We start from the raw sequence: 56,848 nt of genomic DNA, 5'->3' as shown, positions 1-56,848 counted from the left end.
CCTCGGTCTGACCGAGCTCGACGGCACCGAGATCGCCGGCGCACCCGCCGGTCCGTTCAACATCGAGCTGTTCGCCGGTTCTCCCGACGACAACAACGCCACGTTCTTCTTCGAAGGCGCGATGGACGTTCTGCAGCCCTACATCGACAAGAAGACCCTCGTCGTCGGCAGTGGCCAGACCAGCTTCGAGCAGGTCGCAACCCTCCGCTGGGACGGCGAAGCTGCCCAGAGCCGCATGGAGGACATCCTGACCTCCACGTACTCCGACGGATCCAAGAAGGTCAACGGTGTTCTGTCGCCCTACGACGGCATCTCGCGTGGAATCATCTCGGCTCTGACCGACGCCGGCTACACCGTGGGCGCCGAATGGCCCACGATCTCCGGCCAGGACGCCGAGCTCGACAGCGTCAAGGCGATCAACGGCGGCGAGCAGTACGCCACGATCTTCAAGGACACCCGCAAGCTCGCCACGGTCGCGGTCGACATGGCCACCGCCATCCTCAAGGGTGACAAGCCCGAGGTCAACAACACCGAGGACTACGACAACGGCAAGAAGGTCGTTCCGTCCTTCCTGCTCGACTCGCAGATCGTTGTGAAAGACAACATCAAGGAGGTCCTGGTCGACTCCGGTTACTGGACCGAAGACGAGATCAAGGGCTAACACCTAAAGATCCCGGATGCTCCGGGCGCGTGACCTTCACGGGTCGCGCGCCCGGCGCATCCAGTCTCTCGTCGCCATCACGGCGACGTAAATCACCCCACGAACAACCAGCAAGGAAGCAGAATCGCGATGACGGACAAGGTCGACGCTCCGCTCAACATCCTCGAGATGAGGGGAATCACCAAGACGTTCCCCGGCGTCAAGGCGCTGCAAGATGTGACCATCGAGGTCGGCCGTGGCCAGGTCCACGCCATCTGCGGTGAGAACGGCGCCGGCAAGTCGACGCTGATGAAGGTGCTCTCGGGTGTCTACCCGTTCGGCACCTACGAGGGCGACATCGTCTTCGAGAACAAGACCGTCGAGTTCAAAGACATCCGCGATTCCGAGGCCGAAGGCATCGTGATCATCCACCAGGAACTGGCGCTCAGCCCGTACCTGTCGATCGCGGAGAACATCTTCCTCAACAACGAACAGCGCGGCGGCCTCGGGCTGATCGACTGGAACAAGACCAACGCCGAGGCGGCAAAGCTGCTCGCCCGCGTGGGTCTGCGCGAGAACCCGACGACCAAGATCATGGACATCGGTGTCGGTAAGCAGCAGCTCGTAGAGATCGCCAAGGCCCTCTCGAAGCGCGTGAAGCTGCTCATTCTCGACGAGCCCACCGCGGCCCTCAACGACGAAGACAGCGACCACCTGCTGAACCTGATCCTGCACCTCAAGGAGCAGGGCATCACGGCCATCATCATCAGCCACAAGCTGAACGAGATCAAGAAGGTCGCCGACGCGGTCACGGTCATCCGCGACGGCAAGACGATCGAGACGATCAAGAAGAGCGACGTCACCGAAGAGCGCATCATCAAAGACATGGTGGGTCGCGACCTCGAGAACCGCTACCCCGATCACACGCCGCACATCGGCGACGAGATCCTGCGCGTCGAGGACTGGACCGCCCACCACCCGCAGGACGTGAGCCGCGTGGTCGTCGACAACGTCAACATCAACGTGCGCCGCGGCGAGATCGTCGGCATCGCCGGACTCATGGGCGCAGGGCGCACCGAGTTCGCGATGAGCCTGTTCGGCCGCAGCTACGGATCGAAGATCTCTGGTCGCGTGTTCAAGAACGGCGTCGAGATCAAGACCCGCACGGTGTCCGAGGCCATCGCGAACGGACTGGCCTACGCCACCGAAGACCGCAAGACCTACGGCCTCAACCTCATCGACGACATCAAGCGCAACATCTCGATGGCGGCGCTGAAGAAGCTCGAGAAGCTGGGCCTCGTCAACGACGGCCAGGAGTGGACCGTCGCCAACGAGTACCGCAAGAGCATGAACATCAAGTCGCCGACCGTGCTGGCGAAGACCGGCAAGCTGTCGGGCGGAAACCAGCAGAAGGTCGTTCTTTCGAAGTGGATCTACTCCGACCCCGACGTGCTGATCCTCGACGAGCCCACCCGCGGAATCGACGTCGGCGCCAAGTACGAGATCTACAGCATCATCAACAAGCTGGCGGCCGAGGGCAAGGGTGTAATCGTGATCTCGAGCGAGCTGCCAGAGCTGCTCGGAATCTGCGACCGCATCTACGCCCTCTCTGAGGGCCGCATCACTGGCGAACTGCCGATCGAAGAAGCGAGCCCCGAGGCTCTGCTCAAACTCATGACCATGGAAAAGGCCCGCTAGCGCTCGCGCTGGTGGATATAGGAGCACAACGACATGTCTAACCTCGAGACCAAGCCCGCCGACGGCGTCGCGGCCGGCAGCCAGGTGAATCCCGTGGAGAACAGGTTCACCAACAGGTTCAGCCACATCCTCGCCGACCTGGGCAAGAACGGCATCTTCATCGCCCTGATCCTGGTGGTGGTGCTGTTCAGCGTCCTCACCAACGGCATCCTGCTGCGTCCGCAGAATATCTCGAACCTGATCGTGCAGAACGGGTACATCCTCGTTCTCGCGATCGGAATGGTGATGGTCATCATCGCCGGCCACATCGACCTCTCCGTCGGATCGGTGGCCGCATTCGTCGGCGCCGTGTCTGGTGTGTTCGCGGTGCAATGGGGACTTCCCTGGTGGCTGTCGATCGTGCTCTCGCTGCTGGTCGGTGCCCTCGTGGGTGTCTGGCAGGGATTCTGGATCGCCTTCGTAGGCATACCCGCGTTCATCGTGACGCTCGCGGGCATGCTCATATTCCGCGGTCTCGCCCTCGTCGTCCTCGGCAACGCCAACATCGGTTCGTTCCCCACCGAGTACCGCGCTCTCGGTAACGGCTTCCTCAGCAACGTCTTCGGTGAACTCGAACTCGACCCGCTCACCCTCGGTGTCGCGGCCATCGCCGTGATCGCGCTGTTCGTGCAGCAGTTCCGCACCCGCAAGGGCCGCGCCAGCTACGGCCAGGCCGTCGAGCCGATCGTCTGGTTCATCGCCAAGCTCGTGCTCATCACCGTCGCCATCGGCTTCTTCGCATACGCGCTGGCCAGCTACAAGGGCATCCCGATCACCCTGATCGTTCTCGCCGTACTGGTTCTCGTCTACGGCATCGTGATGAACCGCTCGGTCTTCGGCCGCCACATCTACGCCATCGGTGGAAACCTGCACGCGGCGGAGCTCTCGGGCATCAAGACCCGCAACGTCACCTTCTGGCTGTTCGTCAACATGGGATTCCTCGCCGCACTCGCCGGCCTCATCTTCACCGCGCGACTCAACCTCGCAGGCCCCAAGGCCGGTGACGGCTTCGAGCTCGAGGCCATCTCCGCCGCCTTCATCGGTGGAGCCGCGGTTCAGGGTGGTGTCGGAACGATCGGTGGCGCCATCATCGGTGGTCTGATCATCGGTGTTCTGAACAACGGTATGTCGATCATGGGTATCGGCATCGAGTGGCAGCAGGCGGTCAAGGGCCTCGTGCTGTTGTTCGCCGTCGCCTTCGACGTCTACAACAAGCGTCGCTCCGGAGGCCGCTGATCTCCGAAGAGCTCAGCCCGAGCCCGGGCGAGATCCACGTCGTACTCGGCGTGGACTCGCCCGGGCTCGACGCCGTTCTGACGCGGGTCGCGGGGGCCGTCGCGTTCGCGCACGTGCGCCGGGTGTCGTCGCTGACGGCCACCCTCGATCTGGCTGACAACGTCTTTCTCGGCATCGAGCCGAAGCGTCGCTTCTTCGGGCTGCCCGGCATCGTCGACCGCGCCGCGATGCGCACGCAGGCCACCGCGCTGCTGCGCAAGGTCGATGTCTACTCGCCGCTTCCCACGCTCGCGTCTCGACTCGACGACGCCTCGCGCGTTCTCGTCGAAGCGGCCAGGGCGCTCGCCCATGGTGCCACCGTGCTCGCGTTCACCGAGCCCACGGCGGGGCTGACCGACGCGGGCGCCGAGCGGGTCGTGCGGGTGCTGCGCCGTCTCGCCAACGACGGAATCGCCGTGGTCGTCGCATCCCAGCGCCCGAGCTTCGCGCTCGAGATCGGCGACACGGTGTCGGTGCTGTCGGCCGGTTCCGTCGCGGTGGTGCTGCGGCCCGATGACAGCCGGCTGGATGCCCGTGGCCGGCTCCTCGAGGCGATGGCCGGCGGCGGCGGCGCGGCTGACGCGCGCCCGGCAGGCGCGGATGCGGCCGGCGCGGATGCGGCGGGCGCGACGGGCCCCGCGGTGCGCGACGCGGCGGCGGAGTCGCCATCCGGAGCCGTGATCGAGATCATCGACTGGAGCACCGACGACGAGTTCGACCGCGAGACCCCCGTGGTCATGGGCGCCTCGCTGAGCGCCGCGGCCGGCGAGATCGTCGGACTGGCCGGGCTCGAGGGCTCGGGGCGTAACGAGCTGCTGCTGAGCGTGTTCGGGCGCACGGCGGGAACGATTCCCTCGGGGACGGTATTCATCGACGGGCTCCCCGTCGACACGAGCACCACGATGGCCGCGATCGAGCACGGCATCTTCGCGATCGTGACCGTGCAGCCGAAGTACCGGGTGCGCATCGTCGGGGGCATCTCGGCTCCGGCGACGCCGTCGATGCTGCCCGCGCTCGTGAAGGCCGGAGTGGTGACGCGCGACGACGAGACGAGGTCGACGCCCGGCGCGCGTGCCCTCGACGCCGTGCGTCTGCGCGGGCGCGACGACGAGTGGGTGCGCATCCGCAGCCTGCTCGAGCTGTTTCCCGAGTCGCAGCACCGCGTGCTGCTGCTCGTCGAGCCGACGCGTGAGCTCGACGCTGAGCAGCGCGCCGAGGTGTGGCGGCTGCTGCGGGTGATCTCCGAGGCGGGCAAGGCCGTGATCGTGGCCTCGGCCGACCTCGACGAGCTGCGGGCGATCAGTGACCGCGTCGTGGCGATGGCCGGAGGACGCGTGGTGGGCGAAGTGGGGCGCGGAGCGTCGACGCTCGAACTGCTGACGCTGGTGGCGCCGCTCTGATTCAGGAGAAGCGGGCCGAAAGCGACGTCCTCGTACGCAGCAGAGCGGTTCTGCCTGAGTTGTGGCGCGCGGCTACGAGCGAGGATCGGCGGCCGGGCTGCCATTCACGCTCAGCACGCGCCAGGCGCCGTCTACCCACTCGATCTCGTTGATCGCCGCGTTGTGGATGTGCGGAATCTCCTCGCCGAGGATCTCGGAGAGCACGAAGCGGATGATCGTGCCGTGGCAGACCGCGGCGACCGTCGCATCCGGCCCGTCGAGAGGCAGCCGCGTGTCGCGGATCTCGGCGATGGCGCGCATGCCTCGGGCGGTGACGGCCTCGCGAGGCTCGATGTCGGGGAAGGCGGCGTCGGGCTCGTCGGGGATCTGCTCGGTGGGGACAGCGCCCTCGAGGCTGGCGTAGTCGCGCTCGATGAGGTCGTCGTAGGTGGCGCCCAGGTCGATGTCGAGGATCTCGGCGATGATGCGCGCGGTCTCTCGGGCACGCATCAGCGGAGACGAGACGATCGCCGAGAGGCCCTGGTCGGCGAGCACGGCGGCGGTCTCCACGGCCTGTGCCCGCCCGGTGTCGTTCAACGGAATGTCGCTGGAGCCCTGCAGGCGACCGTCGCGGTTCCAGTCGGTCTGGCCGTGGCGAATGAGTTCGATGCGCATGGAGGAAGGGCTTTCGTCGAGAGTGGGGGAGGGGCGCTCTCGAAGACAGGTCGAGGCCCCGCAGTCAATCGTAGAACGCCGCCCGCGGATGCGCCGTCGGGGGCCGGATCTTGCACATGTGTTCGGGCCGTCGATCCGCGGTATCGCGCAGCACGAGGCATGGTCTTGCGTGTTCACTTTGGCCTGCGACAATGCAGCCATGACGAAGAAGATCACCACGGCGCTGGCCGAACTCATCAAGGCGTTGGGCAAGCACGCAGAGATCGCTGCGACCCCCGATGCCTCGGTCTCGAAGACCGAGCGGGCGACCGTTCGTGTTCAGAAGGCGGCGACCGCCTACCTCTCTGCGCTGCCCGCCAAGAAGCGCATGGCGAACCCGTTCATCGGTGTCGTCGACGACCGCATCGACGACGATCTGCGCGCAACGCTCGAAGCAGAGCGGGCCACGATGTCGAAGAGCGAGAAGAAGGGCAAGTAGCCCTTCGCAGCCGGGCTTATGTGCCCGAATACCTCCATTCCGTCGCCCGAACGGACGCAGAATGGAGGTATTCGGGCACAAGCTCCGCGCGGCTACGCCGTGAAGAGCTTCTGCAGACGCTCGATGCCCTCGGCGAGGGGCTCGTCGCCCAGCGCGTACGACAGACGCAGGAACCCGCTCGGGCCGAAGGCCTCACCGGGAACGGCTGCCACCTCGGCCTGATCGAGGATCAGATCGGCGAGCTCGAGAGAGGTCGTCGGCGTTACTCCTCCCCAGGAGCGGCCGAGCAGACCGGTGACATCGGGGTACACGTAGAACGCGCCCTCGGGAGTGGGGCAGACGATGCCGTCGATGGCGTTGAGGCCCGCGACGATCGCCTTGCGACGGCGGTCGAACGCCAGCCGCATCTCTTCCACCGCGTCCTGCGGACCGGTGAGCGCCTCGAGGGCAGCGCGCTGCGAGATGTTCGACACGTTGCTCGACAGGTGCGACTGCAGGTTCGCGGCACCCTTGATGGCGTCTGCCGGGCCGACCATCCAGCCGACCCGCCATCCGGTCATGGCATACGTCTTGGCGACGCCGTTGACCAGGATCGTGCGGTCGGCCAGCGCGGGCACGGCCTCGACGATCGAGACGGCACGCACGCCGTCGTAGGTGAGGTTCTGGTAGATCTCGTCGGTGATGACCCAGAGCCCGTTGGCCTCGGCCCATTCGCCGATGGCGCGGGTCTGCTCCTCTGAGTACACGGCGCCGGTCGGGTTCGACGGCGACACGAACAGCAGCACCTTGGTGCGCTCGGTGCGCGCGGCCTCGAGCTGCTCGACGGTGACCAGGTAGTTCTGCTCGCTGCCCGCGAAGACGTCGACGGGAACGCCGCCGGCGAGGCGGATGGCCTCGGGGTAGGTGGTCCAGTAGGGAGTGGGCAGCAGCACCTCGTCGCCCGGATCGAGCAGCGTGGCGAAGCTCTGGTAGACCGCCTGCTTGCCGCCGTTGGTGACGATGACCTGGGACGCCGAGACCTCGAGGCCCGAGTCGCGCAGCGTCTTCGCCGCGATCGCCTCGCGCAGGTCGGGCAGACCGACCGCCGGCGTGTACTTGTAGTTCTTGGGATCGAGCACCGCGCGCGACGCCGCCTCGACGATGTGAGCGGGTGTCGCGAAGTCGGGCTCACCCGCGGCGTAGCTGATGACGGGGCGGCCCTGGGCCTGCAACGCCTTCGCCTTGCTGTCGACCTTGAGAGTCGCCGATTCGGCGATGGATGCGATGCGGTGCGAGATGCGGGTGGGTTCGGTCACGAGAGCCAAGCCTAGCGGGAGGGCCTGTGATTCGACCGGAGAGTTTAGGGCTTCGGCGCGTGTTTTCGCACCGGGTCTGCCACAGATAGTCCGGATCTTTCCGTCGCCCATACCCTTGACGGTATGAGCGAAAATCAGCCCGACGCATCCGACAGCCAGAAGCCCGTCGCCGCCGTCGTCTACAACCCGATCAAGGTCGATGTCGACGCCCTTCGCGCCTCTGTAGAGCGGCACGAGGGCCCGAACGGGTGGGGCGAGACGCTCTGGTTCGAGACGAGCGTCGAAGACCCGGGTCAGGGCGTGACGAAAGACGCCCTGGATGCCGGTGCCTCGATGGTTCTCGCGGCCGGCGGTGACGGAACGGTGCGCTCGGTCGCCGAGGCCGTGCACGGCAGCAAGGCATCGCTCGCTCTGCTTCCGAGCGGAACGGGCAACCTGCTCGCCCGCAACCTCGATCTGACGCTGAACGACCTCGACCACGCGGTCGAGACGGCGTTCGCCGGCGACGACCGTGCCATCGACGTGGGACTCATCCAGGTGCGGCGCGAGGACTCCTCGGTCGAGAAGTTCGCCTTCGTCGTCATGGCCGGTCTCGGCATCGACGCCACCATGATCGCGAACACTGACGACGACCTCAAGAAGAAGGTCGGCTGGCTCGCCTATGTGAGCGCCATCGCGAAGGCCCTGCGCGACAAGAACGAGCTGCGCATGCGCTACAACCTCGACAAGCAGGGCAACCACTCGGTTCGCGCCCACACGATCATCATCGGCAACTGCGGATCGTTGCCGGCGAACATCCTGCTGCTGCCGGAGGCCGCCGTCGACGACGGACTCTTCGACATCGTGATGCTGCGCCCGAAGGGCGTCGGGGGCTGGATCCAGATCATCGTGAAGATCATCTGGGAGAACGGCGTTCTGCGTCGCACGGCCGCGGGTCGTCGCCTCGCCGGACTGTCGAAAGAAGTGCGCGCCCTGAACTACGTGAAGGGCAAGGAGCTCGTCGTGAAGCTCGACCGCGCCCACGACATCGAGCTCGACGGCGACAGCTTCGGCACGGCCATCGCGTTCCGCACCTGGGTCGACGCCGGGGCGCTGCGCGTGCGCATCCCCGCCGAGGTCACCCTCGAGGAGCAGCAGCCCGAAGACGAGCCCGAAGAGGCCCGCCTGCCCGGCGAGCGCATCGATGAGGGCGCCGACGTCGAGGAGGACCTCTTCGCGGAGTCGGGCGACGACGCCAGCGTCGAATCGGGTGGCGGGTCGTCATCGAACTGAGCATCTCGGTCGTCGTTCCCGTCAAAGACGACGGCGAGCTTCTGAGGCGCTGCCTCGGTGCGCTCGCGAAGCAGACGCGTCGGCCCGACGAGATCGTGGTCGTCGACAACGGGTCGAGCGACCACAGCGCGCAGGTGGCGAGGGATGCCGGCGCCCGGGTCGTCTTCGTCGAGGGCGGCGGAATCCCCGCGGCCAGCGCCGCCGGTTACGACGCCGCCGGCTTCGACGTCATCGCGCGGTTGGATGCGGATTGCCTGCCTGAGCCCGCATGGCTCGAGCGGGTCGAGACGGCGCTCGTCGCGCATCCGGATGCCGTGGCCGTCACCGGCGGCGCGCACTTCATCGACGGGCCGAAGCCGCTGCGCGGGATGCTGGCCGCGTTCTATCTGGGGGCGTACTTCGGCACGGTGTACCTGGCGCTCGGGCACATGCCGCTGTTCGGCTCGAACTTCGCCCTGCGCCGTGACGCCTGGGTCGCGGTGAGCGACGCCGTGCACCGAGGTGACTCCTTCGTTCACGACGACATGGATCTGTCGCTGCACATCGGGCCGAGGCGGCGCATCCGCTACGTGCGGGGCCTCGGCATGGGAATCTCGATGCGGCCGCTCTTCGACGCCAGCGGATTCGCCACGCGCATCAGACGGGGCTTCCACTCGTTGACCATCCACTGGCCGCACGACTTTCCGTGGCTGCGCTGGGCGCGCCGGCTCGGTCGTCAGGCCGGCTCCGTCGTCAGCTCAGACGGGTCGCGTAGCTGATCGTCTGCTCGAGAAAGCGCCGGGCGTAGCGGGTGAAGGCGGCCGCCTCGTCGGCGGGCCAGTCGGCCAGCAACTCCGCCATCATGTCGTCGCCGGCGTCGTACAGATCCTGCGCCGCGGCGACGCCCTCGGCGGTGAGCGCGATGGTGTGGGCCCGGCGGTCGTTCGCGTCGACCTCTCGGCGAACGAGATCGGATGCCGTCAGCTTCACGAGGGCCTTGCTGATCGTCGGGGCGCCGGTCACCAGCAGCTGGGCCAGCGCAGAGGAGCGGAGCGGGCCGCGCCGGGCGAGAGTCCAGAGGATGCGCACCTCGATCGCCCCGAAGTCGCGCCGACGGGAGTGAGCGATGCCCGATTGGAACCGCGGCGAATCCCACACCCCCTGCAGGTCGGCCAGGATCGCGACCAGTTCGGAGCGGTACTGCAGGGGAGCGACGCCGTCACCCGCGGATTCGGTAGCGGCCATGGAGTACACGCTAGTCGACCGATATAGTTTCTAATGGAAACTGTTTTTGTCGAGATCAAGGGAGATTTCATGGTTCGCACATACGTCGTCACCGGGGCAGCATCGGGCATCGGTCAGGCCACGGCCGCGCTGTTGGCCGAGCGGGGCGAGAGGGTCATCGGGGTCGACCTCAAGAACTCCGACGTCAACGTCGACCTCACCACCGACGAGGGTCGCCGCACGCTCGTCTCGGAGGTCGAACGCATCAGCGGAGGGTCGATCGACGGTGTGCTCGGCATCGCCGGACTCGCGGCCGAGATTCCCGCCACCGTCGGCGTGAACTTCTTCGGCATGGTCGCCACGCTCGAGGGGTTGAGGCCCCTGCTCGCCACGTCCGATGCGCCCCGAGCCGTGGGCATCGCATCGATGGCCAGCCTGCATCCCGTCGACGACGAGCTGGTCGCGGCCATGGAGGCGGGCGACGAGGCTGCGGCGCTCGCGCGTGCGGAGGCCGTCGCCGCGGGTGGAACGGGCGGCACGATCTACGCGTCGACCAAGAAGGCCTTCGCGCAGTGGATCCGTCGGGCCGCGACCACACCCGACTGGGCCGGAGCCGGCATCCCGTTGAACGCCATCGCGCCCGGAGTCATCGTGACCCCGATGACGGCCCCACTGCTCGAGACCGAGGAGGGGCGCGAGCAGATCCGACAGGGCGTGCCGATGCCGCTGAACGGATTCGCCGACGCCATCGTGCCTGCGCGTCTCTTGGCCTGGCTCGTGAGCGAAGAGAACTCGCACCTCTGCGGCCAGGTCGTGTTCGTCGACGGCGGCAGCGACGCGGTCATCAGGGGCGACTCCACCTGGTGATCCGCGTTCCCTGAGCCTGTCGAGGCGTTCCCTGAGCCTGTCGAAGGGGCTTAGGCAGGCTCAGGGGCGAGACCTACAGGGTCGGGATGAGCTCGTCGAGGAACGCCGCGGTGTCGTGCCAGCCCTCGACCGCGTGGCATTCGACGCCGAGTGCCTTCACCGGGTAGTCGTTGCCGTCGGGGTCGAGGCGGTCGCCCACGAAGAGCATGTCGTCGAGGGGAATGCCGGTGAGCTCGGCGAGCCGGGTCATTCCGTAGGCCTTGTCGATGCCCTGACGGGTGATGTCGACCGAGGTCGAGCCGCCGCTGCGCACCTCGAGGTCGGGCAGTAGTGCCTGCGCGGCCTCACGGAGCGTGTTCTTCTTCACGCCGTCGGCGTCCCAGGCGGACTTCGCCGACACGGGCGCACCCTGGCCGAGCGCCGAGAAGGTGATCTGCGATCCGCGATCCTCGAGAATCGGTCCCCAGGTCTCGGACTCCCAGTAGCCGAGTCGTCGGGCCTCGCCCTCGACGGCCGCCAGTGCGCGGTGCTTCTCGTCGTCGGTGAGGTTCTGCGCGTAGACCTGGTTCCAGACGCCGCCCTCGAAGCGGTAGTACTGGGTGCCGCAGGTGGGCATCAGATGCAGTCGAGCGAGGGCCTCGGGGCTCGCATCGGTGAGCTTGTCGATCACCTGAGCCGTGAACTGCCCGTACTGGCCGCCCGAGATGATGCACACGTCGACCCGGTCGAGCAGCGTCACGAGGAGGTCCGCCATGCGCGGGTCGATGGCCGTTTTCGAGGGGGCGAGCGTGTCGTCGAGGTCGAAGGCGACGAGGCGGGGAGTCGAGGTCATGGCTGTCCGTTCTGCACCGATCGCGGAAGTCGCGGGGCGCGTCGATTCTAGAGGGGCAGAGCGATGGTGAAACTCGGCCGCGGGTCCGGGGCACCGGGCGCCGCGTCGTGCACGGTCACCGTGACGTCGCGATAGTCCCGGATGCGCGGCAGGCCACGCGTGGTCTCGCTCTCGTGCGAGCCCACCACGACGGTGCGCATGCCCGCCGCGAGACCGGCCGCGATGCCGGCCTCGGCATCCTCGAAGACGATCGCGTCTGCTGGGTCGATGCCGAGCAGCTCGGCCGCCAGGAGGTAGCAGTCGGGCGCGGGCTTGCCGCGCTCGACGTCGGCGGCCGTCACGACGACGTTCGGCGCGGGCACGTCGGCGATCTCGAGCCGCCGAAGGGCGAGCGCGCGCCGGGCCGAGGTGACGAGAGCGATGGATGCCGCGGGCAGGCTCTCGACGAATGCGCGGGCACCCGGAATGGGAACGATGCCGTCGACGGCCGCGAGCTCGAGGTCGAAGAGCCGGTCGGCGCCCGCCACCACGTCGAAGCCGGTCGGACCGTGCCGCAGCATCGTGTCTTCGGCCCGCACGCCATGGCCGGTGGCGATGATCGCCCGCGCATCCATGCCGTTCTCGGCCGCAAAGGCCGTCCAGACCTGCTCGACGACCGCGGTGGAATCGACGAGCGTGCCGTCCATGTCGAACAGCACGGCTCGAGCGGTGAGGCTCGTGATGCCGACGTCTCCTGTCGTGGAGGCGGTCGTCACCTACTGTCCCTGGAGCTGGTACTTCGCTTCGGTCTCGGCCTTCTGCGGCTTCCACCAGTTCTCGTTGTCGCGGTACCAGGCCACGGTCGACGCGAGGCCGGACTCGAAGTCGGAGTACTGCGGAACCCAGCCGAGCTGGGTGCGCAGCTTGGTGGAGTCGATCGCGTAGCGCAGGTCGTGGCCGGGGCGGTCGATCACGTGGTCGTAGGCATCGGCGGGCTGGCCGAGCGTCTCGAGGATCAGCTCGACGACCTGCTTGTTGTTCTTCTCGCCATCGGCGCCGATGAGGTAGGTCTCGCCGATCTCGCCCTTGTCGATGATCGTGAGAACGGCCGAGGAGTGGTCGTTGGCGTGGATCCAGTCGCGCACGTTCTCGCCTGCGCCGTAGAGCTTGGGGCGTTCGCCGGTGAGCACGTTCGTGATCTGGCGGGGAATGAACTTCTCGACGTGCTGGTACGGGCCGTAGTTGTTCGAGCAGTTCGAGATCGTGGCACGCAGGCCGAAGGAGCGCACCCAGGCGCGCACCAGCAGGTCGCTGCCGGCCTTGGTAGAGGAGTACGGGCTCGACGGGTTGTACGGGGTCTGCTCGGTGAAGCGCTCGGGGTCGTCGAGCTCGAGGTCGCCGTAGACCTCGTCGGTCGAGATGTGGTGGAAGCGCACGTCGTGCTTGCGGGCCGCCTCGATGAGGGTGAACGTGCCGATGATGTTCGTGTCGAGGAACGGGCGCGGGTCGTGCAGGGAGTTGTCGTTGTGGCTTTCTGCCGCGTAGTGCACGACGACGTCGGCGTCTTTGACGAGGCCGTCGACAAGTTCGGCGTCGGCGATGTCGCCCTTGACGAAGGTGAAGCGCTCGGGATCGAGCCCGTCGAGCGAGGCCAGGTTGCCGGCGTAGGTGAGGTTGTCGAGCACCGTCACGTGGTCGTCGGTGTTCTCGAGCACGTAATGCACGAAGTTCGAACCGATGAAACCGGCCCCACCGGTAACGAGAAGCTTGCGCACTGAGATCTCCTGAAGTCGACGAAAAGATTTCCCCCATAGTAACCGGGGCCGTGAAGGCCGGTCTGGGCGCTGGCTTTACTCTCGTTCTGCTCTCGCCTACACTTGGTCGAGGTAGTTGAAGTCTGCCAAGCTTTTTTATGCCCTTTTTGGGTCTCGAAGGGTTTGGCGGGTGACGATTCCCGGGCTTTTCAGCCCGAAGGGTGGTGGCTCAATTGGTAGAGCAGCGGTCTCCAAAACCGCAGGTTGCAGGTTCGAGTCCTGTCCGCCCTGCTGATCGAATCCGGTAGCTCTCTCAGATCGTGTGAGAGGCAACGGACGAGATTGGGCCGGATGGCCGAATTGTGAAGGGTAACTACTTACGTGGCACGCAAAGTAATCGACGAACCGAGTGAAGAAGTCGTCGAGAGCGCCAAAAAAGAACGGGCTGCTCGCCGCAACCCGTTCGCCCGTATCGTGCTCTTCATCAAGCAGGTCTTCCAAGAGCTCAAGAAGGTCGTCACCCCGACGCGCAAAGAGCTGCTGAGCTACACCGCAGTCGTTCTCGTCTTCGTCATCATCATGATGGCGCTGGTGTCGGGTCTCGACGCAGTGTTCGCGTGGCTTGCGCTGATGGTCTTCGGAAACCCGGTCTAGTCAACTGAAGCGGGCACACATGTTCTGTCAGAACCGGTGCAGCCCGAGCAGTCGTAACGGGCTGGTCATCCGCAGAGCGGTGAGCCAAGACATCGTGCGCAGAGCGCAATAACCAACGAATTGGAACGGATTTACGTGGCAGAGTCACAGCGCGACGACGTCGAGAACGTCGCAGCCGAAGAGAAGTCAGCCGAGACCACGGCGGCGCGCGAAACGCCCGCCGACCTCGACGCACTCCTCGAGGCGATCGATGCGAATCCCGACCCCGAGGCCGACGCCCTCGTCGATGACGCCCTCGACATCAGCGATCCCGAAGAAGCCGCAGCGGCCATCGACGTGCTCGACGACCCCGACGCCGCGACGGTGCTCGACGAAGATGGCGACGACATCGCCACGGCCGTCGCCGAAGCCGAGGCAGAGGCCGACGTGAGCGATGCGGCCGAGCAGCCCGAGGCATCCGGCACCGAAGCCGACGACACCGAGACGCTCGGCGCAATCGCCCCGGAGTCAGAGGTCGACGTCTCAGAGGTCGAGCTCGACCCCGATGGCCAGCCCGTTGTCGCCGACGTCGACCCCTACGAGGCGTTCCGCAAAGAGCTGCGCACCCTGCCGGGCAAGTGGTACGTCATCCACTCGTACGCCGGCTTCGAGAAGCGCGTGAAGCAGAACATCGAGAGCCGCAAGTCCTCGATGGGCATGGAGGACTTCGTCTTCCAGGTCGAGGTTCCGATGGAAGACGTCGTCGAGATCAAGAACGGCCAGCGCAAGCTCGTCACTCGCGTTCGTATCCCCGGCTACGTGCTCGTACGCATGTTCCTCAACGAAGACAGCTGGTCTGTCGTGCGTCACACGCCCGGTGTCACCGGCTTCGTGGGCAACTCGCACAACCCCACGCCGCTGCGTTTCGAAGAGGCTTTCTCGATGCTGCAGTCGCTCGTCGTCGTAGCCGATGTTCCCGTTGCCAAGGCTGCGGGCGGCAAGGGCGGCAAGGCCGTCTCCCGCTCGATTCCGGCCGAGGTCGACTTCGAGATCGGCGAGACCATCACGATCAAGGAAGGCTCGTTCGCGGGTCTGCCCGGATCGATCAGCGAGATCAAGCCCGAGAGCGGCAAGCTCACGGTTCTCGTCTCGCTGTTCGAGCGCGAGACCCCGGTCGAGCTCAGCTTCGACCAGGTCACCAAGCTCTAACGCTCTTCACTTCATCGAGCCCATCGTTCATTCGATGGGCTCGATGGCGTTAACGGCCTGGATCGCGTATGCTTACAGGGTTGTCCTCATACCGGCGCGCCTTCTGGCGTGCTGACGAAGTCGGCCACAAACCGCGTTCACCGAACGGCGGGAGAGTTCGCCAATCAGGGTGGACTCGACACAGATAAGGAAGAGAAAAATGGCACCGAAGAAGAAGGTTACCGGTCTGATCAAGCTTCAGATCAAGGCCGGCGCCGCCAACCCCGCACCGCCCATCGGGCCTGCGCTGGGACAGCACGGCGTCAACATCATGGAGTTCTGCAAGCAGTACAACGCAGCCACCGAGGCTCAGCGCGGAAACGTCATCCCCGTCGAGATCACCGTGTACGAAGACCGTTCGTTCACGTTCATCCTGAAGACCCCCCCGGCAGCAGAGCTCATCAAGAAGGCCGCCGGAGTCGCCAAGGGTTCGGGAACGCCGCACACCGTCAAGGTTGCGAAGCTCACCCAGGCTCAGGTCCGCGAGATCGCCGAGACCAAGATGGCCGACCTCAACGCGAACGACATCGCCGCCGCGTCGAAGATCATCGCCGGCACCGCCCGCTCCATGGGCATCACGGTCGAGGCCTAACTCCTCACCGCTTCACAGCACGACGTGGGAGAGCCAGCCAGGCTCACGTAAACCACACTCTTCAGATTCAGGAGAATCAGTTATGGCAAAGAATTCCAAGGCCTACAAGGCGGCGGCAGCAAAGATCGAAGAGGGCAAGGTCTACTCGCCCACCGAGGCAATGGCTCTCGCTCGCGAGACCGGCTCGGCCAAGTTCGACAGCACCGTCGAGGTCGCTCTCAAGCTCGGCGTCGACCCCCGCAAGGCAGACCAGATGGTCCGCGGCACCGTGATTCTTCCTCACGGCACCGGTAAGACCGCCCGCGTCATCGTCTTCGCGACCGGTCCCGCCGCCGAAGCCGCCATCGCGGCCGGCGCCGACGAGGTCGGTGGCGACGAGCTCATCGAGAAGGTGGCCGCTGGCTACACGAACTTCGACTCGGCAGTCTCGACCCCCGAGCTCATGGGTAAGGTCGGACGCCTCGGTAAGGTCCTCGGCCCCCGTGGTCTCATGCCCAACCCGAAGACCGGCACCGTGACGCCCGACGTCGCCAAGGCCGTCAACGAGATCAAGGGTGGAAAGATCGAGTTCCGCGTCGACAAGCACTCCAACGTGCACTTCGTCGCCGGCAAGGCTTCGTTCACCGAAGACCAGCTCACCGAGAACGTGAAGGCCGCCCTCGAAGAGGTCGTCCGCTTGAAGCCGTCCTCCTCCAAGGGCCGCTACATCCACAAGGGCACGGTCTCCACGACGTTCGGCCCGGGCATCCCGCTCGACGTCAACGCCATCTAGGCTCAGCTTCACCCGAAAGGGCCGCTCTCGCATCGCGAGGGCGGCCCTTTCTGCGTGCCGCCCGCCGCCTCGCGGGACTGCCCCGACCTCGAAATGGCAGTTTCAGCGAGGTGTGGTGGTCGACGTGCCACGTGGCGTCAACGCAACTGGCAACTCGCAGAGCTCCGCCACAGCTTCCGAGGGCGAGCAGCTCTCCACACGTGGCCCTCTGCCGAGTTGCTGGGGTGGCTGCACCTGACACCGTCAGAACATGTCCAGACCGTCACCCCTTCCAGAAGAGTTCGACTCGGGGGTCTTCACTACTCGAGAAGCGCTGTCGCGCGGTGTCGGCCCGTCGAGATTGCGGGCTCGCGACATCGCTCACCCGTTTCGCGGGGTCAACCTCGTCTCCGCGCGGCAGCCGACTTTCGTGCAGCGTTGCCGCGCGCTGATGGAGGTCCTCCCGCCCGGGTCGTTCATCAGCCACGAATCAGCCGCGCGTCTCTTCGACTTTCCCATTCGCTACAGAGACGAGCGCAGCATCCACGTCACGGTGCCCCCACCCCATCGGGCGCCCCGCCGTCGTCACGTCGTTGGTCACCGTCGCACTGTGATCGGCGACGAATGGATGCGGTCGGCCGGGTTCGCGCACAGCACCGCGTGCCGCGCGTGGCTGGAACTCGCGGGTTCGTCCCTGGCTCTCGACGAGGCCATCGTCGTCGGCGACTACCTCGTGAGACCCAGGGAGACTCGGAGGGGACACCGGCCGCTCGCTACCCTCGACGAACTGCGAACGGCAGCGGAACGTTCGATCGATCGCCGAAGCGCCCGTGTGGTCTCGGCCGCTCTCGAGCAGATCCGGGAGCGGGTCGATTCGCCGAAGGAGACTCAGCTGCGGCTTCTCCTGCTTCGGGCCGGATGTCCCGATCTCATCGTGAACGAGCCCTTACGAGATGAGTGGGGTCGCGTCGTCGTGCAACCCGACCTTCGCATTCGTGGCTTCAGGATCACGCTCGACTACGAGGGCGACCATCATCGAACGCAACGCCGTCAGTGGATGCGTGATGTGCGGCGGTTCCGCCAGTTGGCGGGAGCCGAGATCGTCGGTCTTCGTGTCATCGCCGACGACCTGGAGCCACCGGGCGTCTACGAGTTCCTCGACGACGTTCAGGGTGAACTCGACCGACAGGGCTGGACGGGACGACTCCGCTATCGATCCAGATGACGGGGCGGTGCGGTACGCGCCTGCGATGTGACGGTTCAGGTCAACGGAAGTGGCAACTCGGAGCTCACGAGTGCACGGAAGCGGCAACTCGCACCTGGCGAACGCTCCGAAGGGAGCATGGCGCCGACGAGGGCGGCGGCGGGCACTCGGGCGGGCAGCGGTATTCTGGGCCGATGGTTCTCTCTGTGCGGCGTGCTGTCGCTTCCGACAGCGGCGCGCTCGCCACGCTGGCCGCTGCAACCTTTCCGCTCGCGTGTCCTCCGCACACCACCGACGAGGCGAAGGCCGCGTTCATCGCCGCCCATCTCAGCCCGACGAGTTTCGACGGCTACCTCGCCGACCCGGCCCGTGACATCCTGATCGCCGAGGTCGAGGGCGAGGCGGTGGGCTACACGATGCTCGTGTTCGCCGAGCCGTCCGACCCCGATGTGGCCACGGCGCTGACCGTGAGACCCTCCATCGAACTCAGCAAGTTCTACGTTCTTGCGGGGCATCACGGGCAAGGCATCGCCTCCGCTCTCATGGACGCGACGATCGCGACGGCGCACGAGCGGGGAGCGGCCGCCGTGTGGCTCGGCGTGAATGAGGAGAACGCCCGCGCGAATCGCTTCTACGAGAAGAACGACTTCGCCAAGGTCGGCACGAAGCGGTTTCTCGTGGGCGAGAAGTACGAAGACGACTTCGTGCGGGAGCGCGTGCTCTAACTGCCCGTCGACAGCCTCCGGGAGCAGGCGATCAGGCTGCAGTCTCAAGCGCGGATTCGCGCACGGCGGGCGTCTCGCCGCGTAGTTCCGTGCCGCGCCCAGCGGGCAGGAACAGCGCGATCACGGCGGCGAGGGCCAGTGCGGCGGCACCGACGAACACGGCCGGAACCGCGGCATCCACATACCCGGTCGGCGTGAGTTGGCCGCCGGCACCGGTGAAGACGGCGGTCAGCACGGCGATGCCGAGAGCGACACCGATCTCGCGCAGCGTGGAGTTCGTTCCCGATGCCTTGGCGTGATCGGCGGGAGCCATGTTCACCAGCACGGCCGTCGAGCTCGGGGCGAACACCAGGCCCATGCCGAGCCCCGCGAAGATGAAGCCGGGCAGCATGGCCGGATACGTCGCATCCGGGGCCATGGTGGAGGCGAGCCAGCCGATGCCGATGGCGAGCGAGGCGAGGCCGGTGACGATCAGGATGCGCGTGCCCACCCGAGGCGCGATGAATCCGGCGAGCGGCGCCACCACCATGGGAGCCATCGTCCAGGGCATGGTGAGCACGCCCGCTTCGAGGGGTGAGCGGCCCTGCACGATCTGCAGGAACTGGATGAGGATGAACACCGCGCCGAAGGCACCGAAGCTGAAGATGAGCCCCACGGCGTTCGCGATCGAGAAGCTGCGGTCTCGAAAGAGGCGCAGGGGAAGCAGCGGAGCGGCCACTCGGGACTCCCGCACGAGGAAGAGGGCCATCAGCGCGGCGCCGCCAATGAGGGCGACGAGCACCTCTGCGCTCGCCCAGCCGGCGTCATTGCCGCGCACGATTCCATAGACGATGCCGAGGATTCCCACGCCGGCGAGGACCACTCCCCAGATGTCCGCACCCACCCGGGCGCCGAAGGAGTTCGGCAGTGCGGCGATGGCGAGAGGCACCGAGAGGATGCCCAGAGGAACGTTGAGCCAGAAGATGGCCTGCCAGTTCCAGCCCTCGACGACTGCACCGCCGATCAGGGGGCCGAGGGCGACACCGAGCCCGGAGATGCCTCCCCAGATGCCGATCGCGAGGGGACGCATGCGTGTGGAGACGGAGCCGACGAGGAGGGTGAGCGACAGCGGCATGATGGCGGCGGAGCCGGCACCCTGCACGGCTCGGGCGAGCACGAGCATCCACGGCTCGGTGCTGAGCGCGGCAGCTCCGCTCGAGAGGGTGAAGAGCACGATGCCGCCGACGAACACGTTTCGGCGCCCGAAGCGGTCGCCCAGGCTGACGAAGAGCAGCATCAGGGCGGCGAAGGTCAGGGTGTAGGCGTTGGTGATCCACTGCAGATCGGTGACGCCCGCTCCGAGTTCCTCGTGGATGACGGGTAGCGCGCTGGTCACGACCAGGTTGTCGAGGGTGGCCATGAAGACCGGCACCGACGCGGCGACGAGCGCGAGCCAGACTGGAATGCGGCGGGCGACGGTCATGAGTTCTCCATAGGATCTAAGTTAGTAATCAACTAATAACCAAGAGGCTAAGGTATCGGCTGATACCATGTCAAGCGTGACCACCGAAGCCCCGTCCGAGCGCCCCATTCGCGAACGCATGCCGGCCGCCGAGCGGCGAGAGCTGATTCTGGGCCACGCCAGCGCCGTCTTCGGTCGCACCGGCTACGCAGGCACCACGACCGAGCAGATCGCCCAGGCCGCCGGCATCAGCCAGCCCTACGTCGTGCGCATGTTCGGTACGAAAGAGAAGCTGTTCGTCGAGGTCATCGAACGCGCGCTCGCGAAGCTCATCCTGGCCTTCCGAGAGATCATCCGTCAGCGCGACGAGGGGGAGATCGCCGCAGACGAGCTCGGCGCGAGGCTGGGGCAGGCCTACGTCGATCTGATCGAAGACCGGGGAATCCTGATGTCTCTGATGCAGGGCTTCATCCAGGGCCACGACGACGTGATCGGACGGCACGCACGCGCCGGGTTCCTGGAGATCTACCGGCTGCTGCGCGACGAGGCCGGGATTCCCGCAGACCAGGTGCGCAGCTTTCTCGCCGACGGCATGTTGATCAACACACTCCTGGCCATCGGACTGCCCGACAACTTCGAGGGTGACGAAGCGGCGACGGAGCTGATGAACCTCTCGTTCGGAGCCAAGCTCGACACCGTTCTCTGCGCCGCGAGCGACAACCAGGCACGCGACAAGCAGGCACGGCCTCTCTAGGCGACGAGCTCGAACAGAACTCGGCCCGACTCGATGACGGCCTCGACCAGGCGCACCCGCACCCGTTCGCCGGGCGTCAGGCTGCCCGTGCACTCCGCGTCGACGGCCGGGTCGATGATCTGAACCACGCCCCGATCCTGCTTGGCCGAGATGACCGACGCCTCGAAGACCTCTCCGATGCGATCAGAGAGGATCGCAGCCTCGACCGCTGCGATCGATCGGTTGTCGAGCTGCGATGCACGCGAATCGGATGCCGCCATGATCTTGGGCAGGGAGGCCAGGGCGTCGCGGGCCCACGGCGGCGGCGCCTCACCCGCGCACAGTGCCTCGCAGACGACGAGGGTGAAGCGGTCGACCAGGCGGCGAAGGGGCGCGGTGGTGTGGGCGTAGGGCGCCCCGACCGCGGCTTGCGAGACCTGCTCGGGCACCTCGCCGTCGAAGGCCGTGTAGCCGGCTCCTCGGAACAGGGAGCCAGCAGCATGGGTGATGGCGAGTTGAAGGGGATCGTTCGAGTCGAGCGATGCGAGATATTCCCCGTAGGGCATAGAGGCGGGCCACGGGTGGCCGAGCGCCTCGGTGCGCAATCTGAACCGCTCGATCGTGTCGGGGTCGGGGGCGGGCATCGTTCTCAGAATGCCGACCCGGCCGGCGATCATGATGCGCGCCGCCTCCATGCCGGTGAGCAGCGAGATCTGAGCGTTCCACTCCTCGACCGGAAGCGACGAGCGCCGCTCGAGCGCGTAGTGGCCTTCGCTCGAGAAGACGATCTGCTCGGGTCGAGACAGGCTCGCACCGCCGCGCTGGCGTTCGAGCACACGCCGGGCGGGGCCCACCTCGGCGAGCAGCGCCAGGGTCTCGTCGGCGCTCGCCGCATCCGGGCCCTCACTCGAATCGATCTCGCTCTGCGCCTCGACGTACGACAGCTGGCGAACGCTGCGGATGCGCGCACGCGACAGCTCCGTCGACAGCACGGCGCCGTCAGCGCCGAGCGAGAACTGCCACACGAATGCGCCACGCACCTGGTCGGGCAGCAGCGACGCGGCGTTCTCGCTGATGATCGTGGGGTGAAGCGGGATGCGCCCGTCGGGCGCGTAGAACGTCTGGCCGCGGCGTCTCGCCTCGTCGTCGATCTCGCCGAGCGGCTCGACGAACGCGGGAACGTCGGCGATCGCGTAGCGCACGAGATAGCCGTCGCCCAGCCGCTCGATGTGCACGGCCTGATCGAGGTCGGTCGAGCCCTCGGGGTCGATCGTGATGAACGGAACATCCGTGAGATCGGCCTCGGGCAGCGGGCTCGCCTCGACGACGCGCTGAGCCTCCGCCTCGACGGATGCCGGAAAGTCGTCGGGCAGGTCGAGCTCGGCGCGGATGGCCGCGATCGCCGTGGCGAGACGGTCGTCGGTGGTTGTCGTCAGCCGGAGCGAGGATCGGGTCACGCGCCCCAGCGTACGCGGCACGTGCGACATGCCGGGCAGACGGGGCGGCCGGGGGTCAGGGAACTTCGAGCACGATCTTTCCGCGTGTGTGGCCTCGTTCGAGATGCGTGTGCGCCTCCGAGGCCTCGTCGAGCGGGTAGATCTCGGAGACGTGCACATGCAGATCGCCGGAGTCGATGAGCCTCGAGATGATGGCCAGGCAGGCCGCGTCTGGTGACACGGAATACCCGCTCCACCGAACACCGGCCTCCTCCGCCTCTGCAGCGAGCCCGGGATGCCCGCCGGTCGGAACCGAGATGATCAGCCCGCCGTGACGGAGCGTCGCCAGCGAGCGCGTTCCGGTGTTGTCGCGAACGTTGCCGATGAGGTCGATCACCACGTCGACATCCGACACCCGATCTTCGAAGCGCGTCGTCGAGTAGTCGATGACCTCTTCGGCACCGAGTTCGCGCAGCCAGCTCACGTTGTTGCTCGATGTCGTCGCGATCACGCGGGCGCCGAAGTATGCGGCCAACTGCACCGCCAGGTGGCCGACGCCGCCCGCCCCCGCGTGGATGAGCATCCGCTGCCCTTCGTGAGCCTTCGCCAGGTCGACGACGAGCCCCCACGCCGTGAGTGCCGCGGTCGGTACGGCGGCGGCCTCGATGGGAGTGAGTCGACGCGGCTTGCGGGCGACCTGCAGGGTCGGAACGGTCACGTACTCCGCGTACGACCCGAAGGTGCGCGGCGCGGCACTGACGCCGTAGACCTCGTCGCCCGGTTTCAACGGATGCCCGTCGTACGGGCTCTCGACGACGATTCCGCAGAAGTCGCGACCGATGACGGTCGGATAGAACGGGATGGCGACGGACACGCCTGCGCCCGAACGGGTCTTCGCATCGATCGGGTTGATGCCGGCCGCGGACACCTTGATCAGCACCTCGGAACCGACCCGGGCCGGCGTGGGCACCTCCGCCACGTGCAGAACCGACGGGTCTCCCGGCTCGTCGAACACGACCGCCCTCATCAGCGCGGGCGGTGACGACGGGGGAGCGCTGACGAGGTGCGGGGTGATCGAGTTGCTCTCGTGCGGCGTCATCGCTGGCCTTTCATCGACGGGGTCTGGGCATCCCGTGAGGGATTCTCGACGAGGCATATGCTGCCTGCCGAGCGTGAGGGTCGTTCGGGCTTCCCGCAGGCTCCAGTCAATCGCTCGAATGATTCACCGGTGTTACGACGGTGTTCCTTGGAAGCAAACAAACGAGACCGCGGGTACCATTCGCATATCGTGTCTTTCCGCCTTTCTCGCGCAGTGTCGCCCCGAGTGGCTCGCCCGCTGCTCGCTGTGGCGGCGGTGGCGGTGCTCGTCGGCCTCGTGCTGCTCTGGGGTGCACGCATCGCGGCGAATCGCTTTGTCTACGTGAGCGAACTCGGGGCAGACGGGGAGCCGACCGCCTGGGCGTTCCGCTGGTCGCTGCTGCTCATCGCCGTCGCCGCCCTCATCGTGGCCGCGGAGGCGACGCCCCTGCGCTCGCGCGTGCGCATCCTCGCCCTCATCACGCCCTCGGTCTCTCTGCTGATCGCCGGGGCCGCGTTCGCTCTCGCGTCGCAGATCACCTGCACCAGCGGGTGTCCGCTGCCGGTGGGTGCCTCGTTCACCTGGCAGGACTTCACCCACACGGTGATCGCCGTGCTCGGCTTCGCGGCGGCGTGCGTCGCCATGCTGCAGGTGGCGACGGCACGCGACCACCCGAGGCTCGCTCGCCTCTCGATGGTGTCGGCCGTCGTGGTGGCCGTGGTCGCCGGAACCGGCGGCATCCTGTCTCTCGCCCGATTCATGCAGCACCTGGGTGGCCTGCTCGAGTTCGCCGCGACCACCGTCGCCCTGCTGTGGCTGGCGATCCTCGCGGTCGCGCTACTCGCGGCCCTGCCGACAGGCGCGTCTGCGACGGCCGAGCGTGCGAGCCCGGTCAGCGGCCGGGTTGGATGAGCGCGAGTAGTCGGTCGGCCAGGTTCACGAGACGCGCGATCTCGTTCTCGTCGCGATCGACCCAGCGGCTCTGCGGCTCGGGGTCGACGGGCATGAAGTTGTCGTGCTGTTCCCACACCACGATGGTGCGCTCGGCGCCGAGCACGTACTGCTGCCACCACACCTGGCGCAGGTAGTGGCGCGGAATCGAGCGCCAGGCCTTGTTCGTGGTCTTGATCTCGGCCAGCTCGATCGTTCCGTGCTTGGTCACAGCGACGCCGTCGGGAGTCGCCAGATGGCGCTTCTCTCCCTCGGCGTGGAAGAGCGATGAGCTGGGCAGGACTCCGAACATCGCCCGCACGTAGCGCGCGATGTGCGGCTCGCGGTCTTTGCCGTGGTCGGTGAAGATGTTGCCGCCGAAGCCGGTGCCGTTGATCTTGTCGTAGGCCACCGATTCGAGGTTCTGGGGGCCGGTGAGGCGGGCCACGTCGGTGGCGGTGACGCCGCGGCTGCGTGCTCTCAGCCATTCGACACGGTTCGTGCCGTCTGCGACGAGTCGATCGAGATGCGCGGGTCGGGCCGGCCGCTGCTCCTCTTCCCAGGGGAACGAGAGCATGGGCTGAAGAGTCACCTGCCTATTCTCGCTCACGACCGGTGACAGACTGGGGTGACGCGCTCGGTTTGACCATCGATGCCGAGCGCTCGCCTCACAACACGGGAGTTTTGAATGCGTATTGCACTGACCGGCGGTTCTGGAAAGCTCGGCAGCGTGGTGCTGCCGTACCTGCGAGAGCAGGGTCACACCGTCACCAACTTCGATGTCGTCGGCGAGCGGGGCTCCGGTTTCGTGCGCCTCGACCTGACCAACTACGGCGATGTCGTGGATGCGTTCCACAGCGTCGACGACGGACCCGACGGTTTCGACGCCATCGTGCACCTCGCCGCGATCCCGGCCCCGGGCATCCGGAGCGATGTGGTGACGTTCGAGAACAACATGCTCGGCACCTACCACGTGTTCAAGGCGGCCGAGCGGGCCGGAATCACGAACATCGTCTACGCCTCGAGCGAGACCGTGCTGGGGCTGCCCTTCGATGCTCCGCCGCCCTACATCCCGGTCGACGAGGAGTACGCGGCGCGGCCCGAGAGCACCTACTCGCTCGTGAAGCACCTCGAGGAGACGATGGCGATCGAGCTCACCCGCTGGAACCCCGAGCTGAAGATCGTGGCACTGCGCTTCTCGAACGTCATGCACGAGTCCGACTACGCCGAGTTCCCGTCGTTCGACGCCGACGCGCTTCTTCGCAAGTGGAACCTCTGGGGCTACATCGACGCCCGCGACGGAGCTCAGGCCGTTCTCAAGGCCCTTGAGTGGCAGCACACGGGCTTCGACCGCTTCATCATCGCCTCGCCCGACACGGTGATGAGCCGCCCGAACTCCGAGCTGGTCGCCGAGGTCTTCCCCGGAGTGGAGACCCGGGGAGACCTCGACAACACCAACACGCTGCTGTCGATCGACAAGGCCCGACGCCTGCTCGGCTACGACCCGAAGCACAGCTGGCGCGACTGAGCCCTACAGCTCTTTCACTGTTCCGTTCGTGAGGTGCAGCCGACGCTCGGCACGCTTCGCGACCGTGGAGTCGTGCGTGACGACGACGAGCGTCAGCTTCGTGTGGCGCCAGATGCCCTCGAGCAGATCCATGATCTCATCGCGGGTCTGCTCGTCGAGGCTTCCTGTGGGCTCGTCGGCCAGCAGCACCTCGGGGTCCTTGACGATCGCCCGGGCGATCGCGACACGTTGCTGCTGACCGCCCGACAGCTCGGCGGGCAGGTGTCGCATGCGCTCGCCGAGCCCCACCGACTCGAGCGCGGCGGATGCCCGCGACGCGCGCTCGCCGTTGGAGAGTCCGAGGGGGGCGAGCGCCGTCTCGACGTTCTCGCGGGCTGAGAGGGTAGGGATCAGATTGAAGCCCTGGAACACGAAGCCGATCTCCTTCGCCCTGATGTGCGCCAGTCGGGTGTCGCCGAGCTTCGACAGTGTTGAGTCACCGAGCACCACCGCGCCCGAGGTGGGTCGATCGAGCGCGCCGAGCATTTGCAGCAGGGTGGACTTGCCGCCGCCGGTCGGGCCCTGAATGGCGACCATCTGGCCGCGGGGGATGGTGAGTGTCACGTCCTTGAGGGCGGTGATGGTGTGCTTCGACGTGCTGTAGCTCTTCGTGACGTTCGTGAGTTGGTACATGGGTCGCTCCTTGGGGGCTTATGAGGGTGGATGCGCGAGGGGGGTGGATGGGTCAGGCGGCGGCGCGAAGCGCTTCGGCCGGGCGCAGGCGTGAGGCCCGCCATCCGCCGATCGCGCCGGCGAGCAGCCCGCCGACCACGGCGAGCGTGACGGCGATGAGGATCACCGACACCGTGATGGGGGCGTTCAGCACGACATCGGAGGTGGCGGCGGTCTGCGCCGCCTGTCCGAAGCCGCCTGCGCCGGGGCCGCCGGCTCCGTCGCCCGGACCGACGCGCGCGCCTGCAACCTGCGTCGCCGCGGTTGCGCTCAGCGTCGGCGCGATGATGTTGATGACCAGCACGCCGACGAGTCCGACCACGATGCCCACGACGCCGCCGATAAGGCCCTGCACGAGCGATTCCCCGGCGACCTGGCCGACGATGCGCCGGTTGCTCCACCCGATCGCTTTCAGCGTCCCGAACTCGCGGGTTCGCCGAGTGACGCCCGAGATGGTGAACAGGATAGCGATGAGGAAGGCCGCGGCGAGCACGACGATCGACAGCCAGGTGCCCAGGTTGCCGATGAGGGTGGAGGCCGTCGACAAGGAGCCCGACACGCTCGAGGCGAGGTCAGACTGGGTGCTGACGGTGTTGTCGGGCAGTGCCGTCTCGAGCGATGTCTTGAGCGATGCGATGCCGTCGGCCGAGGCGGCCTGCACGTAGATGCTCGAGATCATGCCGCTCTCGCCGCTCAGTTTCTGGGCGACATCCAGAGGGATGTAGACGTTCGACGCGGTCGCAGCGTCGCCACTCGACGACGCGACCAGTCCGACGATCTCGAACGATGTGCCGCCGATGTCGATCGTGCCGCCGACCGTCAGATCCGAGGTCGTCGCATACGCACTGTCGAGCACCGCCACGTTCGCGCCCGAGTCGTCGGATGCGAGGGTACGGCCGTCGGTGAGCGTCACGGCCGAGAGCGGCCCGACCGCCGACGCCGCCGGGTCGAGACCCAGCACCGTGAACGAATCGACGTTGAACGAGGAGCCGCCCGCGCCATCCGGCCCGCCCGTCGGTGCTGCACCCGCTGCCGCGTCGCCCGGAGTGCCGCCCGCCTGCCCCGCCTGCATCTGGCTGAAGTCGGGCAGTTCGCCGTCGAAGGTGGTGTTGGTGAGTGACAGCACGCCGGCGGCCTCCGAGACGCCGCTCTGCGCGGTGACCGCGTTGAGCGCGGACGTGTCGAACGTCGACGTGCCCATGCCCGCGGCCAGACGCGAGGTTGCGACGGCTGTCGTGCCGTCGGTCGTCGCGCCGGCGTCAGCGCCGAAGTCGAAGCGCTGGCCGGGGCCTTCTGCCCCGTCTGCGCCCGGAGCTGAGGCCGCCTTCGAGATGGTGATGTCGGTGCCGACACCGTAGACGCTGCCCAGAACCGAGGCCTGGGCGTCTTTCACCCCGGCGGCGACGGAGTTGACGATGATGACGAGGGCGATGGCGAGGGCCATTCCCACGGCGATGATGATGCTCTGCTTTCGCCTGTTGACGAGTTCTCGTCGAAGGTAGGTGATGAACATGGTGCTCCTTGAGAGACGGTGAATGCGGTGTTCCGCGGTCACAAGCTAGGGACGCCACCCGGGCGATACGTATGGCGAGGCTATGAATGGCGTATGAGCGTGCGGACGTCGCGAGTGCACAGCGTCCTGCAGCCCCGTTCATAGGAATCGCATAGGAACGGCGTCGATAGTGGACCCGTGACCGACACCTTCGATTCCGCATCCCGCCCCAAGATCACCCGGGCCGACGGCTCGCCCGTTCGCGCTCTCGTCGTCGACGACGAGGCCACTCTCACCGATCTGCTGCAGATGGCGCTGCGCTACGAGGGGTGGGAGGTCAGGACCGCCGGAGACGGCCAGACGGCGCTGCGCACCGCCCGCGAGTTCAAGCCCGACGTCGTCGTTCTCGACATCATGCTTCCCGATATCGACGGTCTGGCCGTGCTGCAACGCCTGCGCGCCGATGGGCAGGAGACTCCGGTGCTCTTCCTCACGGCGAAGGATGCGCTCGACGATCGCATCGCCGGGCTGACCGCGGGCGGCGACGACTACGTCACCAAGCCGTTCAGCCTCGATGAACTGGTGGCGCGCCTGCGCGGGCTCATCCGTCGGTCGACTCTGACCCTCACCGACGCCTTCGACCCGGAGGTCGTGATCGGCGATCTGGTGCTCAACGAAGACAGCCATGAGGTGCACCGAGGCGGTGTGCCCATCGAACTCACGGCAACGGAGTTCGAGCTGCTGCGGTTTCTCATGCGCAATCCGCGACGGGTGCTGTCGAAAGCCCAGATCCTTGACCGGGTGTGGAGCTACGACTTCGGCGGGCGCTCGAGCGTCGTCGAGATCTACATCTCGTACCTGCGCAAGAAGGTGGATGCCGGACGGCCGCCGATGATCCACACCGTTCGCGGTGCCGGCTACATCCTCAAGTCGGCCTGAGAGTCGACCGCGCCGTGCGTTCCATGACCCTGCGCAATCGCCTCATTCTGAGCGTGCTCGCCCTCATCGCCCTCGTCGGGCTCATCATCGGCGTCGTCTCGTCTCTCGCCCTGAACGGCTTTCTCGTCGACCGCCTCGACGGCCAGTTGCAGACGGCCACCAACAGGTCACTCATGTCGATCGACGGTCCCAGGCCGGAGCCCGGGACGGACTCCGACTCGACCGGAGGCGGCTCGTCGGGTGCGCCCGCCTTCGTGGGCGGGCCGGGGCAGGCCGCTGGAACCCTCGGCGGATTCACCCGAGCGGGCGTCGTCGACAGGGCCGCGATCGTCGACACGGTGGGGGAGCTGCAGCAGCTCTCGAGCGAGCAACTCGAGATCCTCTCGTCGCTTGTCGTCACCGACAATCCGCAGACCGTGAGTCTCGGCGGATCGCTCGGCGACTATCGGGTCGCCTTCGATCAGTCTCCGAGCGGCGACGGCATCATCGTCGGGCTGCCGCTCTCCGAGGTCACGGCCACCGTCACGCAGCTCATCGTCGTGATCGTGATCGTGACCCTGATCGGTCTCCTGATCGCCGCTCTTCTCGGAACCGCGCTCATCCGGCTCGCCCTGCGCCCGCTCGATCGCGTGGTGGCAACGGCGACGCGCGTCACGCGCCTTCAACTCGACCGAGGTGATGTCGCGCTCGCCGAGCGGGTTCCGGATGCCGATACCGATCCGCGCACCGAGGTCGGCAGGGTGGGTGCCTCGCTCAACAAGATGCTCGGCCACGTGGCTTCGGCCCTCGCCTCGCGACAGGCGAGTGAGAACAAAGTGCGCAGATTCGTTGCCGACGCCAGCCACGAGCTGCGCACGCCCCTCGCCTCGATCCGCGGATACGCCGAGCTCACCCGTCGGGGCGATTTCGATCTGCCCGCCGACGTCACTCACTCGCTCGGCCGCATCGAGTCGGAGGCCACGCGGATGACGAGTCTGGTCGAAGACCTGCTTCTGCTCGCCCGACTCGACGAGGGCCCGCCCATCGAGAAGGCTCCTGTCGACCTCACGCGCGTGCTCGTGGATGCTGTCAGCGACGCCCACGTCGCAGGTCCCGATCACGAGTGGGTACTCGACCTGCCCGAGGAGCCGCTCGAGGTTGCGGGAGACGCGCCCCGCCTCTACCAGGTGGTGTCGAATCTGCTCGCGAACGCCCGAGTGCACACGCCCGCGGGTACCGAGGTGACCGTGTCTCTCTCCTCCGATGTCGACGCATGCGGAACCCCGAGCGCGGTCGTCACCGTCTCGGACACCGGCCCAGGGATCGACCCGGTGCTCGTCGACTCGCTCTTCGAACGCTTCGTGCGCGGCGATGCCTCTCGGTTCCGCCAGGCCGGCTCGACCTCGACGGGGTTGGGCCTCGCGATCGTGCGGGCCGTGGTCGACGCGCACGGCGGCAGTGTCGATGTCGCGTCACGGCCTGGCGAGACGGAGTTCCGCATCTCCGTCCCGCTGCTGGTCGACGACGCACCGATCCGCTGACGTGCCGCATCGAACGAGAATGGTGGCATGACCTTCTTGACCTTGCAGACGCACCAGCGTGCCGAGGTGCGCGTGCACGATCTCGACGCGGGCGAGACCACGGTCGTGTTCAGCTCGACGGAGCGTTTCGTCGAGGCGCCGAACTGGCATCCGGGCGGCGAGTGGCTCGTGCTCAACGTCGAGGGCGGCCTCGTGCGGCTGCGCGCGGATGGGACGTCTCCGCTGCAGACCATCGCGGTGCCGGAGCCGCTCGTGCTGAACAACGACCACGTCATCTCGCCCGACGGCGAGCACCTGCTGGTCTCGGCGAGAGACGGTCAGCTCTATCGCATCCCGTGGCGGGGAGGTGTCGCGAGCCGCATCACGGAGCGGCGCGACCCGGCGCTGCGCTTCAAGTACTACCTGCACGGGGTCTCGCGCGACGGTCAGACGCTGGCCGCCATCGGGGGCGGCCTCGACGCATCCGGCACGTGGGTGACCAACGTCTACACGCTGCCCGCGGCGGGCGGGCCGCACACGCAACTCACCGACGACGCCTTCGCCGACGACGGCTGCGACTTCTCGGCCGACGGCGAGGCCATCTGGTTCAACTCGGAGCGCGCGGGAGAGTACCCGGGACACGCCCAGCTGTTCCGCATGGGCATCGACGGCAGCGGTCTGCAGCGCATGACACACGACGACCGGGTCAACTGGTTTCCGCATCCGTCGCCCGACGGCCGACACGTGCTCTACCTCAGCTACCCCGCGGGTACGACGGGCCATCCGCCGAATCTCGACGTCGAACTGAGGCTGATCGATCTCTCGTCGCGAGACGACAGACTGATCGACTCATTTCTGGGTGGGCAGGGCACGACGAACGTGCCGGGTTGGTCTCCGGATGGCCGCCGCGTCGCCTACGTCGCTTATCCGATGACGCAGGCGCTCGCGGAAGGCCGGGGCGGCGATCACCGGTAGGAGCTCACTGCGCCGATGAAGCCGAGGAACAGCGCTCCGAAGAAGAGCAGTGCCGCGAGGGTGTAGCCGGCGAGGCCGATGTAGCCGAGAACGAGGCCGGCGATCGTGATGCCACGTCCCTCATCGCCCGTGCGCTTGATCTGTGCCAGGGCGATGTGCCCGGTGACCACGGGCACGATCGCGAAGCCGAGCACGCCGAGCACCAGGGTGACGATGCCCAGCACGTTCGTGGGGCGAACGGGCGGGTAGTCGTAGTGGGGTGAGGCGGGAGCGGTGGCCTGCGGCGCGGCGGGCTGCGCCGGTGGCTGCTGCGAGGCAAACGTTTCGGAGGCGGGCAGCTGCGAGATCGGCAGCTGAACGGTGGTGTTGGCATCGGTGTCGGGAACGTTCGGGGTGTCTGGGGTGAGTGTCGAAGTTGTCATGCTTCAACGCTACGAACGAGGCGCGATCCGGGCATCCGACCGGGGATGTGTCTGGGTAGTACCACGGCATGATTCCGCCGCGCACTTGCATGGCTCCCGCGCATGACGTAGGGTGAACGAAGCCAAAGACCGCCGGTTATCGCCGTGCCCGCATTCGATTCGTTCGAACGCAGACGCAGTGATCGAAGGTTCACGTCCGTGAAGACCTGCGCAGGAATACGTTAGTAAACGCACACTCGTGTGCATTCGCTCCGGCCTCCTGCGCCGGAGCTTTTTTTGTGGGGTGCGCCTGGGGCTACCGGCATTGAAACCACAAGGAGCGCCATGGCGAACAAGGAAGCCTCGGTTGCCGAACTCACGGAACTTTTCCAGAGCTCGACCGCCGTTCTGCTGACCGAGTACCGCGGTCTCACGGTCGCCCAGCTTAAGACGCTGCGCGGCACCCTCCGTGAGCACGCTAGCTACGCCGTGGTAAAGAACACGCTGACCAAGATTGCGGCCAACAACGCCGGCATCTCGTCGTTCGACGACGAACTCGCCGGCCCGTCCGCCATCGCTTTCGTTCACGGTGACCCTGTCGCCGTCGCGAAGTCCCTGCGCGACTTTGCCAAGGCAAACCCTCTTCTCGTTGTGAAGGGCGGTTACTTCGACGGTAACCCCCTGACCGCCGAAGAGGTCTCGAAGCTCGCCGACCTCGAATCCCGGGAGGTGCTGCTTGCGAAGCTCGCAGGCGCCTTCAAGGCCTCGCTGTTCGGTGCCGCATACCTCTTCAACGCACCGCTGTCGAAGGCCGTTCGCACGGTCGATGCGCTGCGCGAGAAGCAGTCAAGTAACTAATTCCGTTTCACAAGTTCGTTCCCTGAGCTTGTCGAAGGGGAAAATCACAAGGAGAAAATCATGGCAAAGCTGTCAACTGCAGAGCTGCTCGACGCGTTCAAGGAGCTCACGCTCATTGAGCTGAGCGAGTTCGTCAAGGCGTTCGAGGAGACCTTCGAGGTCACCGCTGCTGCCCCCGTCGCGGTCGCCGCGGCCGGTGGCGCTGCCGCCGCCGTCGAAGAGGTCGAGGAGAAGGATTCCTTCGACGTCGTCCTCGAGTCGGCTGGCGAGAAGAAGATCCAGGTCATCAAGGAGGTGCGCGCCCTCACGAGCCTCGGTCTCGGAGAGGCGAAGGCACTCGTTGACGGAGCTCCCAAGGCTGTCCTCGAGGGCGCCAACAAGGAGACCGCCGAGAAGGCCAAGGCTCAGCTCGAAGAGGCTGGCGCAACCGTCACCCTCAAGTAGTCTGCGCTCCGGCTTCGGAGCACACTACTGAATCAGAAGGCCCCCGCACCGAACGTGCGGGGGCCTTCTGTGTACTCAGGCGGGGTGTGTACCCTTGAAGTTCAGCGACGAGAGGAGTCGTCATGGCCACGGTGTACGACGACGTTCCCCCACGCGTGCACGACGCCCCGCCCGCCCGCGATCGCAGGGCCAGGCCGAACCTCCGCGCATCCGGTGCCCGTGTGGTCGGCACGGTCAAAGCCGCGGCCCCGCCCGTGGCTCGTGGAGCCGCCCAGCTCGGGGTTCTGACCGCTCACCTCATCGCCACCGGCGCCATCCTGTCGGTGGCGGCCACGATTCTGCTGCTGTCGACGGGCTATGCGTCCGACGGGGTCGGCGCATTCCTCCTGTGCCTGCTCGCCGCCGTCGTGGTCTCCGCGATCTCCACCGTCTTCGTCGTCGTCGCGGGGCTTCCGCTGCGTGTCAGCCGCAGGGCGCGGCACTGGTGGATCCGCAACAGCGAGCTCGCCTTCGTCGGCGCGGTGGTCGGCGCCGGGCTCCTCATCGCATCGGCCGTTCTCGGCGGCGGGGGAGCGCCGAACGGCTGGTTGCTCGTACCCGGGTGGCTGTTGTTCGCCTTCTCTCTCGCGCACACCTGGTGGCCGGATCGCTGGCGCCCATCACGTCTCCGTACCCCGAAGCCCGATCCTCGGGTGCGCGTCGTCGGCCACGAGCGTGGCGATCGACGTCGTCGTGCCCGCGCGTCGTTCGACGAATTCCTCGCATCGTCGGGTCGGGCGTTCCGAGGTGAGCGCGACTGACCGTCGACGCCCGAGCTCGGCCCTCGGTCAGCGCGGGGAGCCCGCGCGCGGGGCAGACGTGCTGGAGCGCATCACGAGCTGCGCGGGCACCGTCGTGTGGATGTTCGGCGGCGTCCAGCCGGCCGTCTCGAGTTGACGGATCACCAGGTCGACCGCCTGCTCGCCCTGCTTGGCGGGGTTCTGCGCGATCGAGGTGAGCCCGAACAGCTCGGCGAGCGGATGGTTGTCGATGCCGATCACCGACAGGTCGTCGGGAACCGAGATGCCCAGCTCACGGGCGGCGAGGATGACGCCGATCGCCACCTCGTCGGCTGCGGCGAAGATGGCGGTGGGCCGGCGCCGCGGATCGCCGAGGATCTGCTTGCCCGCGGCGTAACCGCCCGGGATGTCGAAGTGGGTCGCGACGTAGGACTCGTCGCTGAACGGGAGACCCGCGGCCGCCAGGGCATCCATGAACCCCTGCAGGCGCTTGGAATGCACGTGGAAGTCCATCAGCTCCGCCGCATCGCCGCCCACGTGCATGATGTTGGTGTGGCCGAGGGCGATGAGGTGCTCTGTCGCCAATCGGGCCGCTGCGATGTCGTCGATGCTGAGGGTGGGGATGCCCGCGAGCGGGCCGCCGATGCCCGCGATGGGCTTGCCGAGGCCGAGCAGGCTGGATGCCTCGTCTGGTGAGATCTCGAGGGTCACGGCGATGATCGCGTCGACCCGCTTGCGCACCAGGAAGTACTCGAAGACCCTGCTTCGGGCCTCGATGTCTTTGGTGAGGTTGTAGAGCATGAGGTCGTAGCCGCGCTCGATCAGGGCGCGCTCGACGCCCTCGATGATGCTGCCGAAGAACCACTGGTTGATCACCGGGATGATCACGCCCACGTTGTTTGTTCGCCCCGTGACGAGACTCGAGGCATTCGACGAGACCACGTAGCCGAGCTCGCTGGCCGCGATCGCCACCTTGTCGCGGGTGATCGACGAGACATAGCCGCGTCCGCTCAGAGCGCGCGAGACCGTGGCCTTCGACACTCCCGCTCGAATCGCGACGTCTTCGATACCCGACATTCCTGGCTGACCCCCTCGTCTGCAATCGGTTCCACAAATGTAACGTCCCCGTCACATTCCCGAGCACAACAATAGCGTCGGCACCCGGATGAGGCTGAACTCTGAGAGCGCTCTCGGTATCGAATCGTTACGGAATTTTCTTACGTCGCTCGCAGGGTTGTGATTCCATGGAACTCATGGAAAGGTTTTCCTACATGCCCTCCCCGCGTCCTGTTCGCGTGGCTGGGCGGTCCTAGTCCGGTCACTCAACCGGCAGGCAGATCGGCCGTCCTGACGATCTGTTCTCGACTCAATGAGGAGGAGAAATGCGGGTTTCCCTGCATCGCCGTATCGCAGCACCTATCGCCATCGCCACCATCGTCGGACTCGCCCTTGTCGGCTGTGCCGAAGAGAGCGGCACCGACTCCGGTTCGACCGAGGGTCAGACCGTCAAGATCTCCGGTGGTATCACCGGCACCGAGGCCGACGCCCTGAACAAGAGCTTCGACGCATTCACCAAAGACACCGGCATCAAGGTCGAGTACACGGGTGACAAGAGCTTCGAAGGCAACATTGTCACGAAGGTGACCGGTGGCTCCGCCCCCGACATCGCCATCGTTCCCCAGCCAGGTCTGCTCAAGACCCTCGTCGAGACCGGTGAGGTCAAGGAGGCCGGAGAAGAGACGAGCGCCAACGTCGACAAGAACTGGTCGCCCGACTGGAAGAAGTACGGCACGTTCGACGACAAGTTCTACGCGGCCCCGATGCTCGCGAGCATCAAGGGCTACGTCTGGTACTCGCCGGCGCAGTTCAAGGAGTGGGGCGTCACCGTGCCCACCACATGGGACGAGACGCTCGCCCTGACCAAGACCATCCAGGAGAAGACGGGCAAGGCGCCCTGGTGTGCCGGCTTCGCGTCTGACGCTGCTTCGGGCTGGCCCGGAACCGACTGGATCGAGGACCTCGTCCTCCGCCAGTCCGGCCCCGACGTCTACGACAGCTGGGTCGCGGGAGACACCAAGTTCACCGACCCCGACATCAAGAAGGCCTTCGACTCCGTCGGAGAGATCCTCCTCAACCCGAACTACGTGAACGCGGGTTACGGCGATGTCAAGAGCATCAACTCCACCGCATTCGGTGACGTTGCCGCCAAGGTCGCCGACGGCAGCTGCGCGCTGACCCACCAGGCGTCGTTCCTCTCGAGCAACTTCCTCGACGTCAAGACCGCTGCGGGCGCCACGCCCACCGTCGCTCCCGACGGTGATGTCTACGGCTTCGTGCTTCCGGGCATCGAGGCCGGCTCGGCCAACATCGAGGTCGGCGGCGAGTTCGTCACGCCGTTCACCGACTCCGAGGCTGTCAAGAAGGTCACCGCTTACATGGCCACCCCCGAGTTCGCCGACGCTCGCGTCAGCCTCGGTGGCGTCATCTCGGCCAACCTGAACGCCGACCCCTCGAAGGCATCCAGCCCGCTGCTGCAGGACGCCATGAAGCTCCTCCAGGACTCCAACACGACCGTTCGATTCGATGGCTCTGACCTGATGCCCTCGACCGTCGGCTCCGGTTCGTTCTGGAAGGGCATGGTCAGCTGGATCGATGGCAAGGACACCGACACGGTGCTCAGCGACATCCAGGCTGGTTACGAGAACTAACGCATGACCACCTGCCGGGCAGACCTGCCCGGCGCCCGTGGGGGCCGCTCGTACAACGGGGCGGCCCCCACTCTCGGCCCTACCGACCGAAAGGTCGATGCGCCCATTCTTTAAGCGCTACTGTTGGCCAATCCAAGAGTCCACCGTTGTACTCGAAAGGGTATTCATGTCCGACACACGAACGAAGACGCCTCCGGTGTCAGCAGTACCACCGGAGCCACATGAATCGCCGAGGCGGCAGCCGTCGGCGCGCACGACCAAGCTGGTCGTCGCGGGAGCCGCGGTCGTCCTGGCCGTCGTCTTCGTCCTGCTGATCACGAGTCCGCCGAACGACGAGGCCAAGCCCGTCTCTCTCGGGTTCTCGCTGAACAGCCTCTTCCGGTGGATGGGAAACCTGAACCCTCTCGCTCAGATTCCGATCATCATCGTGATCTTCGGTCTCGTCATCGCGCTCATCCTCGTTCTCATCGAGTACGCGCCGCGAGCGGGCAACTTCTACTTCTGGCTGCGTCTCGCCGCGTGCTTCGTCATCCCGGTACTGGCGCTGATGCTCCTGCGCCCCTACCAGAACGCGCTCATCTGGGTTCTGGTCATCGCGCTCGTCGTGGGCGCCCTGCTGTTCTTCGCCGACTACCGGTCGCGACAGGGCGCGGGCTACCTCTTCCAGCTCGTCACGTTCATGGCCCCCGCGGCGCTGCTGCTCGCGCTCGGACTCATCTACCCGACCGTGGCCACGATCTACCAGTCGTTCTTCGACAAGACCACGACCGAGTTCGTCGGCCTCGAGAACTACTTCTGGGTCTTCACCAATCCCGAGGGATTCTGGTCTGTCGTCAACACCCTCATCTGGGTGCTCGTGGCCCCCGTCTTCTCGACGATGATCGGTCTCGCCTACGCGGTGTTCATCGACAAGGCTCGCGGCGAGAAGTACCTCAAGTCGCTGGTGTTCATGCCCATGGCCATCTCGTTCGTCGGCGCCGGAATCATCTGGAAGTTCATCTACGACAACCGCCAGGGCGAGCAGGTCGGTCTGCTGAACGCGATCGTCACGGCCTTCGGCGGACAGCCGGTCTCGTGGCTCGACGCGCAGCCCCTCATCAACACCCTGCTCCTGCTCGTGGTCTTCATCTGGACGCAGACCGGATTCGCCATGGTGATCCTGTCGGCGGCTATCAAGGGCGTTCCCACCGAGCAGATGGAGGCCGCCGAGCTCGACGGCACCAACGCCTGGCAGCGCTTCCGCAACGTCACGGTTCCCGGCATCCGCTCGTCGCTGATCGTCGTTCTGACGACCATCGCCATCGGCTCGCTCAAGGTGTACGACATCGTCGCCGTCATGACCGGTGGCCGCGCCAATACGACTGTCCTCGGCTTCGAGATGGTCAACCAGCAGCAGCGCTTCCAGAGCTACGGGCACTCGGCGGCGCTCGCCGTCGTACTGTTCCTGTTCGTGCTGCCGCTGATCATCTACAACGCCAACCAGATGCGGAAGCAGAGGGAGATCCGATGACCACCGACACTCTCGTCGACAACAGGTCGAAGCGTCAGGTCGCTCGGGCCACCCAGAAGAGCGAGAAGATGGCGCAGAAGCGCCTCACCTCGAAGGGCGCCACGATCGCCGCGATCATCATCGCCGTGATCTGGACCATCCCCACCTTCGGCCTCTTCGTCACCTCCTTCCGCCCCGGATCAGACACGCAGTCCTCCGGGTGGTGGACGGTCTTCGTGAACCCCTCGTTCACGCTCGACAACTATTCGCAGGCTCTGAACTCCGGCGGAACGGCGCTCACGCTCGGCCAGTCGTTCATCAACTCGCTGGGCATCACGATTCCGGCGACCGTGTTCCCCCTCGTCATCGCCTCGCTCGCGGCATACGCCTTCGCGTGGATCGATTTCAAGTTCAAGAACATCGTGTTCGTCGGTGTGTTCGCCCTGCAGATCGTGCCCATCCAGATGGCGCTCGTGCCGCTGCTCAGCCTCTTCTCGAAGGGCCTCACCGTCAACGGCGTGGGCATCTTCCCGGGATTCGAGCTGCGTGACGCCGAGCACAGCTTCGCGACGGTCTGGATCGCCCACGCGATCTTCGCCCTGCCGCTGGCCATCTTCATGCTGCACAACTTCATCTCGGAGATTCCGGGAGAGGTGATCGAGGCCGCTCGTGTCGACGGAGCCGGACACGGACAGATCTTCTTCCGTATCGTGCTGCCGCTGGCCACGCCGGCGATCGCGTCGTTCGCCATCTTCCAGTTCCTCTGGGTCTGGAACGACCTGCTCGTGGCGACGATCTTCGCGCCGTCGACATCGCTGCCGCTCACCCAGACGCTCAACTCGCTGTCGGGCACCTGGGGCAACCAGTGGTTCCTGCAGTCCGCCGGTGCGTTCATCTCGATCATCGTGCCGCTCGTCGTGTTCTTCTCGCTGCAGCGCTTCTTCGTTCGAGGCCTGCTCGCCGGAGCCACGAAGGGCTAGTGACGCGCAATGCAGGCCCTTCGACGGGCTCAGGGAGCGAACCGTTCCCCGAGCCCGCCGGAGGGCCTCGTGCGTTGAACCGCGGGTAGGTTGAGCAGATGAGTATGCGAGGTGGCGGCGGCCACAGAGGCGGCGTGAGCGCCGGAGATGTCGGTCTGCAGAAAGAGCTCAACAAGAGCGCTCCGAAGATCGACCACCTCCTCAGCCGCATCCTCTCGCTCTTCTCGCCATACCGCCGGCCCATCATCGGCACCATCGTGCTCGTGCTGCTCGGGGCCGGCCTCACGGTGATCCCGCCGCTGCTCACGCAGCGGGCCTTCGACGACGGGCTGTTCCCGTCTGCAGGCCCAGGGGCCGACACGGGAGACGCTGGCTCGATCATCCAGGGCCCCAACCTGCCGGTGCTGATCGAGATCGTCGTTCTGATGATCGTGATCTACATCGTCTCGAGCCTTCTTAGCGTCTGGCAGACCTATCTCACCGCCAAGGTCGGCAACAGCGTCATGGGCGCGCTCCGCGTTCGACTCTTCACGCACCTCGAGGCGATGGAGCTGAGCTTCTTCACCAAGACGAAGACGGGTGTCATCCAGTCGCGCCTGCAGAACGACGTGGGCGGCGTGGCCAGCGTGCTGACCAACACCATCTCGTCGATTCTCGGCAACACCGTCACGCTCATCGCCGCCGTCGTGGCCATGCTGCTGCTGAACTGGCAGCTCACGATCGTGGCCCTGGTGCTGATGCCCATCCTGGTTCTCGCGCAGCGACGGGTAGGTCAAGTGCGGGCCCGCATCGCCACGAAGACCCAGGAATCGCTCTCGGACATGACGGCGATCACGCAGGAGACCCTGAGCGTGTCGGGCATCCTGCTCTCGAAGAGCTTCAACCGGCAGCAGACCGAGATCGGTCGCTACGCCGACGAGAACGCCACCCAGGTGCGACTGCAGGTGAGCCAGCAGATGAGCGGCCAGTGGTTCTTCGCGATGGTCAACATCTTCCTGTCGGCGATCCCCGCCATCGTGTACCTCGTGGCCGGATGGCTGCTGGTCGGCGGTTCTCCCGACATCACCGCGGGCACCATCGTTGCGTTCACGACCGTGCAGGCCCGGCTCCTGTTCCCCCTGCTCGGACTCATGCGCGTGGCGCTCGACCTGCAGACCTCGAGCGCGTTGTTCGCCCGCATCTTCGAGTATCTCGATCTGAAGCCGGCCATCTCGGATGCGCCCGATGCGCGGGCGGTCGACACGGCTCACCTCGGCCGCATCGAGTTCGACGACGTCGTCTTTCGCTACCCGGATGCCGAGGACGACTCTCGCCCGACGCTGAACGGGGTGTCGTTCGTGATCGAGCCCGGCCAGTTCGCGGCCTTCGTCGGTCCGTCGGGTGCGGGCAAGACCACGGTGTCGTATCTGGTGCCGCGCTTCTACGAGGCGACCGACGGCACGGTTCGCTTCGCGGGCACGGACGTGCGCGACCTCAGCCAGGACTCCCTGGTGGCGAACCTCGGAATCGTGAGCCAGGAGACCTATCTCTTTCACGCGACGATCGCCGACAACCTGCGCTACGCGAAGCCGGATGCCACGCAGGCCGAAATCGAAGAAGCCGCGCGTCAGGCGAACATCCACGACCGCGTCATGAGCTTCCCCGCCGGGTACGACACCGTGGTGGGGGAGCGGGGCTATCGCCTCTCCGGCGGAGAGAAGCAGCGCATCGCCATCGCCCGGGTGCTGCTGAAAGACCCCGCTGTGCTCATTCTCGACGAGGCCACGAGCGCCCTCGACACCATCTCGGAACGGGTCGTGCAGGCGGCGCTCGACACGGCATCCCGCGGCCGCACGACCATCGCGATCGCCCACCGGCTCTCGACGGTGCTGTCGGCCGACGTCATCTTCGTGATCGACAACGGCGAGGTCGTCGAGCGCGGAACGCACGCCGAGCTGATCGACGCCGACGGGGTCTACTCGACGCTCTACTCGCAGCAGCACGAAACGACGTAGATCAGCTCGCGCGCGGGCCTGTTCACCGGGTGGCGGTGATAGTTTCGTGAGGTGAAATACGCGAATACGGTCATCGATCTGGTGGGCAACACGCCCCTCGTCAAGCTCAACAGCGTCACCGAGGGCATCCGGGCCACGGTGCTGGCGAAGGTCGAGTATCTGAACCCCGGTGGTTCGTCGAAAGACCGCATCGCGACGCGCATCATCGACGCAGCTGAGCGCGAGGGAAAGCTGAAGCCCGGCGGCACGATCGTCGAACCGACCTCGGGCAACACCGGCGTCGGCCTCGCTCTCGTGGCCCAGCAGCGCGGCTATCGCTGCGTCTTCGTGCTTCCCGACAAGGTCGGCGAAGACAAGCGCAACGTGCTCACCGCCTACGGGGCCGAGATCGTGGTCACGCCCACGTCGGTGGCGCCCGAAGACCCCAACTCCTATTACTCGGTCTCCGATCGTCTCGCTCGCGAGATTCCGGGCGCCTTCAAGCCGAACCAGTACTCCAACCCGAACGGGCCGCTCAGCCACTACGAGACCACCGGCCCCGAGATCTGGGCCGACACCGAGGGCAAGATCACGCACTTCGTCGCGGGCGTCGGCACCGGCGGCACCATCTCGGGTGTCGGCCGCTACCTCAAAGAGGTGTCGGGTGGCGAGGTCACGATCATCGGCGCCGACCCCGAGGGATCGGTCTACTCCGGCGGCACCGGCCGCCCCTACCTCGTCGAGGGAGTGGGAGAGGACTTCTGGCCCGAGGCCTACGACGCGAGCGTGGTCGACGAGATCATCGCGGCGAGCGACGCCGAGTCGTTCGCTCTGACCCGCCGGCTGGCGCGCGAAGAGGGCCTTCTCGTCGGAGGATCGTCCGGGCTCGCCGTGGCCGCCGCTCTGAAGGCTGCCGCCAAGCTCGGGCCCGACGACGTCGTGGTGGTACTCCTTCCCGACGGGGGCCGCGGCTACCTCGGCAAGATCTTCAACGACAAGTGGATGCGAAGCTACGGTTTCGCAGACGCCACCGACGAGGCCACGGTGGGCGACATCCTGAAGGCCAAGACCGGCGGGCTTCCCGCGCTCGTGCACGCGCACCCGAGCGACACCGTGCGCGACGCCATCCAGATCATGACGAGCTACGGCGTCTCTCAGCTGCCGGTGCTCTCGGCGGAGCCGCCCGTGGTGATGGGCGAGGTCACCGGTTCGCTCAACGAGCAGAGCCTGCTCGAAGAGGTGTTCTCCGGCCGGGCCTCCATGACCGACCATGTCGGGGCCTTTGCCAGCGATCCTCTGCCGCTCATCGGCATCCACGAGTCTGTCGCCTCGGCGCGACGCTTTCTCGGCGAAGCCGGCGCCCTGCTGGTGACCGACGACGGCAAGCCCGTGGCCGTGATCACCCGGCACGACCTGCTCACCTTCCTGAGCGAATAGTTCCGCCATCGAATAAGCCGCCCGCGCGAATATTCCGCGGCCCACTCGACTTGAAAGTAGACATGCCCCAGAAAAAGCAGCAGTTCGAGACCGTCGCCGTTCACGCCGGACAGGAGTTCGACCCGACGACCGGCGCGATCATCCCCCCGATCTACCAGACGTCGACCTTCGTGCAAGACGGCATCGGCGGTTTTCGGGGAGGCTACGAGTACGCGCGAGGCGGCAACCCCACCCGGTCGTCGCTCGAGACCCTGCTCGCCGCCCTCGAGGGAGCGAAGCACGGGTTGTCGTTCTCGTCGGGCCTCGCCGCCGAAGACGCTCTGCTGCGCGCCGTGCTCGAACCCGGTGACCACGTGGTGCTGGGCAACGACGTCTACGGCGGTACGCACCGGCTGATCAACCGCGTCTTCGGTCGCTGGGGCGTCGAGAACGACACCGTCGAGATGATGAACCTGCAGGCCGTCGCCAAGGCGGTCATTCCGGGCAAGACGAAGATCCTCTGGCTCGAGACCCCGTCGAACCCTATGATGAAGATCAGCGACGTCGCCGAGCTGGCAGAGATCGGCCACGCCGCCGGGGCACTCGTGGTCGTCGACAACACGTTCGCGTCGCCCTATCTGCAGCAGCCCCTCGCTCTCGGCGCCGATGTCGTCGTGCACTCGACCACCAAGTACCTGGGCGGCCACTCCGACGTTCTCGGCGGCGGACTCGTGCTCGACGACGACGAACTGCACGAGAAGGTGCGCTTTCAGCAGTTCGCGGCCGGCGCGGTATCGGGCCCGATGGATGCCTGGCTCACGGTTCGAGGAATCAAGACTCTCGCCGTGCGCATGGAGCGCCACAGCGACAACGCCCAGAAGATCGCGGAATACCTCGTGGGCCACCCCGCCATCGAGACGGTGTTCTACCCGGGGCTCGAATCGCACCCCGGCCACGAACTCGCGAAGCGGCAGATGCGCCGCCCGGGAGGCATGCTCTCTCTCGCCTTCAAGGCAGGACCGAAGGCCGCCCGCAAGTTCGCCGAGTCGACGAAGCTCTTCTCGCTCGCCGAATCGCTCGGCGGGGTCGAGTCGCTCGTGGGCTACCCCACCGAGATGACGCACGCCTCGGTCAAGGGAACGGCGCTCGAGGTGCCCGAGAACCTCATCCGTCTGTCGGTCGGCATCGAGAATGCAGACGACCTGCTCGCCGACATCGAACAGGCCCTGCCCAAGAAGTAGCGACCTGGCAACCCCCGGGTCTGCCTCCTGAGCGCGACATAGCGTGGGGGCATGAATTCATCTGACATCTCCTGGAACGACGAAGCCCGCGCGAAGATCCTCGAAGACAGCGATCGCGTTCTGCGCGAAGCCGTACTCGAACTGGCGAAGACATCGGAGGGGCGCTCGGCGGACGAGGTCTACGCAGATCTCTTCTCGGCGCTGAAGGACAAGTTCATCGACTTCGAACCCGGTCCTGACATCCGCACCTACGCCGACGCGATCGTGGCGGGCGAGTTCTCGGGCGAATGAGATGATCGTCGCGCATCACCCCGTGCCCTAGGGTCAGGTATGAGCGAAACGACATCCACGCCCGGCCTGCTGCGCCTCGGTGTGATGGCCACGTCACGCAAGGCCGACGAACGGCGCCTCCCTCTTCACCCCGCACACCTCGAGCGCATCGACGACGCTGTACGGGCGAACATGATTCTGGAGCGCGGCTACGGCCTGCGCTTCGGCATCCACGACTCCGAACTCGAACCGCTGGTCGGGTCGATGGCGACACGCGAAGAGATCATCGAGCGCTCCGACGTGGTGCTGCTGCCCAAGCCACAGGCCTCCGACCTCGCAGAACTGCGCGACGGGCAGGTTCTGTGGGGGTGGCCGCACTGCGTGCAGGATCGTGAGATCACGCAGCTCGCCATCGACAAGCGGCTGACCCTCATCGCGTGGGAGGCCATGAACCACTGGCAGGCCGAAGGCGGCTTCGGTCTGCACGTCTTCCACAAGAACAACGAGCTCGCCGGCTACTGCTCCGTCATCCACGCGCTGCAGCTGTGCGGCTCGACGGGTGACTACGGACGTCGGCTCACGGCGGTGGTGATCGGATTCGGTGCGACCGCGCGCGGGGCCGTCACCGCCCTCAACGCCCACGGCATCCACGATGTGCGGGTGCTGACCAACCGGGGGATAGCGGCCGTGGGATCGCCCATCCCGTCGGTCGACATCATCCAGTTCGAGCACAACGACTCTGCTCCGTTCGAGAGCACGGTGAACACAGACGACGGGCCGGTGCTGCTGGCGCCTTTCTTGGCCGAGAACGACATCGTGGTCAACTGCACCCTGCAGGATCCGAACGCGCCGCTCACGTATCTGCGCACCGAAGACCTGAGCATGTTCCGCGGGGGCAGCCTCATCGTCGATGTGTCGGTCGACGAGGGCATGGGCTTCGAGTGGGCGAGAGCCACGACGTTCGCCGATCCGATGTTCACGGTCGGCGACTCGACGAACTATTACGCCGTCGATCACAGCCCGTCGCTGCTCTGGAACTCGACCACCTGGGAGATCAGTGAGGCGCTGATGCCCTTCCTCCGCACGGTGATGGAGGGATCGTCGTCATGGGCCGAGTCGGAGACGATCCGGCGTGCCATCGAGATCGAGGGAGGCCTCGTGCGCAACGAGGCGATCCTCGAATTCCAGAAACGTTCAACCGAATACCCCTACGCGGCGGTGCAGCCATAACCTAACGTCGACGATGAGACCGGGGTGCGACGCGCGTGGTCCCCCGGGTGGATGTGCTGCTTCCCTCGCCTTTTCTAGGGTGGAGCCACACCCCCGACATCATCTCGAAAGGCGTCATGGAACAGCTCACCGATCTGCTCGTGGGAGCCGTGTCGTCGCCCTGGGTTCTTGTCGTCGTCTTCGCGGTCTGCATGCTGGACGCGTTCTTCCCGCCCGTTCCCAGCGACATCGTTCTCGTCGCCGCGGTGGCCGTCGCCGTCGCAGGATCGCCGGGGCTGCTCGTTCCGCTCGTGCTGGTCGCGGCGGTGGGGGCGATCGTCGGCGACAACATCGTGTTCGAGATCGGCCGCCGGGTGGGCACTACGAGATACAGATGGATGCGCAGCCGCCCGATGCGTGCGGCCGTGGCGGGCGCGTCGACGCAGCTGCGGGTGCGGCCGGCGAGCCTCATCATCACGGGCAGGTACATTCCCGTGGGCCGCATCGCGGTGAACCTCACGGCGGGCAGCGTCGGCCTCTCGCGTCGCACGTTCGTTCCGCTCAGCGTCGTGGCCGGCGTCTCGTGGTCGCTGTACATGTTCGTCGTCGCACTCGTCGCCTCGACGTGGATCCAGAACAATCCGCTCCTCTCGGCGCTGATCGCGGCCGTCTCGGCCGTTCTGCTGGGACTCCTCGTAGACCGGATGATGGCTCGCGCCGCCAGGCGTTCGGCTCGATCGGCCGCGACGAAACAGGATGCGCGAGCGCTCGAGGCGGCCGGTCTGCCGACGGCGCCCTCTGGCGATCAGGCTGTCGGAGATTTCGTTGTCAGCACCCCGTTGTAGCGTGGGCGCATGACCGACTCCCGCATCGCCCCGTACGGAACCTGGACCTCGCCGATCAGCGCCGAATCCCTCGCGAGTTCGGGCCATCCGGTCGGCGGCGGAGCCTACGCCGGCGACGAGGTCTGGTGGCAGGAACTGCGGCCCACAGAGGGCGGACGCCTCTCGATTCGTCGCGCCGGTGCAGACGGCGAACCGATCGACGTGCTGCCCGCTCCCTTCAACGCCCGCACCCGAGTGCACGAATATGGCGGGGGAGCGTGGACCGTGACCGGTCTCGCCGACGGGCCGGCTGTTCTCGTCTTCGCGAACTTCGACGATCAGCGCGTCTACCGGCTCGATGTCGACACGGTCGACGCCGTTCCGCACGCGCTGACGCCCGAGGGGCTCGGAATGCGGTTCGCGGAGTTGCAGCAGCGCGGCGCCGAGATCATCGCGGTTCGCGAGACGCACGGCGAGGCCGGCCTCTCCCGCGACATCGTCGCGATACCGCTCGACGGCAGCGCGGCGCACGACGCCGGGCGCATCCGTTCGATCGTCTCGGGCTCGCACTTCGTCGCGTCGCCGCGCATCTCTCCCGACGGCACGAAGCTCGCCTGGATCGCTTGGGAGCACCCCCAGATGCCGTGGGACGGCACGGAGTTGAGGGTCGGCCAGCTCGACGAGGGCGGGCAGGTGCGCGAGTGGCGCACCCTGGCGGGCAGCACCACCGAGTCGGTGCTGCAGCCGGAGTGGCGCGGCGACGACGCCCTCTTCGTGATCAGCGACCGCACCGGCTGGTGGAACCTCTACCTCGTCGAGCTCGCAGACGCCGAGCTGCGCCCCCTGCACGCGGCGGAGTTCGACTTCGGCGGCGCGCTCTGGATGCTGGGCACGACCTGGTACTCGGTGCTCGATGACGACCGCTTGCTCACGGTGCGCACCTTCGGCACAGACCAGGCCGCGATCCTCGATGTGCCGACGGGCGAGCTCACCGAGCTGCCTCTCGAGATCGACTCCCTCTCGTTCGGCGCCCGTCGCGGAGATCGCGTCCTCGTCACGGGCGGCAGCGCCGTTCTGGCGTCGGGGCTTCGAGAACTCGACCTGCAGACTCTCGCGCTCCGAGACATCCGACTCTCTGTTGATAACAAGCTGACTGTCGACGACCTGCCCGACACGGCGTATCTGCCGACGGCCGTCGCCCGCACCTTCGGAACCGACGAGCGGCCGGTGCACACCTTCGTGTACGAGCCGGCGAACCCCGACTTCGCGGCTCCCGATGGCGAGCGGCCGCCCTTCGTGGCCTTCGTGCACGGGGGCCCGACGAGTCGCACCGTGCCCGCGGTGAACCCCGCGATCGCCTACTTCACGTCGCGGGGAATCGGCGTCGTCGACATCAACTACGGCGGATCCACCGGCTACGGGCGCGCGTACCGCGACCGCCTGCGCGGGCAGTGGGGCATCGTGGATGTCGACGACACGGTCGCCGCGGTACGCGGGCTTGCTGAGGCGGGCATCGCCGACGGCGACCGCCTGGCGATCCGCGGTGGCTCAGCCGGCGGGTGGACAGTGCTGGCCTCGCTGACGCAATCCGACGTCTTCGCCTGCGGCGCCTCCTACTTCGGGGTGGCCGAGCTCACCCTGTTCGCGGCCGAGACGCACGACTTCGAGTCGCGCTACCTCGACGGGCTGGTCGGTCCACTGCCCGAGGCGGCAGACCTGTACGAGCAGAGAGCGCCACTGAACAACGTCGATGGGCTGTCGTGCCCGGTGCTGCTGCTGCAGGGCCTCGACGACGAGATCGTTCCTCCCTCGCAGGCCGAGCGCTTCAGAGACGCGCTCGAGGCGAAGGGCCTGAGGCACGCGTACCTCGCCTACGAGGGCGAGTCGCACGGCTTCCGGCGCGCATCCACCATCATCTCGGCCACCGAGGCCGAGCTGTCGTTCTACGGGCAGGTCATGGGCTTCGTTCCGGTCGACGTTCCCGTGCTGCAGATCGAGGGCTGAGGCAGGCCCGTACGTAACGTGAGGTCATGCTGCGCTCGATCGATCGACGCTGTCGTAGCCTGCTAGGGCAGTGCGCAAACGAAGCCTCGCGTCCCGATCGGGGACACGCCTGCGACATCGCCATCCGTGGAGTCGCGCCATCGCGGCTTCCCCATTCGAGGAGCACACCGCCATGGTCACCATCACGAACGCTCGCCTCAGCGGCGCATACATCGTTCTCTCCGGCACGGAGTCCTGTCGATGACGAACGTCGCCTTCTCGATCGAAACCACTCGTTTCGACGAGGACTACAGCCCCCTGGCCTCCACCCGCATCACGACCAACTTCGCCAACCTCGCTCGCGGAGAGAGTCGGCTGCAGAATCTGCGCAGTACGTTCACGATGATCGACGATCGTTTCAACGGACTCGTTCGCGGTGACGACGAAGACGGCGGGCGATACTCGGTCGAGCTCGACATTATCTCTGTGAGCGTCGATATCGACGGCGGAGCACTCCGCGACGCGGTGCCGCTGATCGAGGTGCTGCAGACCACCGTCGTCGACCGCCGCTCCGGTGAACGCGTCGAGGGCATCGTGGGCAACAACTTCTCGTCGTACGTGCGGGACTACGACTTCAGCATCGTGCTGCCCGCCCACGCCGCGAAGCCCTCGGCCGAGGGGCTGCCGCAGGGGTTCGGCGAGCTGCACGGCAATCTGTTCAAGAGCTTTCTGCACTCCGATGCCTACGCTGAGCGGTTCGGCAAGCCGCCCGTCATCTGCCTGAGCGTCTCGAGTAGCAAGACCTACTCGCGCACCGAGAACCAGCATCCGATTCTGGGTGTCGAATACCGCCAGAGCGAGTACTCGTTGACCGACGCCTACTTCGAGAAGATGGGCTTGGGGGTGCGCTTCTTCATGCCGCCGAACGGCGTGGCCCCTCTGGCCTTCTACCACCTGGGCGATCTGCAGAACGACTACACCGACCTCGAACTGGCGGCGACGATCAGCACGATGGAGACCTTCCAGAAGATCTACCGTCCGGAGATCTACAACGCCCACTCCGCAGCCGGGGCGAGCTATCAGCCGAGTCTCACGAACCCCAGCTTCTCGACGACGGCGATCGTCTACGACCGAGAGGAGCGCAGTCGGCTGGCGCTCGAGCAGGGCCGATTCGCCGAGGAGCACTTCATGAAGCCCTACAAGACCATCCTCGAGAGCTGGTCGACCGACGCCGCTCGCCATCACGCCGATCTGAAGGGAGCACGGTCGTGAACACGCTTCTCCCCACGACGACCGCTGGAAGCCTGCCGAAGCCCTCGTGGCTCGCCCAACCCGAGACGCTCTGGTCTCCGTGGAAGCTGAGCGGTGACGAGCTGGTGGAGGGTACGCACGATGCGCTGCGCCTGTCGCTGGAGGATCAGCGGCAGTCGGGCATCGACATCGTCAGCGACGGCGAGCAGACCCGGCAGCACTTCGTCACCACCTTCATCGAGCACCTCGGCGGAGTGGATTTCGAGAAGCGCGAGACGGTGAGGATCCGCGATCGCTACGACGCCTCCGTTCCGACCGTCGTCGGGGCCGTCACCCGCGACAAGCCGGTGTTCGTCGACGACGCTCGATTCCTTCGAGAGCAGACCGATCAGCCCATCAAGTGGGCGCTACCCGGCCCCATGACCATGGTCGACACCCTCTACGACGCTCATTACAAGAGCCGCGAGAAGCTGGCGTGGGAGTTCGCCACGATCCTCAACCAGGAGGCCAGGGAGTTGCAGGCCGCGGGGGTCGACATCATCCAGTTCGACGAGCCCGCATTCAACGTCTTCTTCGACGAGGTGAACGACTGGGGCGTCGCGGTTCTCGAGAAAGCCATCGAGGGGCTCACCTGCGAGACCGCGGTGCACGTCTGCTACGGCTACGGCATCAAGGCCAACACCGACTGGAAGGAGACCCTGGGCGCGGAGTGGCGTGAATACGAGGGGATCTTCCCCAAGATCCAGGCCTCCGACATCGACATCGTCTCGCTCGAGTGCCACAACTCCCACGTGCCGATGGATCTCATCGAGCTCATCCGCGGCAAGAAGGTGATGGTCGGGGCCATCGACGTGGCGTCATCCACCATCGAGACGCCCGAAGAAGTCGCCAGCACCCTGCAGCGGGCGCTTCAGTTCGTCGATGCCGACAAGCTCTACCCCTCGACGAACTGCGGCATGGCGCCCCTGCCTCGAAGCGTCGCCCGCGCGAAGCTCGGGGCTCTGGGCGCGGGCGCGGCCCTGCTGCGGGGCGAGCTCTCGGCGTAGCCGCGCGCCGTCGGGGCTAGACCGCGGCCCTGTCTCGGGTGCAGGCTGGGGGCAGAGGGGCGGTGGATCATGACGATCGACGAGAAGGCGAGTGACTCCGAGCAGTCGCAGCCGTCAGAGCTCAAGCGGGTCATGGGCCCCAAGCTGCTCCTCCTCTTCATCGTCGGAGACATCCTCGGCACCGGCATCTATGCCCTGACCGGACAGGTGGCGGCCGAGGTCGGGGGAGCGGCCTGGCTCCCCTTCCTCGTCGCCTTCGGCGTGGCCCTGCTGACCGCATGCTCCTACCTCGAGCTGGTGGGCAAGTATCCTCAGGCCGCCGGAGCGGCGCTCTACGTGCACAAGGCCTTCGGCATCCATTTCGCGACGTTCATCGTGTGCTTCACCGTGATGTGCTCGGGGCTCACCTCAGCCTCCGCCGCATCCGGCGCGTTCGCGAGCAACTTCGCCACCGGCTTCGGCCTTGACAGCACGAACCCCGGCATCCTGCTGGTCGTCGCGTTGCTCTTCATGCTGCTGATCATGGCCGTGAATCTGCGGGGCGTGGCCGAGAGCGTCGGGCTCAACGTGGTGCTCACGCTGGTCGAGCTGTCCGGGCTGCTGCTCGTGATCCTCATCGGATGCTTCGCCATCTTCGGCGGCAACGCCGACTTCTCGCGGGTGGTCGCGTTCGACACTCCGGAGGACAAGAGCATCTTCCTGGCGATCAGCACCGCGACATCGCTGGCGTTCTTCGCGATGGTCGGTTTCGAGGATTCGGTCAACATGGTCGAAGAGGTGAAGAACCCGAGCCGCATCTTTCCGAGGGCACTGCTGTCGGGGCTCACCATCACGGCGATCGTCTATGTGACCGTGGCGATCATCGCCGTCGCCGTGGTTCCCGTCGGCGAGCTGGCCGGCAACGACACCCCGCTGGTCACCGTCGTGCAGACCGCGGCCCCCGACTTTCCCATCTCGGCGCTGATTCCGTTCATCTCGCTGTTCGCCGTGGGCAACAGTGCCCTGATCAACATGATGATGGCGAGCAGGCTGCTCTACGGCATGAGCAAGAGGGGTGTGCTTCCCTCGTTCCTGTCGAAGGTGCACAGCAAGCGGCAGACTCCGTTCGCGGCGATCCTCTTCACCACGGGCATCGCACTCGCGCTCACCGCGTACGTTTCGATAGACCCGAAGAACCCGCTCGTCATCCTCCTCGGCGGCACGACCTCGCTCCTGCTGCTCGCCGTCTTCGCTCTGGTCAACGTGAGCGTGCTCGTGCTGCGGCGCGAGAAAGTCGACCACGAGCACTTCACCGCGCCCACCGCGCTCCCCGTGCTCGGCGTGATCGTGTGCATCTACCTGGTGCTGCCGTGGTCGTCGGGCAGACCCGTCGAGCAGTACGAGATCGCCGGGGTTCTACTCGGTGTCGGAGTCGTTCTGTGGGCTATCGGTCGCCTTGTGAAGTCGCGGTCGAGGACACCCGACGCGACACGCCGAGGGCGCTGAACGCCGCATCTTTTTTGGAAAGTTTTTCGTACGCCGAGTTATCCACAACGGATGAGATCAACCGTGGATTCCAGGCATTTTTCTTGTGGACAAACGGTTGATAACCATGTGCACTCCTTGTGGAGAATTACACGGGTGTAACACTTCATCTAGTGGCACTCGAAGAGACCCATCCCTATATGTAGTATTGAACTCCCGGCACGGTGACGGGGCCCAACGGTCCGATATTCACCTCGCCAGCACTGAAACCAATACAGAACAGTCCACCCACCTTCTTCGTCTGAAAGGCGCATTTCCATGGCAATCACGGTTTACACGAAGCCCTCCTGCGTGCAGTGCACGGCCACCTACCGTGCCCTCGAGAACAAGGGCCTCGAGTACGAGATCTTCGACGTGTCGGTCGACGAGAAGGCCCTGGCCGCCGTCAAGGAGCTGGGCTACCTGCAGGCGCCCGTCGTCATCACCGACAACGACCACTGGTCGGGATTCCGCCCCGACAAGATCGATGAGCTGGCCCGTCTCGCCGGCTAGTCACCCCGTGTCACTCGCAGCGGTGGTCGACACGATCCCCACCCTGTCGAACCTGGTCTACTTCTCGTCGGTGTCGGGCAACACCCACCGTTTCATCGAGAAGCTCGGGATGCCAGCCGATCGCATCCCACTGCACAAGTGGCAGCCGAGACTGATGGCCACCGAACCCTACGTCCTCGTGCTCCCCACCTATGGTGGGGGCACCGAGGGTGGGGCGGTTCCCAAGCAGGTGATCTCGTTTCTCAACGTCGAGAACAACCGATCCCTCATCCGCGGAGTGATCTCCGCCGGCAACACCAACTTCGGTGAAGCCTTCTGCAAAGCGGGAGACATCGTCTCCCGCAAGTGCGCAGTTCCCCACCTCTACAGATTCGAAGTATTCGGAACCCCGGACGACGTCACCGCCGTCCACGAAGGATTGGAAGCGTTTTGGACGTCCCCGCAGCAACAGCAGTAGAGCACAACCGCATCGAGACCCCGGGTCAGGTGCAGATGGATTACCACTCGCTGAACGCGATGCTGAACCTCTACGGCCCGAACGGCGAGATCCAGTTCGACAAAGACAAAGAGGCCGCCAGGGAGTTCTTCCTGCAGCACGTCAACCAGAACACGGTCTTCTTCCACTCGCTGCGCGAGCGCCTCGACTACCTCGTCGAGAAGGAGTACTACGAGGCCGCGACCATCGAGCAGTACTCGTTCGAGTTCATCACCAAGCTCAACGACCTCGCCTACTCCAAGAAGTTCCGCTTCGACACCTTCCTCGGCGCGTTCAAGTACTACACCTCGTACACGCTGAAGACGTTCGACGGAAAGCGCTACCTCGAGCGCTTCGAGGACCGCGTCGTGATGACGGCCCTCGGCCTTGCCGGCGGCAACGAGCAGCTCGCGATCAACCTCGTCAACGAGATCCTCGGCGGCCGCTTCCAGCCGGCGACCCCCACGTTCCTCAACACGGGCAAGGCCCAGCGCGGCGAGCTCGTCTCGTGCTTCCTTCTTCGCATCGAAGACAACATGGAGTCCATCTCCCGCGCAATCAACTCCAGCCTCCAGCTCTCGAAGCGCGGCGGCGGCGTGGCCCTGCTGCTGTCGAACATCCGTGAGTCGGGTGCGCCGATCAAGCAGATCGAGAACCAGTCCTCGGGAATCATCCCCGTGATGAAGCTGCTCGAAGACTCCTTCAGCTACGCCAACCAGCTCGGTGCCCGTCAGGGTGCCGGTGCCGTGTACCTGCACGCCCACCACCCCGACATCATGCGCTTCCTCGACACCAAGCGCGAGAACGCCGACGAGAAGATCCGCATCAAGACGCTCTCCCTCGGCGTCGTGGTTCCCGACATCACCTTCGAGCTCGCCAAGAAGGGAGAAGACATGTACCTCTTCTCTCCCTACGACGTGGAGCGTGTCTACGGTGTGCCCTTCGGTGACATCTCGGTGAGCGAGAAGTACCACGAGATGGTCGACGACTCGCGCATCAAGAAGACCAAGATCAAGGCCCGCGACTTCTTCCAGACGATCGCCGAGATCCAGTTCGAGTCGGGTTACCCCTACATCATGTTCGAAGACACCGTGAATGCGGCGAACCCCATCAAGGGCCGCATCAACATGTCGAACCTGTGCTCCGAGATCCTGCAGGTCAACACCCCGACCACGTACAACGAAGATCTGTCGTACGACACGATCGGCAAAGACATCTCGTGCAACCTCGGCTCGATGAACATCGCGCTGGCCATGGATGCGCCCGACTTCGGCCTCACGGTCGAGACGGCGATCCGCGGGCTCTCCGCGGTCTCCGACATGAGCCACATCACGTCGGTGCGCTCCATCGAAGACGGCAACGACAAGTCGCACGCCATCGGCCTCGGCCAGATGAACCTGCACGGTTACCTCGCCCGTGAGCGCATCTTCTACGGCTCCGAAGAGGGCATCGACTTCACGAACATCTACTTCTATACGGTGCTGTTCCACGCGCTGCGCGCCTCGAACGCCATCGCGATCGAGCGCGGCGTCAAGTTCGAGGGCTTCGAGGACTCGACCTACGCGTCGGGCGCGTTCTTCGACAAGTACACCGACGCCGAGTGGGTGCCCGCCACCGACCGCGTTCGCGAGCTCTTCGACACGGCCGGGGTGCACATCCCGACGCAGGCCGACTGGGACCAGCTGAAGGCATCCGTCATGGAGCACGGCATCTACAACCAGAACCTGCAGGCCGTGCCGCCCACCGGCTCGATCTCGTACATCAACAACTCCACCGCATCGATCCACCCGATCGCGGCGAAGATCGAGATCCGCAAGGAAGGCAAGCTGGGCCGCGTGTATTTCCCGGCTCCGTTCATGACGAACGACAACCTGGAGTACTACCAGGACTCGTACGAGATCGGCGCCGAGAAGATCATCGACACTTACGCCGCGGCAACGCAGCACGTCGACCAGGGCCTCTCGCTGACGCTGTTCTTCAAAGACACGGCGACCACCCGCGACATCAACAAGGCGCAGATCTACGCGTGGCGCAAGGGCATCAAGACGATCTACTACATCCGTCTTCGCCAGATGGCCCTCGAGGGCACCGAGATCGAAGGCTGCGTGAGCTGCGCGCTCTAGCGCAGGACGCATCCTCTGCTTCGACAAGCTCAGTCAACGAAAGAAAATAAGGTCATGGTCGAGAAGCTCAAGCTCGTGTCGCACGTCAATGCGATCAACTGGAACAAGATCCAGGACGACAAAGACGTCGAGGTGTGGAACCGACTCGTCAACAACTTCTGGTTGCCCGAGAAGATCCCGCTCTCGAACGACGTGCAGTCGTGGAACACGTTGACGCCCGCAGAGCAGCAGCTCACCATGCGCGTGTTCACCGGGCTCACCCTGCTCGACACCATCCAGGGCACGGTGGGTGCGGTCAGCCTCATCCCCGACGCGATCACGCCTCACGAGGAGGCCGTGTACACGAACATCGCGTTCATGGAGAGCGTGCACGCCAAGAGCTACTCGTCGATCTTCTCGACCCTGTCGAACACCAAAGACATCGACGAGGCGTTCCGTTGGTCGACCGAGAACGAGAACCTTCAGAAGAAGGCCTCGATCGTCATGGACTACTACACCGGTGACGACCCTCTGAAGCGCAAGGTCGCCTCGACGCTGCTCGAGTCGTTCCTGTTCTACTCGGGCTTCTACCTGCCCATGTACTGGTCGAGCCGCGCCAAGCTCACCAACACGGCAGACATGATCCGCCTCATCATCCGCGACGAGGCCGTGCACGGCTACTACATCGGCTACAAGTTCCAGCGTGGACTCGAGACGGTGAGCCAGGAGCGTCGCGACGAGATCAAGGACTACACCTTCTCGCTGCTCTACGAGCTCTACGACAACGAGGTGCAGTACACGCAAGACCTCTACGACGAGGTCGGTCTCACCGAAGACGTCAAGAAGTTCCTGCACTACAACGCCAACAAGGCGCTCATGAACCTCGGCTACGAGGCCATGTTCCCGAAGACGGTCACCGACGTGAACCCGGCGATCCTGTCGGCGCTCTCGCCGAACGCCGACGAGAACCACGACTTCTTCTCGGGGTCGGGCTCGTCGTACGTCATCGGCAAGGCTGTTGTCACCGAAGACGAGGACTGGGACTTCTAGGTCCGACGCGTGGTCGTCTCGTTCGAGTGCGTGACGCGCTCGACCAAGACCGAGCCCGAGATGTTCGATCTAGCGAGAAGCATCGACAGTCACACCCGGTCACAGGCCGCCTCAGGCGAGAAGGCCGTGGCCGGGGTGACTGACGGACTCATCGGTCTGGGGCAAGACGTCACGTGGAGCGCACGGCACTTCGGCATCGTCTTCAGGCTGACGAGCACCGTGACCGAATTCGATGCTCCCCACCGTTTCGTCGACGAGCAGACCCGGGGCCCGTTCGCGAGCTTTCGGCACGAGCACCGTTTCGAGCCGGCAGAAGGGGGCTCGGTCATGATCGATCGCCTTGAGTTCGCGGCGCCGTTCGGGCCTCTGGGTCGCATTGTCGAGAGGGTGGCGCTCGCCCCCTATCTGCGACGCCTCATCGAAGAGCGCGGCAGGTTTCTCGCCGCGTCGTGAGCACAGAATGCGACGAACGCGGGTGTTCCCGCCCAGCGCTGTGGACGAACCACCGCGGCAGGCGGGAACACCCGCGTTCGTTATAGAGCAGATGGCCTAGACGATGGCGGCGCGCAGCTCGGCAGCGGCGGCTCCCACGTCGGAGGCGCTGTAGATCGCGCTTCCGGCGACGGCGACCTGGGCGCCCGACTCCTGAACCGCGGCGATGGTCGAGGCGTTGATGCCGCCGGCGACCGAGAACGGCACACCGGATGCCTTGCCGTCGTCGAGCAGGGTCGAGAACGTGAAGCCCTCCTCGGCCTGCTCGTCGAGGCCCGCGTGCATCTCGACGAACTCGGCGCCCAGGGCGACGACCTGCTTCGCGCGCTCGGGCTTGTTCGCGACGCCGATCAGGTCGACGACGATGCCCTTGCCGTGCTTCTTCGCAGCCTTCACCGCGCCGACGATGGTGCTGTCACCGGCAGTGCCCAGCACGGTCACGAGGTCGGCTCCCGCGGCGAACGCGATGTCGGCCTCGAGCTCTCCGGCATCCATCGTCTTGAGGTCGGCGAAGACGATCTTGTCGGGGTGAGCGGCCTT

The 56,848-nt window shown here is 66.0% G+C and carries 56 protein-coding genes and 1 tRNA gene (2 of these 57 cut by a window edge); 42 read left to right on the top strand and 15 right to left on the bottom strand.

Annotation, left to right across the window (positions count from 1 at the left end; translation table 11 throughout):
• The 4 genes from chvE to ASE64_RS04020 all read left to right on the top strand — a co-directional run.
• Positions 1–661, top strand: the 3' portion of a protein-coding gene (chvE, locus tag ASE64_RS04035) for a multiple monosaccharide ABC transporter substrate-binding protein (protein WP_181035701.1). The gene continues 419 nt to the left of window position 1, outside the view; only the last 661 of its 1,080 coding nucleotides appear in the window; the start codon falls outside the window, past its left edge; it ends in the stop codon at positions 659–661.
• A gap of 129 nt (positions 662–790) precedes the next feature.
• Positions 791–2,338 carry a multiple monosaccharide ABC transporter ATP-binding protein gene (gene mmsA, locus ASE64_RS04030; RefSeq protein ID WP_055776179.1) on the top strand — a complete coding sequence of 516 codons (1,548 nt, stop codon included), beginning with the start codon at positions 791–793 and terminating at the stop codon, positions 2,336–2,338.
• A 33-nt stretch (positions 2,339–2,371) separates the two neighbouring features.
• Positions 2,372–3,613 carry a multiple monosaccharide ABC transporter permease gene (gene mmsB, locus ASE64_RS04025; RefSeq protein WP_055776176.1) on the top strand — a complete coding sequence of 414 codons (1,242 nt, stop codon included), beginning with the start codon at positions 2,372–2,374 and terminating at the stop codon, positions 3,611–3,613.
• A 50-nt stretch (positions 3,614–3,663) separates the two neighbouring features.
• Positions 3,664–5,052, top strand: coding sequence for a sugar ABC transporter ATP-binding protein (locus ASE64_RS04020; protein ID WP_055776173.1), 1,389 nt, complete (start codon positions 3,664–3,666; stop codon positions 5,050–5,052).
• A gap of 72 nt (positions 5,053–5,124) precedes the next feature.
• Here ASE64_RS04020 and ASE64_RS04015 read toward each other — a convergent pair whose 3' ends face one another.
• Entirely contained in the window at positions 5,125–5,706 is a 582-nt protein-coding gene (locus ASE64_RS04015; RefSeq protein WP_055776170.1) for a histidine phosphatase family protein, read from the bottom strand.
• Between the two features lie 199 nt (positions 5,707–5,905).
• Between ASE64_RS04015 and ASE64_RS04010 the strand changes: the two genes are divergently transcribed.
• Positions 5,906–6,184, top strand: a complete 279-nt coding sequence (locus tag ASE64_RS04010; RefSeq protein WP_146077604.1) for a hypothetical protein — start codon at positions 5,906–5,908, stop codon at positions 6,182–6,184.
• A gap of 92 nt (positions 6,185–6,276) precedes the next feature.
• Here ASE64_RS04010 and ASE64_RS04005 read toward each other — a convergent pair whose 3' ends face one another.
• Positions 6,277–7,479 (bottom strand): pyridoxal phosphate-dependent aminotransferase, encoded by a 1,203-nt coding sequence (locus ASE64_RS04005; RefSeq protein WP_055777443.1) that lies wholly within the window; start codon positions 7,477–7,479, stop codon positions 6,277–6,279.
• 123 nt (positions 7,480–7,602) lie between these two features.
• Between ASE64_RS04005 and ASE64_RS04000 the strand changes: the two genes are divergently transcribed.
• Positions 7,603–8,751 (top strand): diacylglycerol/lipid kinase family protein, encoded by a 1,149-nt coding sequence (locus tag ASE64_RS04000; protein ID WP_082465872.1) that lies wholly within the window; start codon positions 7,603–7,605, stop codon positions 8,749–8,751.
• Positions 8,724–9,509 (top strand): glycosyltransferase family A protein, encoded by a 786-nt coding sequence (locus ASE64_RS03995; RefSeq protein ID WP_055776164.1) that lies wholly within the window; start codon positions 8,724–8,726, stop codon positions 9,507–9,509. The genes ASE64_RS04000 and ASE64_RS03995 overlap by 28 nt, the downstream gene beginning before the upstream one ends.
• Here ASE64_RS03995 and ASE64_RS03990 read toward each other — a convergent pair.
• Positions 9,484–9,975: a MarR family winged helix-turn-helix transcriptional regulator gene (locus ASE64_RS03990; protein ID WP_055776161.1), complete on the bottom strand. Its 492-nt coding sequence runs from the start codon at positions 9,973–9,975 to the stop codon at positions 9,484–9,486. The genes ASE64_RS03995 and ASE64_RS03990 overlap by 26 nt on opposite strands.
• 69 nt (positions 9,976–10,044) lie before the next feature.
• Here ASE64_RS03990 and ASE64_RS03985 point away from each other — a divergent pair, with 69 nt between their 5' ends.
• Positions 10,045–10,821 (top strand): SDR family oxidoreductase, encoded by a 777-nt coding sequence (locus ASE64_RS03985; RefSeq protein ID WP_055777440.1) that lies wholly within the window; start codon positions 10,045–10,047, stop codon positions 10,819–10,821.
• Between the two features lie 73 nt (positions 10,822–10,894).
• Here the strand turns inward: ASE64_RS03985 and ASE64_RS03980 are convergent, their stop codons facing one another.
• Genes ASE64_RS03980 through rfbB form a run of 3 tightly spaced genes read right to left on the bottom strand, consistent with a single transcriptional unit; the run spans position 10,895 to position 13,407 of the window.
• Positions 10,895–11,653, bottom strand: a complete 759-nt coding sequence (locus ASE64_RS03980) for an HAD-IIB family hydrolase (RefSeq protein WP_055776158.1) — start codon at positions 11,651–11,653, stop codon at positions 10,895–10,897.
• Positions 11,654–11,700: 47 nt separating this feature from the next.
• A complete protein-coding gene (locus ASE64_RS03975; protein ID WP_235480485.1) occupies positions 11,701–12,408 on the bottom strand; it encodes an HAD-IA family hydrolase in 708 nt (235 codons plus the stop codon).
• The gene (rfbB, locus tag ASE64_RS03970; RefSeq protein WP_055776155.1) at positions 12,409–13,407 is read right to left on the bottom strand and encodes a dTDP-glucose 4,6-dehydratase; all 999 of its coding nucleotides are present in this window, start codon (positions 13,405–13,407) and stop codon (positions 12,409–12,411) included. It lies immediately after the preceding gene.
• 197 nt (positions 13,408–13,604) lie between these two features.
• Here rfbB and ASE64_RS03965 point away from each other — a divergent pair.
• The 7 genes from ASE64_RS03965 (at position 13,605) to ASE64_RS03935 (ending at position 18,539) form a co-directional block, all read left to right on the top strand.
• Positions 13,605–13,677: transfer RNA gene (locus ASE64_RS03965), tRNA-Trp, on the top strand.
• Positions 13,678–13,767: 90 nt separating this feature from the next.
• Entirely contained in the window at positions 13,768–14,040 is a 273-nt protein-coding gene (secE, locus tag ASE64_RS03960) for a preprotein translocase subunit SecE (protein WP_055776152.1), read from the top strand.
• 135 nt (positions 14,041–14,175) lie between these two features.
• Entirely contained in the window at positions 14,176–15,228 is a 1,053-nt protein-coding gene (gene nusG / locus ASE64_RS03955; protein ID WP_055776150.1) for a transcription termination/antitermination protein NusG, read from the top strand.
• Positions 15,229–15,427: 199 nt separating this feature from the next.
• Positions 15,428–15,859: a 50S ribosomal protein L11 gene (rplK, locus tag ASE64_RS03950; protein WP_055776148.1), complete on the top strand. Its 432-nt coding sequence runs from the start codon at positions 15,428–15,430 to the stop codon at positions 15,857–15,859.
• An 82-nt stretch (positions 15,860–15,941) separates the two neighbouring features.
• Positions 15,942–16,631 (top strand): 50S ribosomal protein L1, encoded by a 690-nt coding sequence (gene rplA / locus ASE64_RS03945; protein WP_044442700.1) that lies wholly within the window; start codon positions 15,942–15,944, stop codon positions 16,629–16,631.
• Positions 16,632–16,881: 250 nt separating this feature from the next.
• The gene (locus ASE64_RS03940; RefSeq protein WP_156351625.1) at positions 16,882–17,835 is read left to right on the top strand and encodes a hypothetical protein; all 954 of its coding nucleotides are present in this window, start codon (positions 16,882–16,884) and stop codon (positions 17,833–17,835) included.
• 173 nt (positions 17,836–18,008) lie between these two features.
• The gene (locus ASE64_RS03935) at positions 18,009–18,539 is read left to right on the top strand and encodes a GNAT family N-acetyltransferase (protein WP_055776133.1); all 531 of its coding nucleotides are present in this window, start codon (positions 18,009–18,011) and stop codon (positions 18,537–18,539) included.
• A gap of 31 nt (positions 18,540–18,570) precedes the next feature.
• Here the strand turns inward: ASE64_RS03935 and ASE64_RS03930 are convergent, their stop codons facing one another.
• Positions 18,571–20,001 (bottom strand): DHA2 family efflux MFS transporter permease subunit, encoded by a 1,431-nt coding sequence (locus ASE64_RS03930; RefSeq protein ID WP_055776130.1) that lies wholly within the window; start codon positions 19,999–20,001, stop codon positions 18,571–18,573.
• 76 nt (positions 20,002–20,077) lie between these two features.
• Between ASE64_RS03930 and ASE64_RS03925 the strand changes: the two genes are divergently transcribed.
• Complete coding sequence (locus ASE64_RS03925) at positions 20,078–20,734, top strand: TetR/AcrR family transcriptional regulator (protein WP_235480484.1); 657 nt, start codon at positions 20,078–20,080, stop codon at positions 20,732–20,734.
• Here ASE64_RS03925 and ASE64_RS03920 read toward each other — a convergent pair.
• Positions 20,731–22,170, bottom strand: a complete 1,440-nt coding sequence (locus ASE64_RS03920; RefSeq protein ID WP_055777434.1) for an RNB domain-containing ribonuclease — start codon at positions 22,168–22,170, stop codon at positions 20,731–20,733. The two genes, ASE64_RS03925 and ASE64_RS03920, sit on opposite strands and share 4 nt — an antisense overlap.
• Before the next feature lie 55 nt (positions 22,171–22,225).
• On the bottom strand, positions 22,226–23,248 hold the full coding sequence (locus ASE64_RS03915) for an NADP-dependent oxidoreductase (protein WP_235480483.1): 1,023 nt from the start codon (positions 23,246–23,248) through the stop codon (positions 22,226–22,228).
• A 225-nt stretch (positions 23,249–23,473) separates the two neighbouring features.
• On the opposite strand from ASE64_RS03915, the gene ASE64_RS03910 reads away from it, so the two are divergent.
• Positions 23,474–24,139, top strand: coding sequence for a DUF998 domain-containing protein (locus tag ASE64_RS03910; protein WP_235480482.1), 666 nt, complete (start codon positions 23,474–23,476; stop codon positions 24,137–24,139).
• Here ASE64_RS03910 and ASE64_RS03905 read toward each other — a convergent pair.
• Positions 24,120–24,749: a YqaJ viral recombinase family protein gene (locus ASE64_RS03905; RefSeq protein WP_326938946.1), complete on the bottom strand. Its 630-nt coding sequence runs from the start codon at positions 24,747–24,749 to the stop codon at positions 24,120–24,122. The two genes, ASE64_RS03910 and ASE64_RS03905, sit on opposite strands and share 20 nt — an antisense overlap.
• Before the next feature lie 96 nt (positions 24,750–24,845).
• Here ASE64_RS03905 and ASE64_RS03900 point away from each other — a divergent pair, with 96 nt between their 5' ends.
• Complete coding sequence (locus ASE64_RS03900) at positions 24,846–25,685, top strand: NAD-dependent epimerase/dehydratase family protein (RefSeq protein ID WP_055776121.1); 840 nt, start codon at positions 24,846–24,848, stop codon at positions 25,683–25,685.
• A 3-nt stretch (positions 25,686–25,688) separates the two neighbouring features.
• Here the strand turns inward: ASE64_RS03900 and ASE64_RS03895 are convergent, their stop codons facing one another.
• Both ASE64_RS03895 and ASE64_RS03890 read right to left on the bottom strand, forming a co-directional pair.
• Entirely contained in the window at positions 25,689–26,357 is a 669-nt protein-coding gene (locus ASE64_RS03895; protein WP_055776117.1) for an ABC transporter ATP-binding protein, read from the bottom strand.
• A 52-nt stretch (positions 26,358–26,409) separates the two neighbouring features.
• Positions 26,410–27,909: an ABC transporter permease gene (locus ASE64_RS03890; protein WP_055776114.1), complete on the bottom strand. Its 1,500-nt coding sequence runs from the start codon at positions 27,907–27,909 to the stop codon at positions 26,410–26,412.
• A gap of 177 nt (positions 27,910–28,086) precedes the next feature.
• Here ASE64_RS03890 and ASE64_RS03885 point away from each other — a divergent pair, with 177 nt between their 5' ends.
• Genes ASE64_RS03885 through ASE64_RS03875 form a run of 3 tightly spaced genes read left to right on the top strand, consistent with a single transcriptional unit; the run spans position 28,087 to position 31,301 of the window.
• Positions 28,087–28,827 carry a response regulator transcription factor gene (locus tag ASE64_RS03885; protein ID WP_055776111.1) on the top strand — a complete coding sequence of 247 codons (741 nt, stop codon included), beginning with the start codon at positions 28,087–28,089 and terminating at the stop codon, positions 28,825–28,827.
• Between the two features lie 23 nt (positions 28,828–28,850).
• Positions 28,851–30,347: a sensor histidine kinase gene (locus ASE64_RS03880; RefSeq protein ID WP_055776108.1), complete on the top strand. Its 1,497-nt coding sequence runs from the start codon at positions 28,851–28,853 to the stop codon at positions 30,345–30,347.
• A 27-nt stretch (positions 30,348–30,374) separates the two neighbouring features.
• Positions 30,375–31,301, top strand: a complete 927-nt coding sequence (locus ASE64_RS03875) for a TolB family protein (RefSeq protein WP_235480481.1) — start codon at positions 30,375–30,377, stop codon at positions 31,299–31,301.
• Here ASE64_RS03875 and ASE64_RS03870 read toward each other — a convergent pair.
• Positions 31,292–31,723 carry a DUF4190 domain-containing protein gene (locus tag ASE64_RS03870; protein ID WP_055776105.1) on the bottom strand — a complete coding sequence of 144 codons (432 nt, stop codon included), beginning with the start codon at positions 31,721–31,723 and terminating at the stop codon, positions 31,292–31,294. The two genes, ASE64_RS03875 and ASE64_RS03870, sit on opposite strands and share 10 nt — an antisense overlap.
• Before the next feature lie 324 nt (positions 31,724–32,047).
• Here ASE64_RS03870 and rplJ point away from each other — a divergent pair, with 324 nt between their 5' ends.
• The 3 genes from rplJ (at position 32,048) to ASE64_RS03855 (ending at position 33,804) form a co-directional block, all read left to right on the top strand.
• The gene (gene rplJ / locus ASE64_RS03865) at positions 32,048–32,560 is read left to right on the top strand and encodes a 50S ribosomal protein L10 (protein WP_044441564.1); all 513 of its coding nucleotides are present in this window, start codon (positions 32,048–32,050) and stop codon (positions 32,558–32,560) included.
• Between the two features lie 60 nt (positions 32,561–32,620).
• Positions 32,621–33,004: a 50S ribosomal protein L7/L12 gene (gene rplL / locus ASE64_RS03860; protein WP_044441566.1), complete on the top strand. Its 384-nt coding sequence runs from the start codon at positions 32,621–32,623 to the stop codon at positions 33,002–33,004.
• A gap of 122 nt (positions 33,005–33,126) precedes the next feature.
• Positions 33,127–33,804 (top strand): hypothetical protein, encoded by a 678-nt coding sequence (locus ASE64_RS03855; protein ID WP_055776101.1) that lies wholly within the window; start codon positions 33,127–33,129, stop codon positions 33,802–33,804.
• Between the two features lie 27 nt (positions 33,805–33,831).
• Here ASE64_RS03855 and ASE64_RS03850 read toward each other — a convergent pair whose 3' ends face one another.
• The gene (locus tag ASE64_RS03850; protein ID WP_055776097.1) at positions 33,832–34,860 is read right to left on the bottom strand and encodes a LacI family DNA-binding transcriptional regulator; all 1,029 of its coding nucleotides are present in this window, start codon (positions 34,858–34,860) and stop codon (positions 33,832–33,834) included.
• Between the two features lie 305 nt (positions 34,861–35,165).
• Here ASE64_RS03850 and ASE64_RS03845 point away from each other — a divergent pair, with 305 nt between their 5' ends.
• The 18 genes from ASE64_RS03845 (at position 35,166) to ASE64_RS03760 (ending at position 56,269) form a co-directional block, all read left to right on the top strand.
• A complete protein-coding gene (locus tag ASE64_RS03845) occupies positions 35,166–36,491 on the top strand; it encodes an ABC transporter substrate-binding protein (RefSeq protein WP_055776094.1) in 1,326 nt (441 codons plus the stop codon).
• Between the two features lie 166 nt (positions 36,492–36,657).
• Positions 36,658–38,001 carry a carbohydrate ABC transporter permease gene (locus tag ASE64_RS03840; RefSeq protein WP_082465869.1) on the top strand — a complete coding sequence of 448 codons (1,344 nt, stop codon included), beginning with the start codon at positions 36,658–36,660 and terminating at the stop codon, positions 37,999–38,001.
• On the top strand, positions 37,998–38,960 hold the full coding sequence (locus tag ASE64_RS03835) for a carbohydrate ABC transporter permease (protein WP_055776091.1): 963 nt from the start codon (positions 37,998–38,000) through the stop codon (positions 38,958–38,960). Before ASE64_RS03840 ends, ASE64_RS03835 begins: the two co-directional genes overlap by 4 nt.
• 98 nt (positions 38,961–39,058) lie before the next feature.
• Complete coding sequence (locus tag ASE64_RS03830) at positions 39,059–40,954, top strand: ABC transporter ATP-binding protein (protein ID WP_055776088.1); 1,896 nt, start codon at positions 39,059–39,061, stop codon at positions 40,952–40,954.
• A 51-nt stretch (positions 40,955–41,005) separates the two neighbouring features.
• Positions 41,006–42,370 carry a cystathionine beta-synthase gene (locus tag ASE64_RS03825; protein WP_055776085.1) on the top strand — a complete coding sequence of 455 codons (1,365 nt, stop codon included), beginning with the start codon at positions 41,006–41,008 and terminating at the stop codon, positions 42,368–42,370.
• Positions 42,371–42,432: 62 nt separating this feature from the next.
• The gene (locus ASE64_RS03820) at positions 42,433–43,590 is read left to right on the top strand and encodes a cystathionine gamma-synthase (RefSeq protein WP_055776082.1); all 1,158 of its coding nucleotides are present in this window, start codon (positions 42,433–42,435) and stop codon (positions 43,588–43,590) included.
• Positions 43,591–43,641: 51 nt separating this feature from the next.
• A complete protein-coding gene (locus tag ASE64_RS03815) occupies positions 43,642–43,881 on the top strand; it encodes a hypothetical protein (RefSeq protein ID WP_055776080.1) in 240 nt (79 codons plus the stop codon).
• A gap of 39 nt (positions 43,882–43,920) precedes the next feature.
• Positions 43,921–45,090, top strand: a complete 1,170-nt coding sequence (locus ASE64_RS03810; RefSeq protein WP_055776077.1) for a N(5)-(carboxyethyl)ornithine synthase — start codon at positions 43,921–43,923, stop codon at positions 45,088–45,090.
• A 116-nt stretch (positions 45,091–45,206) separates the two neighbouring features.
• Entirely contained in the window at positions 45,207–45,914 is a 708-nt protein-coding gene (locus ASE64_RS03805; protein WP_055776074.1) for a DedA family protein, read from the top strand.
• A gap of 9 nt (positions 45,915–45,923) precedes the next feature.
• Positions 45,924–47,897 carry a S9 family peptidase gene (locus ASE64_RS03800; RefSeq protein ID WP_055776070.1) on the top strand — a complete coding sequence of 658 codons (1,974 nt, stop codon included), beginning with the start codon at positions 45,924–45,926 and terminating at the stop codon, positions 47,895–47,897.
• A 240-nt stretch (positions 47,898–48,137) separates the two neighbouring features.
• Positions 48,138–49,148 carry a putative oxygenase MesX gene (locus ASE64_RS03795; RefSeq protein ID WP_055776068.1) on the top strand — a complete coding sequence of 337 codons (1,011 nt, stop codon included), beginning with the start codon at positions 48,138–48,140 and terminating at the stop codon, positions 49,146–49,148.
• A complete protein-coding gene (locus ASE64_RS03790; protein WP_055776065.1) occupies positions 49,145–50,173 on the top strand; it encodes a methionine synthase in 1,029 nt (342 codons plus the stop codon). The genes ASE64_RS03795 and ASE64_RS03790 overlap by 4 nt, the downstream gene beginning before the upstream one ends.
• Positions 50,174–50,242: 69 nt before the next feature.
• Entirely contained in the window at positions 50,243–51,658 is a 1,416-nt protein-coding gene (locus ASE64_RS03785) for an APC family permease (protein ID WP_055776062.1), read from the top strand.
• 297 nt (positions 51,659–51,955) lie between these two features.
• Positions 51,956–52,189: a glutaredoxin-like protein NrdH gene (nrdH, locus tag ASE64_RS03780; RefSeq protein WP_044441583.1), complete on the top strand. Its 234-nt coding sequence runs from the start codon at positions 51,956–51,958 to the stop codon at positions 52,187–52,189.
• 43 nt (positions 52,190–52,232) lie between these two features.
• Positions 52,233–52,646, top strand: coding sequence for a class Ib ribonucleoside-diphosphate reductase assembly flavoprotein NrdI (nrdI, locus tag ASE64_RS03775; protein WP_235480514.1), 414 nt, complete (start codon positions 52,233–52,235; stop codon positions 52,644–52,646).
• Between the two features lie 35 nt (positions 52,647–52,681).
• On the top strand, positions 52,682–54,787 hold the full coding sequence (gene nrdE / locus ASE64_RS03770) for a class 1b ribonucleoside-diphosphate reductase subunit alpha (protein ID WP_055776056.1): 2,106 nt from the start codon (positions 52,682–52,684) through the stop codon (positions 54,785–54,787).
• Between the two features lie 54 nt (positions 54,788–54,841).
• Positions 54,842–55,816: a class 1b ribonucleoside-diphosphate reductase subunit beta gene (gene nrdF, locus ASE64_RS03765; protein ID WP_055776053.1), complete on the top strand. Its 975-nt coding sequence runs from the start codon at positions 54,842–54,844 to the stop codon at positions 55,814–55,816.
• 9 nt (positions 55,817–55,825) lie between these two features.
• Positions 55,826–56,269, top strand: coding sequence for an SRPBCC family protein (locus tag ASE64_RS03760; RefSeq protein ID WP_235480480.1), 444 nt, complete (start codon positions 55,826–55,828; stop codon positions 56,267–56,269).
• A gap of 96 nt (positions 56,270–56,365) precedes the next feature.
• Here ASE64_RS03760 and hxlA read toward each other — a convergent pair whose 3' ends face one another.
• Positions 56,366–56,848 carry the 3' portion of a 3-hexulose-6-phosphate synthase gene (gene hxlA / locus ASE64_RS03755; protein WP_055776051.1) on the bottom strand. Its footprint extends 141 nt past the window's final position, so the window shows 483 of its 624 coding nt (coding positions 142–624); the start codon falls outside the window, past its right edge; the stop codon is at positions 56,366–56,368.

The sequence above is a fragment of the Agreia sp. Leaf210 genome, assembly GCF_001421485.1.
GTDB lineage: Bacteria > Actinomycetota > Actinomycetes > Actinomycetales > Microbacteriaceae > Agreia.
The sequence above is the reverse complement of the archived record's forward strand: the minus strand, read 5'-3'. Positions and strand labels throughout refer to the sequence as shown.

Bases quoted from the DNA above. Each gene is read 5' to 3' on its own strand.
- mmsA (WP_055776179.1), top strand. From the start codon at position 791: ATGACGGACAAGGTCGACGCTCCGCTCAACATCCTCGAGATGAGGGGA.
- mmsB (WP_055776176.1), top strand. From the start codon at position 2,372: ATGTCTAACCTCGAGACCAAGCCCGCCGACGGCGTCGCGGCCGGCAGC.
- ASE64_RS04015 (WP_055776170.1), bottom strand. From the start codon at position 5,706: ATGCGCATCGAACTCATTCGCCACGGCCAGACCGACTGGAACCGCGAC.
- ASE64_RS04010 (WP_146077604.1), top strand. From the start codon at position 5,906: ATGACGAAGAAGATCACCACGGCGCTGGCCGAACTCATCAAGGCGTTG.
- ASE64_RS04000 (WP_082465872.1), top strand. From the start codon at position 7,603: ATGAGCGAAAATCAGCCCGACGCATCCGACAGCCAGAAGCCCGTCGCC.
- ASE64_RS03990 (WP_055776161.1), bottom strand. From the start codon at position 9,975: ATGGCCGCTACCGAATCCGCGGGTGACGGCGTCGCTCCCCTGCAGTAC.
- ASE64_RS03985 (WP_055777440.1), top strand. From the start codon at position 10,045: ATGGTTCGCACATACGTCGTCACCGGGGCAGCATCGGGCATCGGTCAG.
- ASE64_RS03980 (WP_055776158.1), bottom strand. From the start codon at position 11,653: ATGACCTCGACTCCCCGCCTCGTCGCCTTCGACCTCGACGACACGCTC.
- rplK (WP_055776148.1), top strand. From the start codon at position 15,428: ATGGCACCGAAGAAGAAGGTTACCGGTCTGATCAAGCTTCAGATCAAG.
- rplA (WP_044442700.1), top strand. From the start codon at position 15,942: ATGGCAAAGAATTCCAAGGCCTACAAGGCGGCGGCAGCAAAGATCGAA.
- ASE64_RS03940 (WP_156351625.1), top strand. From the start codon at position 16,882: ATGTCCAGACCGTCACCCCTTCCAGAAGAGTTCGACTCGGGGGTCTTC.
- ASE64_RS03935 (WP_055776133.1), top strand. From the start codon at position 18,009: ATGGTTCTCTCTGTGCGGCGTGCTGTCGCTTCCGACAGCGGCGCGCTC.
- ASE64_RS03930 (WP_055776130.1), bottom strand. From the start codon at position 20,001: ATGACCGTCGCCCGCCGCATTCCAGTCTGGCTCGCGCTCGTCGCCGCG.
- ASE64_RS03915 (WP_235480483.1), bottom strand. From the start codon at position 23,248: ATGACGCCGCACGAGAGCAACTCGATCACCCCGCACCTCGTCAGCGCT.
- ASE64_RS03900 (WP_055776121.1), top strand. From the start codon at position 24,846: ATGCGTATTGCACTGACCGGCGGTTCTGGAAAGCTCGGCAGCGTGGTG.
- ASE64_RS03895 (WP_055776117.1), bottom strand. From the start codon at position 26,357: ATGTACCAACTCACGAACGTCACGAAGAGCTACAGCACGTCGAAGCAC.
- ASE64_RS03890 (WP_055776114.1), bottom strand. From the start codon at position 27,909: ATGTTCATCACCTACCTTCGACGAGAACTCGTCAACAGGCGAAAGCAG.
- ASE64_RS03880 (WP_055776108.1), top strand. From the start codon at position 28,851: ATGACCCTGCGCAATCGCCTCATTCTGAGCGTGCTCGCCCTCATCGCC.
- ASE64_RS03875 (WP_235480481.1), top strand. From the start codon at position 30,375: ATGACCTTCTTGACCTTGCAGACGCACCAGCGTGCCGAGGTGCGCGTG.
- ASE64_RS03870 (WP_055776105.1), bottom strand. From the start codon at position 31,723: ATGACAACTTCGACACTCACCCCAGACACCCCGAACGTTCCCGACACC.
- rplJ (WP_044441564.1), top strand. From the start codon at position 32,048: ATGGCGAACAAGGAAGCCTCGGTTGCCGAACTCACGGAACTTTTCCAG.
- rplL (WP_044441566.1), top strand. From the start codon at position 32,621: ATGGCAAAGCTGTCAACTGCAGAGCTGCTCGACGCGTTCAAGGAGCTC.
- ASE64_RS03855 (WP_055776101.1), top strand. From the start codon at position 33,127: ATGGCCACGGTGTACGACGACGTTCCCCCACGCGTGCACGACGCCCCG.
- ASE64_RS03850 (WP_055776097.1), bottom strand. From the start codon at position 34,860: ATGTCGGGTATCGAAGACGTCGCGATTCGAGCGGGAGTGTCGAAGGCC.
- ASE64_RS03845 (WP_055776094.1), top strand. From the start codon at position 35,166: ATGCGGGTTTCCCTGCATCGCCGTATCGCAGCACCTATCGCCATCGCC.
- ASE64_RS03840 (WP_082465869.1), top strand. From the start codon at position 36,658: ATGTCCGACACACGAACGAAGACGCCTCCGGTGTCAGCAGTACCACCG.
- ASE64_RS03835 (WP_055776091.1), top strand. From the start codon at position 37,998: ATGACCACCGACACTCTCGTCGACAACAGGTCGAAGCGTCAGGTCGCT.
- ASE64_RS03830 (WP_055776088.1), top strand. From the start codon at position 39,059: ATGAGTATGCGAGGTGGCGGCGGCCACAGAGGCGGCGTGAGCGCCGGA.
- ASE64_RS03820 (WP_055776082.1), top strand. From the start codon at position 42,433: ATGCCCCAGAAAAAGCAGCAGTTCGAGACCGTCGCCGTTCACGCCGGA.
- ASE64_RS03815 (WP_055776080.1), top strand. From the start codon at position 43,642: ATGAATTCATCTGACATCTCCTGGAACGACGAAGCCCGCGCGAAGATC.
- ASE64_RS03810 (WP_055776077.1), top strand. From the start codon at position 43,921: ATGAGCGAAACGACATCCACGCCCGGCCTGCTGCGCCTCGGTGTGATG.
- ASE64_RS03805 (WP_055776074.1), top strand. From the start codon at position 45,207: ATGGAACAGCTCACCGATCTGCTCGTGGGAGCCGTGTCGTCGCCCTGG.
- ASE64_RS03800 (WP_055776070.1), top strand. From the start codon at position 45,924: ATGACCGACTCCCGCATCGCCCCGTACGGAACCTGGACCTCGCCGATC.
- ASE64_RS03795 (WP_055776068.1), top strand. From the start codon at position 48,138: ATGACGAACGTCGCCTTCTCGATCGAAACCACTCGTTTCGACGAGGAC.
- ASE64_RS03785 (WP_055776062.1), top strand. From the start codon at position 50,243: ATGACGATCGACGAGAAGGCGAGTGACTCCGAGCAGTCGCAGCCGTCA.
- nrdH (WP_044441583.1), top strand. From the start codon at position 51,956: ATGGCAATCACGGTTTACACGAAGCCCTCCTGCGTGCAGTGCACGGCC.
- nrdE (WP_055776056.1), top strand. From the start codon at position 52,682: ATGGATTACCACTCGCTGAACGCGATGCTGAACCTCTACGGCCCGAAC.
- nrdF (WP_055776053.1), top strand. From the start codon at position 54,842: ATGGTCGAGAAGCTCAAGCTCGTGTCGCACGTCAATGCGATCAACTGG.